This is a genomic window from Bacillus sp. TL12, assembly GCF_022625245.1.
In the GTDB taxonomy this organism is placed as follows: domain Bacteria; phylum Bacillota; class Bacilli; order Bacillales; family Bacillaceae_G; genus Bacillus_A.
In genome coordinates this window covers 1-57,671 of record NZ_JAJJBY010000015.1, presented here as the reverse complement: position 1 = coordinate 57,671, position 57,671 = coordinate 1, and the positions used below count along the sequence as shown (strand labels likewise).

General features: G+C 34.8%; 48 protein-coding genes. 18 read left to right on the top strand and 30 right to left on the bottom strand.

What is annotated here, in order from left to right; all coding sequences use genetic code 11:
- Positions 1-82 precede the first annotated feature (82 nt).
- Positions 83-469, bottom strand: a complete 387-nt coding sequence (gene gloA2 / locus LOK41_RS15640) for an SMU1112c/YaeR family gloxylase I-like metalloprotein (RefSeq protein WP_241817336.1) — start codon at positions 467-469, stop codon at positions 83-85.
- Positions 470-560: 91 nt separating this feature from the next.
- Between gloA2 and LOK41_RS15635 the strand changes: the two genes are divergently transcribed.
- From LOK41_RS15635 to LOK41_RS15625, 3 genes are all read left to right on the top strand, one after another.
- On the top strand, positions 561-1,739 hold the full coding sequence (locus LOK41_RS15635; RefSeq protein WP_241817335.1) for a NupC/NupG family nucleoside CNT transporter: 1,179 nt from the start codon (positions 561-563) through the stop codon (positions 1,737-1,739).
- A 190-nt stretch (positions 1,740-1,929) separates the two neighbouring features.
- The gene (locus LOK41_RS15630) at positions 1,930-2,946 is read left to right on the top strand and encodes an LCP family glycopolymer transferase (protein WP_174100375.1); all 1,017 of its coding nucleotides are present in this window, start codon (positions 1,930-1,932) and stop codon (positions 2,944-2,946) included.
- Positions 2,947-3,193: 247 nt separating this feature from the next.
- A complete protein-coding gene (locus tag LOK41_RS15625) occupies positions 3,194-4,447 on the top strand; it encodes a VanW family protein (protein WP_241817334.1) in 1,254 nt (417 codons plus the stop codon).
- A gap of 4 nt (positions 4,448-4,451) precedes the next feature.
- On the opposite strand, the gene LOK41_RS15620 is transcribed toward LOK41_RS15625, so the two are convergent.
- On the bottom strand, positions 4,452-4,724 hold the full coding sequence (locus tag LOK41_RS15620; RefSeq protein ID WP_241817333.1) for a hypothetical protein: 273 nt from the start codon (positions 4,722-4,724) through the stop codon (positions 4,452-4,454).
- Between the two features lie 15 nt (positions 4,725-4,739).
- Positions 4,740-5,258: an RNase A-like domain-containing lipoprotein gene (locus LOK41_RS15615; RefSeq protein WP_241817332.1), complete on the bottom strand. Its 519-nt coding sequence runs from the start codon at positions 5,256-5,258 to the stop codon at positions 4,740-4,742.
- A gap of 500 nt (positions 5,259-5,758) precedes the next feature.
- On the opposite strand from LOK41_RS15615, the gene LOK41_RS15610 reads away from it, so the two are divergent.
- Entirely contained in the window at positions 5,759-6,307 is a 549-nt protein-coding gene (locus LOK41_RS15610) for a TVP38/TMEM64 family protein (RefSeq protein WP_241817371.1), read from the top strand.
- Between the two features lie 49 nt (positions 6,308-6,356).
- Here LOK41_RS15610 and LOK41_RS15605 read toward each other — a convergent pair whose 3' ends face one another.
- The 3 genes from LOK41_RS15605 to LOK41_RS15595 form a co-directional block, all read right to left on the bottom strand.
- A complete protein-coding gene (locus tag LOK41_RS15605) occupies positions 6,357-8,057 on the bottom strand; it encodes a M4 family metallopeptidase (RefSeq protein ID WP_241817331.1) in 1,701 nt (566 codons plus the stop codon).
- Between the two features lie 179 nt (positions 8,058-8,236).
- On the bottom strand, positions 8,237-8,365 hold the full coding sequence (locus LOK41_RS15600) for an NprX family peptide pheromone (RefSeq protein ID WP_241817330.1): 129 nt from the start codon (positions 8,363-8,365) through the stop codon (positions 8,237-8,239).
- 1 nt (position 8,366) lies between these two features.
- Positions 8,367-9,635, bottom strand: a complete 1,269-nt coding sequence (locus LOK41_RS15595) for a tetratricopeptide repeat protein (RefSeq protein ID WP_241817329.1) — start codon at positions 9,633-9,635, stop codon at positions 8,367-8,369.
- Between the two features lie 312 nt (positions 9,636-9,947).
- Between LOK41_RS15595 and LOK41_RS15590 the strand changes: the two genes are divergently transcribed.
- Positions 9,948-11,411 (top strand): nicotinate phosphoribosyltransferase, encoded by a 1,464-nt coding sequence (locus LOK41_RS15590; protein WP_241817328.1) that lies wholly within the window; start codon positions 9,948-9,950, stop codon positions 11,409-11,411.
- A gap of 488 nt (positions 11,412-11,899) precedes the next feature.
- Here LOK41_RS15590 and LOK41_RS15585 read toward each other — a convergent pair whose 3' ends face one another.
- The 14 genes from LOK41_RS15585 to fdhF form a co-directional block, all read right to left on the bottom strand.
- The gene (locus LOK41_RS15585) at positions 11,900-14,266 is read right to left on the bottom strand and encodes a heavy metal translocating P-type ATPase (protein ID WP_241817327.1); all 2,367 of its coding nucleotides are present in this window, start codon (positions 14,264-14,266) and stop codon (positions 11,900-11,902) included.
- 22 nt (positions 14,267-14,288) lie between these two features.
- Positions 14,289-14,666, bottom strand: coding sequence for an ArsR/SmtB family transcription factor (locus LOK41_RS15580; RefSeq protein WP_174100336.1), 378 nt, complete (start codon positions 14,664-14,666; stop codon positions 14,289-14,291).
- Positions 14,667-14,943: 277 nt separating this feature from the next.
- Positions 14,944-16,359 carry an amino acid permease gene (locus LOK41_RS15575; RefSeq protein ID WP_174100337.1) on the bottom strand — a complete coding sequence of 472 codons (1,416 nt, stop codon included), beginning with the start codon at positions 16,357-16,359 and terminating at the stop codon, positions 14,944-14,946.
- 104 nt (positions 16,360-16,463) lie between these two features.
- Positions 16,464-17,597 (bottom strand): alanine dehydrogenase, encoded by a 1,134-nt coding sequence (ald, locus tag LOK41_RS15570; protein ID WP_241817326.1) that lies wholly within the window; start codon positions 17,595-17,597, stop codon positions 16,464-16,466.
- A gap of 834 nt (positions 17,598-18,431) precedes the next feature.
- Positions 18,432-19,532, bottom strand: coding sequence for an ABC transporter ATP-binding protein (locus LOK41_RS15565; protein ID WP_174100339.1), 1,101 nt, complete (start codon positions 19,530-19,532; stop codon positions 18,432-18,434).
- Between the two features lie 68 nt (positions 19,533-19,600).
- Positions 19,601-20,308 (bottom strand): HAD family hydrolase, encoded by a 708-nt coding sequence (locus LOK41_RS15560; RefSeq protein WP_241817325.1) that lies wholly within the window; start codon positions 20,306-20,308, stop codon positions 19,601-19,603.
- Entirely contained in the window at positions 20,301-21,728 is a 1,428-nt protein-coding gene (locus LOK41_RS15555; RefSeq protein WP_241817324.1) for a CehA/McbA family metallohydrolase, read from the bottom strand. Before LOK41_RS15555 ends, LOK41_RS15560 begins: the two co-directional genes overlap by 8 nt.
- Before the next feature lie 101 nt (positions 21,729-21,829).
- Positions 21,830-23,191: an ABC transporter substrate-binding protein gene (locus tag LOK41_RS15550; protein ID WP_241817323.1), complete on the bottom strand. Its 1,362-nt coding sequence runs from the start codon at positions 23,189-23,191 to the stop codon at positions 21,830-21,832.
- Positions 23,192-23,215: 24 nt separating this feature from the next.
- Positions 23,216-24,043: a carbohydrate ABC transporter permease gene (locus LOK41_RS15545; protein WP_241817322.1), complete on the bottom strand. Its 828-nt coding sequence runs from the start codon at positions 24,041-24,043 to the stop codon at positions 23,216-23,218.
- Position 24,044: 1 nt separating this feature from the next.
- The gene (locus tag LOK41_RS15540) at positions 24,045-24,911 is read right to left on the bottom strand and encodes a carbohydrate ABC transporter permease (RefSeq protein ID WP_241817321.1); all 867 of its coding nucleotides are present in this window, start codon (positions 24,909-24,911) and stop codon (positions 24,045-24,047) included.
- 176 nt (positions 24,912-25,087) lie between these two features.
- Positions 25,088-25,876: a DeoR/GlpR family DNA-binding transcription regulator gene (locus LOK41_RS15535; RefSeq protein ID WP_241817320.1), complete on the bottom strand. Its 789-nt coding sequence runs from the start codon at positions 25,874-25,876 to the stop codon at positions 25,088-25,090.
- Positions 25,877-26,076: 200 nt separating this feature from the next.
- Positions 26,077-27,948: a glycerophosphoryl diester phosphodiesterase membrane domain-containing protein gene (locus tag LOK41_RS15530; protein ID WP_241817319.1), complete on the bottom strand. Its 1,872-nt coding sequence runs from the start codon at positions 27,946-27,948 to the stop codon at positions 26,077-26,079.
- A gap of 147 nt (positions 27,949-28,095) precedes the next feature.
- Positions 28,096-28,578 carry a helical membrane plugin domain-containing protein gene (locus LOK41_RS15525; protein ID WP_174100347.1) on the bottom strand — a complete coding sequence of 161 codons (483 nt, stop codon included), beginning with the start codon at positions 28,576-28,578 and terminating at the stop codon, positions 28,096-28,098.
- Positions 28,579-28,590: 12 nt separating this feature from the next.
- Positions 28,591-31,533: a formate dehydrogenase subunit alpha gene (fdhF, locus tag LOK41_RS15520; RefSeq protein ID WP_241817318.1), complete on the bottom strand. Its 2,943-nt coding sequence runs from the start codon at positions 31,531-31,533 to the stop codon at positions 28,591-28,593.
- A gap of 280 nt (positions 31,534-31,813) precedes the next feature.
- Here fdhF and fdhD point away from each other — a divergent pair, with 280 nt between their 5' ends.
- Together fdhD and LOK41_RS15510 are read left to right on the top strand one after the other, a co-directional pair.
- On the top strand, positions 31,814-32,629 hold the full coding sequence (gene fdhD, locus LOK41_RS15515; RefSeq protein WP_241817317.1) for a formate dehydrogenase accessory sulfurtransferase FdhD: 816 nt from the start codon (positions 31,814-31,816) through the stop codon (positions 32,627-32,629).
- A 274-nt stretch (positions 32,630-32,903) separates the two neighbouring features.
- On the top strand, positions 32,904-33,410 hold the full coding sequence (locus tag LOK41_RS15510; protein WP_174100350.1) for a GNAT family N-acetyltransferase: 507 nt from the start codon (positions 32,904-32,906) through the stop codon (positions 33,408-33,410).
- Positions 33,411-33,831: 421 nt separating this feature from the next.
- Here LOK41_RS15510 and LOK41_RS28995 read toward each other — a convergent pair whose 3' ends face one another.
- Positions 33,832-33,954 (bottom strand): hypothetical protein, encoded by a 123-nt coding sequence (locus LOK41_RS28995; RefSeq protein ID WP_277818644.1) that lies wholly within the window; start codon positions 33,952-33,954, stop codon positions 33,832-33,834.
- A gap of 332 nt (positions 33,955-34,286) precedes the next feature.
- On the opposite strand from LOK41_RS28995, the gene LOK41_RS15505 reads away from it, so the two are divergent.
- The 3 genes from LOK41_RS15505 (at position 34,287) to LOK41_RS15495 (ending at position 37,207) form a co-directional block, all read left to right on the top strand.
- Positions 34,287-34,958: a response regulator transcription factor gene (locus LOK41_RS15505; protein ID WP_241817316.1), complete on the top strand. Its 672-nt coding sequence runs from the start codon at positions 34,287-34,289 to the stop codon at positions 34,956-34,958.
- Between the two features lie 165 nt (positions 34,959-35,123).
- Positions 35,124-36,500, top strand: a complete 1,377-nt coding sequence (locus LOK41_RS15500; protein ID WP_241817315.1) for a sensor histidine kinase — start codon at positions 35,124-35,126, stop codon at positions 36,498-36,500.
- Between the two features lie 194 nt (positions 36,501-36,694).
- Positions 36,695-37,207, top strand: a complete 513-nt coding sequence (locus LOK41_RS15495) for a GNAT family N-acetyltransferase (RefSeq protein ID WP_241817314.1) — start codon at positions 36,695-36,697, stop codon at positions 37,205-37,207.
- Positions 37,208-37,480: 273 nt separating this feature from the next.
- Here the strand turns inward: LOK41_RS15495 and pdxR are convergent, their stop codons facing one another.
- Entirely contained in the window at positions 37,481-38,878 is a 1,398-nt protein-coding gene (gene pdxR, locus LOK41_RS15490; RefSeq protein ID WP_241817313.1) for a MocR-like pyridoxine biosynthesis transcription factor PdxR, read from the bottom strand.
- Positions 38,879-38,994: 116 nt separating this feature from the next.
- Here pdxR and LOK41_RS15485 point away from each other — a divergent pair, with 116 nt between their 5' ends.
- Entirely contained in the window at positions 38,995-39,921 is a 927-nt protein-coding gene (locus LOK41_RS15485) for a DMT family transporter (RefSeq protein ID WP_241817312.1), read from the top strand.
- 120 nt (positions 39,922-40,041) lie between these two features.
- Complete coding sequence (locus LOK41_RS15480) at positions 40,042-40,581, top strand: DUF4871 domain-containing protein (protein WP_241817311.1); 540 nt, start codon at positions 40,042-40,044, stop codon at positions 40,579-40,581.
- A 321-nt stretch (positions 40,582-40,902) separates the two neighbouring features.
- On the opposite strand, the gene LOK41_RS15475 is transcribed toward LOK41_RS15480, so the two are convergent.
- The 8 genes from LOK41_RS15475 to LOK41_RS15440 all read right to left on the bottom strand — a co-directional run bounded on the left by LOK41_RS15475 (position 40,903) and on the right by LOK41_RS15440 (position 50,775).
- Complete coding sequence (locus tag LOK41_RS15475) at positions 40,903-42,108, bottom strand: NAD(P)-dependent malic enzyme (protein ID WP_174100357.1); 1,206 nt, start codon at positions 42,106-42,108, stop codon at positions 40,903-40,905.
- Positions 42,109-42,180: 72 nt separating this feature from the next.
- Positions 42,181-43,527, bottom strand: a complete 1,347-nt coding sequence (locus LOK41_RS15470; protein ID WP_241817310.1) for a 2-hydroxycarboxylate transporter family protein — start codon at positions 43,525-43,527, stop codon at positions 42,181-42,183.
- A 122-nt stretch (positions 43,528-43,649) separates the two neighbouring features.
- Complete coding sequence (locus LOK41_RS15465) at positions 43,650-44,357, bottom strand: response regulator (protein WP_174100359.1); 708 nt, start codon at positions 44,355-44,357, stop codon at positions 43,650-43,652.
- The gene (locus LOK41_RS15460; protein WP_241817309.1) at positions 44,354-45,961 is read right to left on the bottom strand and encodes a sensor histidine kinase; all 1,608 of its coding nucleotides are present in this window, start codon (positions 45,959-45,961) and stop codon (positions 44,354-44,356) included. The genes LOK41_RS15465 and LOK41_RS15460 overlap by 4 nt, the downstream gene beginning before the upstream one ends.
- A gap of 540 nt (positions 45,962-46,501) precedes the next feature.
- The gene (locus LOK41_RS15455) at positions 46,502-47,287 is read right to left on the bottom strand and encodes a transporter (protein ID WP_174100377.1); all 786 of its coding nucleotides are present in this window, start codon (positions 47,285-47,287) and stop codon (positions 46,502-46,504) included.
- Between the two features lie 313 nt (positions 47,288-47,600).
- A complete protein-coding gene (locus tag LOK41_RS15450) occupies positions 47,601-48,863 on the bottom strand; it encodes a sensor histidine kinase (RefSeq protein WP_241817308.1) in 1,263 nt (420 codons plus the stop codon).
- Positions 48,860-49,531, bottom strand: coding sequence for a response regulator transcription factor (locus tag LOK41_RS15445; protein WP_241817307.1), 672 nt, complete (start codon positions 49,529-49,531; stop codon positions 48,860-48,862). Before LOK41_RS15445 ends, LOK41_RS15450 begins: the two co-directional genes overlap by 4 nt.
- A gap of 536 nt (positions 49,532-50,067) precedes the next feature.
- On the bottom strand, positions 50,068-50,775 hold the full coding sequence (locus LOK41_RS15440; RefSeq protein WP_174100363.1) for a metallophosphoesterase family protein: 708 nt from the start codon (positions 50,773-50,775) through the stop codon (positions 50,068-50,070).
- 423 nt (positions 50,776-51,198) lie between these two features.
- Here LOK41_RS15440 and LOK41_RS15435 point away from each other — a divergent pair, with 423 nt between their 5' ends.
- The 6 genes from LOK41_RS15435 to LOK41_RS15410 are packed head-to-tail and all read left to right on the top strand — an operon-like array spanning position 51,199 to position 57,644.
- A complete protein-coding gene (locus tag LOK41_RS15435) occupies positions 51,199-52,188 on the top strand; it encodes a beta-ketoacyl-ACP synthase III (protein WP_174100364.1) in 990 nt (329 codons plus the stop codon).
- Entirely contained in the window at positions 52,178-53,338 is a 1,161-nt protein-coding gene (locus LOK41_RS15430; protein WP_241817306.1) for an ATP-grasp domain-containing protein, read from the top strand. Before LOK41_RS15435 ends, LOK41_RS15430 begins: the two co-directional genes overlap by 11 nt.
- Positions 53,338-54,324 (top strand): NAD-dependent epimerase/dehydratase family protein, encoded by a 987-nt coding sequence (locus LOK41_RS15425; RefSeq protein ID WP_241817305.1) that lies wholly within the window; start codon positions 53,338-53,340, stop codon positions 54,322-54,324. The genes LOK41_RS15430 and LOK41_RS15425 overlap by 1 nt, the downstream gene beginning before the upstream one ends.
- Positions 54,321-55,172: an MBL fold metallo-hydrolase gene (locus LOK41_RS15420; protein ID WP_241817304.1), complete on the top strand. Its 852-nt coding sequence runs from the start codon at positions 54,321-54,323 to the stop codon at positions 55,170-55,172. Before LOK41_RS15425 ends, LOK41_RS15420 begins: the two co-directional genes overlap by 4 nt.
- The gene (locus LOK41_RS15415) at positions 55,165-56,502 is read left to right on the top strand and encodes a F390 synthetase-related protein (protein ID WP_241817303.1); all 1,338 of its coding nucleotides are present in this window, start codon (positions 55,165-55,167) and stop codon (positions 56,500-56,502) included. The genes LOK41_RS15420 and LOK41_RS15415 overlap by 8 nt, the downstream gene beginning before the upstream one ends.
- Positions 56,499-57,644, top strand: coding sequence for a hypothetical protein (locus tag LOK41_RS15410; protein WP_241817302.1), 1,146 nt, complete (start codon positions 56,499-56,501; stop codon positions 57,642-57,644). Before LOK41_RS15415 ends, LOK41_RS15410 begins: the two co-directional genes overlap by 4 nt.
- The last annotated feature ends 27 nt before the right edge of the window (positions 57,645-57,671 follow it).

The window sequence follows — 57,671 nt, the reverse complement described above, 5'->3', positions numbered from 1 at the left end:
AATGGAAAACGAATGGAAGCTTCACTTTGTTCTTATTTTCTTCATTTGTCAAAAAGCAAACCTATATAAAATTCCCCAATTTTCAATCCTCATATAATTCTAATGGTAAACAATCCGGATCTTGGAAAAACACAAATCGTCTTCCTGTTATTTCATCAACACGTATTGGTTCCGTATCTACTCCGCATTGATTCAAATGTCTAACTGCCTCTTGTATATCCGTAACAGCAAATGCTAAATGTCTCAGACCAGCTGCTTCAGGGAAACTTTGGCGCTTTGGTGGATTTGGAAATGAAAATAACTCAATCTGATATTGTTTCCCTACACGCAAATCTAATTTATAAGAATTTCTTTCTTCCCTGTATAGCTCATTTACTACTTCAAATCCTAAAATCTTTGTATAAAATTCTTTAGATATTTTATAGTTAGAACAAATGATGGCAATATGATGCACTTTAGATATATTCACGCTCTACTTCATTCCTTTCTTTACCAAACATGCATATTCTCCTTCGAAATGAAAAACCTATGTAACAGAACATCTCACAAGGAGGCTTATTATGAAGTTTGTTACTTTTTTTCTCGGTCTTGCTGTTGTTTTCTTTCTTGCCTTCATTGCAAGTAACAATAAAAAGCATATCAAATTCAAACCGATTTTTATTATGCTTATTATACAGTTAATTTTAACCTATTTACTATTAAATACAGAAATTGGTCTCATACTCGTAACTATGATTTCTAATTTATTTACGAAATTATTGGACTATGCTGCATCTGGAATAAACTTTGTATTTGGTGGTATTACAAACAAGGGAGAAATGCCGTTTTTCATTAATGTACTCTTACCAATTGTCTTCATTTCCGTCTTAATTGGTATCTTACAACATTTCAAGATACTCCCGTTTTGTATTCGCTGGATTGGCTTTTTTCTCAGTAAAATAAATGGACTTGGTAAGCTAGAATCTTATAACGCTGTTGCTTCTGCCATTGTGGGACAATCCGAAGTATTTATTACCGTAAAAAAACAGCTTGCGCAAATTCCAAAACATCGCCTCTATACAATGTGCGCCTCCGCCATGTCGACCGTATCAATGTCCATCGTCGGTGCTTATATGACAATGATTGAGCCTAAATATGTAGTAACCGCTCTTGTCTTAAATTTATTTAGCGGCTTTATTATCGTACTCATTATTAATCCGTATGATGTTAAAGAAGAAGAAGACATTTTAGAAATTAAAGGCGAAAAGCAAAACTTTTTTGAGATGCTTGGAGAATACATTCTAGATGGGTTTCGTGTTGCTATCGTTGTCGGTGCCATGTTGATTGGATTTGTCGCCTTAATTAGCTGTATTAATGATTTATTCCATCTTATTTTTGGAATTACATTTCAGCAGTTACTTGGTTATATTTTCTCACCTATCGCTTTTCTTATTGGTGTGCCAAGTAACGAAATTGTCACAGCTGGAGGTATTATGGCTACAAAGCTTGTAACGAATGAATTTGTAGCCATGATGGATCTCAGCAAGCTTGCAAACAGCCTCTCTCCTCGTACAGTAGGCATTATTTCAATTTTTCTTGTATCCTTTGCAAACTTCTCTTCTATCGGAATTATTTCTGGTGCCGTTAAAGGATTAAATGAAGAACAAGGAAATGTCGTTGCTCGTTTCGGTTTAAAGCTATTGTACGGCGCGACACTCGCCAGCATTTTATCCTCAATTATTGTAAGTATTATGCTATAAGAAGGTAAAATTTAATCCTTTTCTTATTCATCCTTTTTATATACAATACGAATAGATGTCTCATAAATAATTGAGACATCTATTTTTTATACATGTACAACAATGTATATGTAGCGTACAATATCTCTTATGTGTCTCATTTACACATTATAGAGCAATATACAAATTGAATGATTTAAAGGAGAACTAAATAATGAACTCAGATGTAGAAAACAATAACAGAACCTCAAAGAGGCGATTTAAGAAAAGACGCCTACTATGGTTTATTCTCATTCCACTGCTCATTGTAACACTTGGAGGTGGGGGCTACTCTTTCCACATATATAGTAAAGCAAAATCAATTTTAAATAATGCCTATGCTAAACTAGATAGAGGCGATAAATCCGATAAACGAGAAAAAGCTGTTAAACCAATGACCGATAATGTTTCTGTCCTTATTATGGGTGTGGACGAAAGCGATCTTCGCGAAAAATCTTACGGTAAAGCAACACGTACAGATGCATTATTACTTGCCACAATCAATAAAAATGATAAATCAGTAAAGCTTGTTAGCATTCCACGTGACTCGCGTGTTTATATAAAATCACGCGATAAACAAGATAAAATTACACATGCCCATGTATTTGGAGGCGTGGATAGTACAATTGATACAGTTGAGAACTTTTTAGATGTCCCTGTTGACTACTATGTGAAATTTAACTTTAAATCCTTTATAAAAATTGTCGATTCTCTTGGTGGTATCGATGTAGACGTCCCTGTTGAATTTACAGAGCAAAATAGTAAAGATGAAGCAGGCGCAATCCATCTAAAAAAAGGGCGTCAGCATTTAAATGGTGAAGAAGCACTTGCTTTAGCAAGAACTCGTCATATCGATAGCGATTATATGCGCGGTCAGCGTCAACAGCTTGTTTTAGAAGCAATTGCTCAAAAAGCGTTATCTATAAATTCCATTAATAAAATTGGTAGCTTATTAGATGCTGTTGAGAATGATTTAAAAACAAACTTAACATTTGATGACATGATGACAATTTCGAAGAACACAATGGGCTCCGACTTAAAGATGGATAAACTTCAAGTAAAAGGTACCGATGAATATATTGATGGCATCTACTACTACATTCCTGATGAAAAGAATGTACAAGACATCACTACAACATTACAACAACATCTCGGTGTCACGAATAAAACAGAACATAAAAAATTATAATAAAAAGGCTGCTAAGATTTTCTGAGCAGCCTTTTTATTATAATTTTCAACAAAATACTTCCATTTTCTTACGCAAATAATGACAAAAAGAGACAATTGTTACAAAATTGTAACGTTTTTTATAAAAATATTACACCAATATTGAAAATAATAGTATACTAGTACATACATAATACTATTTTTATCATTCATATATAAAAAAACGAATACATATGACCTTATACATTAACTTTTTGGGGGGAAGTAAATGAAGCTACGTAAATTACTTATTGGTTCTGCTGTCACTGGTGGAATATTACTATGTGCAGGTGGAATTGGTGGTTATCAATACGTTTCTAAATTAAATAAACAGCTCGATACAAATGTATTACCACATACTACATTTGAAGGCACTTCTCTTGATGGTAAAAGTAAAAAAGATGTCCAAAAAATTCTTCAACAAAAAATTGATGAGGCCAATAAAAAATCTCTTAACTATGCATTCCAAGGTAAGACACAAACTTATACGTGGAAAGATTTAGGCATTGAATATAAAGAACAAGACATTATCGAAAAAATCTTTAAAGAACAAAAAGGAAACCTGATTGATCGCTATAAAATGCGAAAACAAGCTGAAAATGGTGAGCTGAAACGTGAATATAAATTAACACCACAGTTAAATACAACAGCTTATGAAGCCTTTATAAAAGAAAAATATAACGAAACTTTAAAAGAACCTGTAAATGCTGAATTAAGTATTTCAGGAACAACAGTAAATATTAGTCAAAGCCAAAATGGTGAAAAAGTTGATAAAGAAAAATTAAAAGAATTAACAGCAAAAGCAATTACTACTGGTACACAAGACATTCAGCTCCCGATTGCCTCCATAAAGCCAGACCGCTCTACAGAAGATATTCAAAACATGGGAATTACAGAGGTTATTGCTGAATATTCTACTCCTATGGCTGGTCGAAATGGCAACCAATCCTTTAATGTAAACAAGTCTGCAAATACTTTAAGCGGTGCAATCGTGGCACCCGATGAAACATTTAGCTTTAATGGACGCGTCGGTATTACCGATGCAGCCCATGGTTATAAATCTGCTGCTGTATTTTCACAAGGTAAAGTGATCCAAAGTGCTGGGGGCGGCGTTTGCCAAGTGAGTAGTACTCTATATGGAGCAGCATTACGCGCTGATTTAGGAGTTGTTGCTCGTAGTAACCATTCTATGCCTGTTAACTATTTACCACTGGGTCAAGATGCTGCTGTAGCAGATTATGGTCCAGATTTAAAATTCAAGAATAATACTGGCAAACATATTTACATTCAAGCATTTTCTAATGGTAGTAGTATAACTACACGTATTTTCGGTACACCTACTGGCAAGAATGTAGAAGTTTCATCAAAAGTAATTAGCAATACTGAAACTAAAATTACAGCTGTCACATATAAAAAAGTAACACAAAACGGTCAAGTCATCTCAAATGGCCAAATTTCAAAAAGTGTATACAAAAAGGCGTGATCCTTCACGCCTTTTTGTTTTGAAGCAAACGTATAAATGCCTCTATATGTTCTCTTGTCTCTTCTAACGACCATATACGACTGCCTTGTTTGGCTGCCAATAAACAACCGTCTTCCCAAGAATTTTCTTTCTGTATATGTAATAACTCATGTTGTAATTTTGCAATCGTTTCTTGGTCCTCTTGCTCTAAAAACTCCGTCATTACATCTATAATCTCTTCCTCATGTACACTTAACGTACAATATGCTTTTAGGAAATATTGAAATGTCGGATACATGCTACTCCCCCTTTCTTATTTATCAGATGGATAGGAAGTAATGATTTTAAATCCTAATTCTCCTGACTTATCTCGTGCTAAAACAGTGACTGTATTCATCAGTTTATCTTTTACACTCATATCTTTCTTTAATACTGTTTTCCCAACAGAAAATGAATGTTTCGTATTTAACACGAGACGATTCTCTTTAGAATTCTTTAACCAATTTTCAATTTCCTTCTCATGTTGCTTTAAGCTATCTTTAACAGCTTTTGTTGCCACTTCTTTATCGTAGTATGTACTTGCTGCTGATACTTTATCTGTCTGCAATCGCTTCTTCAAATCCTCTTCTTTTTTCCCAACATGGCGTTCTATCGTATGACCATTTTTCGGTGGCCCTTCCATTTCGTCTAAAATGTTATCGCTAATTTTTTCTACTGATGTTGAATTGCTTTCTTTCGAACTTTCTTTTTTCTGCTCTTGTTCTGCACAGCCACTTAAAACAAGAATCATCGCAAGTAAGCTGCTCAAGAAAATACTCCATAATCGTTTCATCATATCACCTCTTTCATGATTATTATAGGAACTTCATCAAAAGTCAATTTTAGATAAGAAAAAGCGTGTAGCATTCTAAAATTCTACATACTTTTTCTTATTTTTTTCGTATTGCAATCCGATCACAGAACCGTTTTCTCTGACTGAGAACCACAATCTATGCAATAAACCTTTTATTGAATGGGGTATATTTAATAAATTTAACAAAAACCTTATTTTAATAACATTTATCCGTTGTAAATATACCCCAATTTTTACATACCATATACCCATAAAGGGTATAAAAGTTCATTTTCATCAATAGATGTAAATTTACTCCATATTTTCTCCGTTCTCCACGAATTAAACTTTTACATGTCCTCATTTTTACTGCACTTTGAAGTTAGCATGTTACTGCCCGTTAATGCGGGATAAAAGCATTCATTTTAAGCAAAAATCTACGCTTGCCTATATTGATTAAATATGGTGTAATGCTAAAAAAGACAAAGGACTATAACGATATGCAAGAACTGATTCGTGATGTACTCACAGAACATTACACGCTAGCGATTCCACTCAGTATTTTATTTAATATCATCATCAGCTTGGCAGGATTTATTCCAAGCATCTTTTTAACAGCTATCAATATACAACTTTTCGGTTTAACAGATGGAACAATCATTTCGATCGCAGGCGAGGCATTAGGGGCCATTATTTCTTTTTATTTCTATCGATTAGGTCTTCAGAAATTCGCACAAAACAAGATAAATCATTATCCAAATGTCGAACGGCTCCTTTATGTTCAAGGAAAAGAAGCTTTTTTACTCGTTTTATCATTCCGTTTCATTCCCTTTATCCCATCAAGTATTGTTACTTTATTCGCAGCTTTAGGGAAAATGTCCCTACTCTCTTTCAGTATTGCCAGTACACTAGGAAAAATCCCATCGTTACTTATTGAAGTGTATTCGGCATATCACGTTATGAATGGAACAAGTGAAGCAAAGTGGATTATAACCATCGCAGGTTGTATCGGGTTATTGTACCTATGGAGAAAGTGGAAGAAAAAATAAAACAGGGAGCATTCGCTCCCTGTTTTATTTTTTATATAATGAAGAAATCTTATTTTACACCAACCGCATCATACGATTGTTTCACCGCTGTAACCTCAGCAGAACTTGCACCATATAAATCCGCTGCAGCTTGTACTAAACCAGCACGAGCTTGGCTAAATGTAGTAGATTCAGTGAAGTATTGTGTATTTGCACGATAATAGATTGCTCCTACTTTATCTTTACCAATACCGTTCACTGTTACACCATAATGTGTACCACCATTTGCTAGTAAATACGCTGCTTTATTAATAATACCGCTGTTCGTATGAACACCGCCATTATCACTTGAACCAGTATAACGTTTAGAATAGTGATCTGGATCACCATATTTCGCCGGATTACTCATAGAACGAAGGGCATCCCCTGCTTGACCAGGCGTATAAATATCTTCTCCTACTTCCCAATCCGGATTACGATTATCATAGTACTCTACTAAAGTACCAAAAACATCAGAAATCGCTTCATTTAATGCTCCTGACTCATTTTGATAAATAAGATTTGAGCTATATTCTGTAACAGCATGTGTTAATTCATGCCCAATTACATCTAATCCACCGGATAAGGCAGTAAATGTATAACCATCTCCGTCTCCATATACCATTTGCGAGCCATTCCAGAATGCATTATTATATCCACTACTGTAATGAACCGTTGATTTTAATGGTGCTCCAGCATCATTAAATGAATTACGGTTAAATGTGTTTTTATAATAATCATATGTTTTACCTGCATAATAATGAGCATCTACTGCTGCTGCATCACGGCTTGCATTGAAAACGTTATCTGTATCTGCCCATAATGTGCCTGGTAATGTAGTCCGGTTCTTCGCATCATATGTGAAAATCTGCGCTCCCCGCGTATTATCTTGTAAATAATAAGAAGATCCAGATAACGTCGTATTAATAGATTTTGTATCTCCTAATACCCCTTTACCTGTCCCAACTTTATTTGTTCCTGTTACAGGTTTTATAACTGCTTTTCCCTCTTGCTTTACAGCTTCTTTATTAAGCGGTGATTTATCTTCACCTGTTACGTGATCAATTGTGTTGTATTTATTTAACACTTTACCGCTATCTGCTTCAATGAAATAATAATAGTTTCCTGGTTTTGGCTCTAAAAAGTTTAATTTCACAACATATGCATAAGTTGCGTCATCACCGTTTTGATATACATATAAATCTGCTGATGGCTCTACCTCATACTTTGGTGTTAATCCTAGATCTTGCTGTGCAATTTCAATTGCTTTTTTACCTTCAATCTTATTTTTATTTTTTAACTTTTCTTTTTTGTCTAGATCAGGTACAACTGTTCCAGATAATACTTTCAGTGAACCGTCTTTACTAACATGAGCAAGTTGAGTAGACCCCCATACCGGTGTACCTTCATACATTTGTTGCATACGTACCACTGTTGCATTCGTTACAGAATCTTTTTTCACTTGTTTCACTTTGAATGAATCTTCTGCACTCTTTTCCCCTAACTTATACTCTCCTTTTGCTGCATTTAAATAATCAAATACAACAGATTCTGCTTTCTTTCCAGTTGCTCCCGTTAAATCACCAGATATAAATTCAGGTGACTGTACTGCTTCATTGTACTTTTTCGTAGAGAGTACATTCTTAGAATCTGCAAATACAGAACTTGTCCCTCCAAGCGTTGTAACTGCCATTCCTGCCGCTAATACAAATGCTAAACTCTTCTTTTTCATATAACCTTCCCCCTAATAAAAATTTTTTTTGAAAAAGAGTAGTTTTATATTAGCATTAGATTTCCACTATTAATATACTAAAAATTCAAATAATTCATTTCTCAAGTTTTGTAGAATTTTGGAGAACAAATATTGAGAAAGGCCCTTTCCGTTTTGGAAAGGGCCTTTCTTGGTATTTCTTATACGTTTACTGTTTCTGCTGTGTTCTTTTCTTGACCATACATATCTGGTACTGAACCATATTGAGGCCCAAATACTGCCGCCAAAATTCCCATAACTGCAAATGCACTAATAATTCGTTTTTTCATATTAATATCCTCCTTCTTCTGATAGAGCAAGCGCTAATTTATAATAACGATTGCTTTCTTGAAATTCTAATAACCCTTCAAAGTATTCCGCTAGTTCTAAGTAGACTTTTTTCAAATGTTTTACATTTTCTTCAGTCTTAAAGAACGGTACCGCTTCCGTCTCTAAAAACCTCTTATATGCATCTTTTTTTTCAAAGTATTTATATTTAAGAATCAATAATAAGTGCAACTTACTTTTATATTTTTCATCTTTTATTGCAACTCTAATGCCTTTTTCAATCCAATCTCTAGCTTCTTCAAACTCTTCCAATTGAACACACTGTAGAGAAATCTCATATATAGCGTCAATATAATTTAAATCTTCTTCCTTTTTGTACTGTAAACCTTTTAAATAATATTCTTTTGCCTCAGCGTAATTATGTTGGCAATAATGCAGAAGTCCTATATTATTTAAAACAATTGCTATAATTGTCTCTTTATCAGCAAAAGAATTTGCTTCTCTTAAAATATTATTATAAATCTTCATAGCTTCACTATACTGTTTTTTACGTATATAGCTAAAAGCAATGAGAAGCTGACAATTTATTACGTTTCGGAATTTATATTCATTACGAAATCCTTCTAATGCCACATTAGCAAAATATAATGCCATATGTTCAATTTCTAAATGACGATATACAAGTGCTAAATTATAATAAATTCCAGTCTCATAATATCCTTGTTCTTTTGCCATTAACTCTGTTTGGGTTAAATATTCAAGCGAATCCTTATATCTATGCTTCATGAAATACATTAACGCCCTACTATACGTATACAGCAACTTCTGAAACGGAGAATACTTCTTATACATCTTCTTTAATTTCTCTAGTTCTTCTTCAAGCGCAGGAAGATCTCTTTTCATAATTAAATAACGCGTGTATAACAAATTATAATAATTTATAATTTCAAAATCTAAAACATGCTTCATTTCAGCTTGCAACTCATTGTATATACGTTCTACCTGTTGCTTGTCCAAATGAACCAACGCATTTAACCATTCATCTAACTTCGCTTTCACTTCTTCTTCTACATCTCTCAAATCTGAAACAGCAATCTCTAGCCTCGCACAGAGCAACTGCAAAATTTCTTCCGATGCTTCTATCTTTCCATTTTCAATCTTACTTAAATATGAGACGGAACAAATGCCCTGACATAATTCTTCTTGTGTCATTTTTTGCTGTAATCGCTTATAAAAAACTTGTTTGCCAATTTTCTCTAGTGTTTGTTGCATTGCCCTCCTCCATTCTCATTTACCCTCACTACTTTAATAATACATAAAAATCAGGAAAATATAAATTAATAAATGTAAATTTTCTAAAGAATTTTTCATTTACTATTTTCATCCTGCTTTCAACAGTTAATTTTTATGTTAGAAAAGACTTTTGAACTACTTTATCTTTAAATTTTATCCGTTCAGTAATCATTATTTATCTTTCTAATATAACAAATGAGAGAACACTTTCTTTTTATTAAGATCTTCTCATTTGGCATAAACTAGTAAAAATTGTTATACTATAACAAAATTACGGAGGTGTTTTTCGCAATGAATCATTATAAAGACGATAGTTACACCTTACATACAGATTTATATCAAATCAACATGGCTTATACATATTGGAAAGACGGTATTCATAAGCGCCGCTCTGTTTTTGATTTATACTTCCGGAAGCTCCCTTTTAAAAATGGTTATGCCATTTTTGCTGGCCTTGAGAAAATCATTGAATATATAGAGGATTTTCGTTTTACTGATAGTGATATCGCTTATTTAAAAGAACTGGAGTTTGAGGAGGAATTTCTGCATTATTTGCAAAGCATGAAGTTTACGGGAACAATTCGCAGTATGCAAGAAGGAGAGGTTGTTTTTAATAACGAACCATTATTGCGTGTTGACGCCCCTCTTGGTGAAGCTCAAATTATCGAAACTGCTTTGTTAAACATTGTGAATTACCAAACATTAATCGCTACAAAAGCCGCTCGTATGAAACATGCAGCAGACAATGATGAACTATTAGAATTTGGCACTCGTCGTGCTCACGAATTCGACGCTGCCCTTTGGGGTACACGCGCAGCCTTTATTGGTGGTTTTTCTTCTACTAGCAACGTCCGTGCTGGAAAACGATTTGGTATTCCTGTTGCTGGGACGCATGCTCATTCCTTTGTCCAAGCTTATCGTGATGAATATGTTGCATTTAAAAAATACGCCGAAACGCATAAGAAATGTGTTTTTCTCGTTGATACATATGATACGTTAAAATCCGGTGTACCAAATGCGATTCGCGTTGCTAAAGAATTCGGCGACCGCATTGATTTTTATGGTATTCGTCTTGATAGCGGTGATATGGCTTATTTATCAAAAGAGGCACGAAAACTACTTGACGCAGCTGGATTTACCAATACAAAAATTATCGCTTCTAGCGATTTAGATGAATATACAATTATGCATTTAAAATCCCAAGGAGCAAAAATTGATGTATGGGGCGTTGGAACAAAGCTCATCACTTCCTTTGAACAACCTGCATTAGGTGCTGTTTATAAATTAGTTGCGATTGAAGATGAGAATGAGACGCTAAACGATACAATCAAAATTTCTTCCAATCCTGAAAAGATTACAACACCTGGGTTAAAACGCGTATATCGCATTATTAATCGCGTCAACGGACACTCCGAAGGGGATTATATTGCGCTAGAAACTGAAGTGCCAGAGCAAGAGGAACGTTTGAAAATGTTCCATCCTGTCCATACATACATCAGTAAATTTGTCACAAATTTTGAAGCAAAAGAACTACATCATAATATTTTTGTAAAAGGTAAACGTACATATAAACTGCCTGAAATACAAAATATCCAGCGGTATGCACATGATAGTTTAAATGTATTCTGGGAAGAATATAAACGAACTCTTAATCCTGAAGAATACCCAGTCGATTTAAGCCAAGAATGCTGGGATCATAAAATGAATTATATTCAAACTGTGCGGAATCAAGTTTCAAATAATATTCAAAAATAAAAAGAGAAACAATTGTTATCAAGATCTAATTTTAAAAATGTAAAAAAATAAAAGACTCTAACATATTATATATGACTAATATGTTAGAGTCTTTTATTAGTAGTACAGTTCGAGTCGTGTTGATTTTTATACCAAGTAAAAAAACCTTTCTCGTAAATGAGAAAGGTTCTAATGCCCCCAAGATTGGAAGCTTGTTCGAATATTGATACCATGTAGAGTGGAAATGTTTGTACGTATAAGGCAAACTATACATATATATCTCATATAGCATATGCTAAACAAAACCATATGGTTTGGACATGTCGCGTGAACTTCCAATAAAGCGAAACTTTAATCAGTGAGGGTTTTCTTCATCCCCCACTGATCATTAACTCTCACCAATCGGGCTGTTACGAGCAAGTCATGCGGGATAAAACAAGTTTCCAAAGCTTTATTAATCATAAGATAACGCGTTTATTTTTCTGATAAAAAGGCTTAGTATAGTTTTTTTACAAGTCTTTCACTCGTAATACACGCATTGCATTCAATACCGCGATTAATGTAACACCTACATCTGAGAACACCGCTTCCCACATTGTTGCAATTCCAAATGCACCAAGTAATAAGACAAGTCCTTTTACACCAAGTGCAAAGATAATATTCTGCCATACAATATTGCGTGTACGTTTGGCAATTTTAACAGCCGTTGCAATTTTAGAAGGTTCATCTGTCATGATTACGATATCTGCTGCTTCAATCGCTGCATCAGACCCTAAACCGCCCATCGCAATCCCAACATCTGCTCTTGCTAATACCGGTGTATCATTAATACCATCACCAACGAATGCAACTTTTTCTTTTGCTTGTTTTGCAGCATCAATTTTTTCGATTTCTTCTACTTTTTGCTGCGGCAATAATTCAGCATGAACTTCATCTAAACCAAGCTCTTTACCAACAGCTTCTCCAACTAACTTTGCATCACCTGTTAGCATAACTGTTTTCTTAATACCAAGTTCTTTTAATTTTTGAATCGCTTGTTTTGAATCCTCTTTCACTTCATCTGAAATAACGATATATCCTGCATACGCACCATCTACAGCAACATGAACAAGTGTCCCTACTGTTTGCGGCTGCTGGAATGCAATATTTTCTTTTTTCATTAATTTTGCATTACCTGCGAAAATTTCTTTCCCTTGTACTTTTACAACTGTACCATGACCAGAAATTTCACTGTAATCTTCAATGATATTTTCATCAATTGCTTTTCCATATGCGCTTCGGATAGATTGTGCGATTGGATGATTTGAATATACTTCTGCAAATGCTGCATACTCTAGAAGCTCTTCTTTTGTCGTTGTTCCATTTGGCTCCATCTTTGTTACTTTGAAGACACCTTTTGTTAATGTTCCTGTTTTATCAAAGACGATATGTTTCACATCATTTAGCGCTTCTAAATAATTACTTCCTTTGATCAAGATACCACTCTTAGATGCTCCACCTATACCACCAAAAAATCCAAGCGGAATGGATACGACTAATGCACAAGGACAAGAAATAACAAGGAATACTAAAGCTCGATAAATCCACTCTGAGAATGTAGCACCTTCTAGAATAAAAGGTGGAATAAACGCTAATACTGCCGCTGTAATAACAACAACCGGAGTGTAGTAACGAGCAAATTTTGTAATAAAGTTTTCTGTTGGCGCTTTTCGGCTACTTGCATTTTGGACTAAATCTAAAATTTTAGATACAGTTGATTCACCAAACTCTTTCGTTACTTCAATTGTTAACACACCATTTTGGTTCACAAAACCACTTAATACATCATTCCCAATTTCTACTTCACGAGGTACAGATTCACCCGTTAATGCTGACGTGTCTACCATTGACGTTCCTTCAATTACTTTCCCATCTAATGGTACTTTCTCACCCGGTTTCACAATAATATAATCACCGATTTTTACTTCTTCTGGTGAAACTTGTTTTGTTTCGTTTCCAACTTTCACGTTCGCATAATCAGGACGGATATCCATTAACGAGGTAATTGATTTTCGAGAACGATTTACAGCGATACTTTGGAATAACTCACCTACTTGGTAAAAGAGCATAACAGCAACCGCTTCTGAATATTGTCCGATTGCAAATGCTCCAAGTGTAGCAATCGCCATTAAAAAGTTTTCATCAAATACTTGACCGCGTGTTATATTTCTCACAGCTCGCCAAACAATTTCTCCACCAATTAGTAAATATGCGATAACGAAAAGTGAAATAGTCATCATTTGTGGTAATCCTGCAAGTGCAGCAATTCCCGTTAAGACACCGCCAATCGCTAAGCGCCATATCATTTTCTTCACATTTCCTTCACCATAATCGTGGCTATGGCCATGATCATGTCCCGCTTTTTCTTCACGGACAACTTTTACATCTGGTTCTAACTTTTGAACAATATTTTTTATATCTTGCACCGTCGTTTCAAGCTCTTTTTTATTTGCCACTTCTATTTTTAATTTCTTCGATACAAAATCAACAGTCGCGTTTGAGACAGAAGGAAATTCCTTTACCTTTGTTTCAATCTTCATTGCACAATTTGCGCAATCTAATCCTTCTAATAGAAATACTTCTTTTGCAGTTTTTGTTTTTTGTTCTTCCTGTACTTTAATATGCGGTTCTAGTTTTGTGACAAGTTGTTTCACTTCAGTAACAACTTTATTTTCTCGATTTTTCTCTGTTTCTAAAACCATTGTCTTTGTTGCAAAATTCACAGAACAAGAGGACACACCTTCTAACCCGCTAACGCCTCTTTCAATTTTCATCGCACAATTCGCACAATCCAATCCTTCTAACACAAGTTTTCGTTTCACTAGTGCTTCCGCCATCTTTCTCCCTCCTTGTGCTTTTCTATTCTTCCTCGTTTACGTGTTCGAATGCTTGCTCAAAAATACCGATTACGTGATGGTCCGCCAATGAATAATAAACGACTTTTCCCTCTTTACGGTTTTTCACAAGTTTCGCTTGCTTTAATACACGAAGTTGATGAGAAATAGAGGATTGTGTCATACCGAGTAAATAAGCTAAATCGCATACGCACATTTCCGCTTCGAATAGAGCGTGTAAAATACGTGTACGCGTCCGATCACCTAATACCTTAAATAACTCCGCTACTTTACTTAAACTTTCATCATTTGGAATTGTTTGTTTTACTTGATCCACAACTTCTTCATGGATAATTGTTTGAGAACATGATTCTTGACATGCTTCCACTTTATTTTCAGCCATTATAGCTCACCTCTTTATTTGAACATATGAACAATCATTCATATATCTTATACCTTTATTATATGAGCGTCTATTCATATGTGTCAATAAAATCCGCAATGAATTTTCCGAACATTTCGTTCACATTTCAAAACACATCACTTATTCTCTGCATCCGCTATCTTCTTCATACAAAAAGGATGTACGAAAGTTTCCATCCTTTCGTACATCCTTTTATCAAAAGAAAAAGCCTTGCGCGCTCCCTAAACGCACAAGGCTTACAATTTATTATATCCCTTTAATTAGCTTCTTCTAAGCTATCTTGCGAACTTTCATCTTCTTTTAGATGACTATGCTTTTTCGAATAAACAAAGTATACGACTACTCCAATTGCTAACCAAGCACCGAAGTATATCCATGTCGTTAGTGGTAAGTTTACCATTAAGAATAGACAGCATACGATTGAAATAATCGGTAAAGTTGGTACAAGTGGTACCATAAATCCACGCTGTAACTTCGGATGTGTTTTACGAAGAATGATAACAGTTACACCAACCATTGCAAATGTTAATAACGCTCCAATATTCGCTAAATTTGACAATTCTTTTAAATCGATAAATCCGGCAATTAAAGCACTACCAATCCCTGTTAACCAAGTTGAAAATGTTGGTGCTTCTGTCTTTTGATTAATTTTCGCAAAAGATTTTGGCAATAAACCGTCACGACTCATTGCAAAGAATACACGTGTTGTTGCGTAAATATAAGCAAAAATTACAGCCATAATACCAATTACAGCTCCAATAGCAATTACACCAGCTACTTTATCTTGTCCGACAACTTCTAGTACATAAGCCATCGCTTCTGGTACATCTAATTCTTTATAAGAAACCATACCAGTCATAACAAGACAAACTGCAACGTAAATGATCGTACAAATAACTAACGAAGCAATGATACCAATCGGAAGATCACGCTGTGGGTTTTTTACTTCTTCTGCTGAAGTTGCTAATGCATCAAAACCTAGGAAAGCAAAGAATACTGCTGCTCCTCCAGCAAAGACTCCACTTAAACCGTACGGTGCGAACGGCACCCAGTTTTCTGGTTTTACGTAGAATACACCAACTGCAATAAATAAGACAACAATAACAATTTTAATTAATACCATTGCGTTATTGACACGCTTACTCTCTTTTGTACCACGTGATAACAACCATGTTAATACGAGCGTGATAATTACTGCTGGTAAATTCACAATACCACCTTGAGATGGAATCGTTAACAGCTCTTTTGGAATTTCTAATCCAAATCCACTTACCAAGTTATTGAAATAACCTGTCCATCCACCAGCTACTGCTGCTGTTGTTACAACGTATACTGATAATAATGTCCATCCCATTAAATGGGCTACAAACTCACCGATTGTTGCATAAGAGTATGTGTATACACTACCTGAAACAGGAAGTGTAGAAGCAACTTCGGCATAACATAATGCTGCAAATCCACAAACAATTGCTGCAATCATAAATGAAAAAATAACTGCTGGACCAGCATCTCTCGCTGCTACTAATCCAGTTAATACTAGAACTCCTGTACCGATTATCGCACCAATTCCTAGCATTGTTAGGTCGAATGCCCCTAAAGTTTTAGACAAAGTCTTACTTTTACTTTCCCCTAACAATTGCGTAACGGATTTCTTTTTAAATAGGTTGGCCACGATGTATGCCCCCTTTTACTAAGAAGAGCTAAGAGGTCTTCTCTCTTAGCTCTTATCATGTTGTATTAGATATTGTTCGATTTTTAGTTTGTATTATGCTTCAATTAGCAAGATACCGTTTCTGCTTCTAATAATTCTTTTGCACCTTTGTATTCTACACCGTGAGCTTCTGCAACTGCTTCGAATGTTACATAGCCATCTAATGTATTAATACCTTTTAATAATGCAGAGTTGCTTAGGCAAGCTTCTTTGTAGCCTTTGTTTGCAATTTGTACTGCATATGGCACTGTTACGTTTGTTAATGCAAGAGTTGATGTACGTGGAACCGCACCTGGCATGTTTGCAACTGCATAATGAACAACACCGTGTTTTTCGTAAGTTGGGTTATCATGAGTTGTAATGCGGTCAGTTGTTTCGAAAATACCACCTTGGTCAATTGCGATATCTACTACAACAGAACCTGGTTCCATTGATTGAATCATTTCTTCTGTTACAAGTTTTGGCGCTTTTGCACCTGGAATTAATACCGCACCGATTACAAGATCAGACTCTTTTACAGCTTCTGCAATATTGTATGGATTAGACATTAAAGTTTTCACTTGGTTACCGAAAATGTCATCTAATTGACGAAGACGTTCTGCACTTAAGTCGATGATTGTAACATCCGCACCTAGTCCAACTGCAATTTTAGCAGCATTTGTACCAGCTTGTCCACCACCGATGATTGTTACTTTACCGCGTTTTACCCCTGGAACACCTGCAAGTAAGATACCTTTACCGCCTTTGTTTTTCTCAAGGAATTGCGCACCAATTTGTGCTGCCATACGACCAGCTACTTCACTCATAGGTGCAAGTAATGGTAAAGAACGATTTTCTAATTGTACGGTTTCGTAAGCGATAGCTACAACTTTCTTTTCAATTAAAGCTTTTGTTAATTCTGGTTCTGGAGCTAAGTGTAAGTATGTGAATAAGATTAAACCTTCGCTGAAGTGCTTGTATTCGCTTTCAATTGGTTCCTTAACTTTCATTACCATATCCATGTTCCAAGCTTCTTCAGCTGTGTCAACGATTTTCGCACCTGCTTCAATATACTCAGCATCTGTAAAGCCAGATCCTAAACCCGCACCCTTTTGAATGAATACTTCATGATTGTTACGAACTAAATGCACAACACCAGCTGGTGTCATTGCCACACGGTTTTCGTTGTTTTTGATTTCTGTTGGTACCCCAATACGCATAATGAAATGCCCCCTTATAATTAACAGAAAAAAGGAATTCTTTTTTCTTTTTATAATAATTAATAACTTATGTCCTTATTCTAGCATAATTTCTAAATTATGAAAACGCTAACATACCAAATTTTAAAAGTTTTTATATTTAGAATAGTGTAAATATAGAGAACTTTACTTCACAAGGTTGTTTTATATTTTTTACTATCTATTCTTATTATAACCATGGAAACTACACATTCATCATTTATTATTTGACAATAATATAACAATGCGAGAAATTAACAAAGAGCGTATACATATACATCTTTTATCCCCTGTAATATTTTAGAAATATATTCTTTTTATATACATCCATTTTGTTTTCCAAGTATATAAGACACTATCACAACGAAGAGAACGTGGCCTGCACTCGTTTTCTCTCTCTGTTTTAACATGGCATGATGCAGGAAAAGGCTCTGTCCGTTTCTAGGCATGTTAGATGCTCTCATCCACCTAACAGAAATGGATTTCATGTCATTTTTTCAACTTGTATTTATATAAAATCAGTGGAGGTCTTACCGCCAGCAAATAGCGGGATAAAGTGAAACTTCAATCAGTGGGGAGTTTCTCCATCCTCCACTGATTGTTAGCCCTCACCAATTGGGCTTTTATGGGCTGTTTATCTCCCACCTAAACTTCTTCGCATTTTCTTAAATTTTGAGGTGGGAATATTACAGCCCGCAAATAGCGGGATAAAACAAACCTGGTGAAAAAGTCCAACAAAAAAGGCCTATCCCTGTTTTGGATAAGCCCAATGAAATTCATTCCATCAAAGTATCGCTGACTTAATAATCGAATAGTCTATAGAACAATTCGTTTTTCAGTTTCAGAATCAAAATAATGAACTTTGTCCATATTTAAAGCTAGATCCATCTCATGTTGACTATGCACATCAACTGAGGAGTTAACACGCGCAACAAAGGATTGACCATTGATATTAGAATAAAGATAGGTTTCTGATCCCATTAATTCTGCTACATCAATCGTTACCGTTACTTTTGCATCATAAGGTAAGGATGAAATTGCTTTTCCATAATAAAAATCTTCTGGGCGTATTCCTATGATGATTTCTTTATTAATATACCCTTTGTCTCGTAAGCTTTTCATCTTCTCTTCCGGAACTTCAATGCTCCATTTATCAATCATAACAGCACTTTCTGTTACTGTTCCTTTAAAAAAGTTCATTCCAGGAGATCCAATAAACCCTCCGACAAATACATTCTCTGGTTTATCATAGACTTCTTTAGGTGTACCAACTTGTTGGATGATACCATCCTTTAACACAACTAAGCGTGTCGCCATCGTCATCGCTTCTATTTGATCATGCGTGACATATACAGTTGTTGTTTGCAACTGCTGATGTAATTTTGTAATCTCAGCACGCATTTGAACGCGTAGTTTTGCATCTAAGTTTGACAACGGCTCGTCCATTAAGAACACTTTCGCATTCCGAACAATCGCTCGCCCTAAAGCAACACGCTGACGCTGTCCACCTGAAAGTGCTTTTGGCTTTCGGTCTAAATATTTCTCAAGACCAAGGATTTGTGCTGCATGTTTCACACGTTGATCAATTTCCGCTTTACTATATTTTCGTAGTTTTAAACCGAACGCCATATTATCATAAACACTCATATGTGGATAAAGAGCGTAGTTTTGAAAAACCATTGCTATATCTCGATCTTTCGGTGTAACATCATTCACACGCTTTCCATCAATATAAAAGTCTCCCTCAGAAATCTCCTCAAGTCCTGCAATCATACGTAATGTCGTCGACTTTCCACATCCTGAAGGTCCAACCAAAACGATAAATTCTCCATCATTCACTTCTAGATTAAAATCTTTTACGATTGTCATATCATGATCATATTTCTTATAAATATTTTTGAATGATAGCTGAGCCATAATTGCCTCCTATAATTTTAGCTATTTTTAAAGATACTGTTATCGACAATTTGAATCACACAATTGTTTTATAAAATTTGAGCAATATCCTTCATACTGTCTAAAATATAATCTGCTTCTCCTTCTAAATCTTCCTTCTTACTCGCACCTGACAGGACACCCACTACTTTAATGTTACTATTTCTTGCAAATTTAACGTCTGTTAATGTATCACCTACCATGAACACATCTTCTTCAGCCAGTGAAAATTTTTCTTTGAACATATGATAAAAATCACTCTCAGGTTTTGTTTTATTGACCCCATCATCTGCACCTAAAAAATCAACATAATCATATAATCCTGTCATTTTAAGTGAATGAATAGCTGCATCAACGTCATCCGCTGTAACAACTCCAATTACGTATTCATGGTCTTTTAAATATTTTAATGTTTCCTTTGCACCTTCCACTTCTGTAAATACGAGATCATCTGCTGTAGAATGTTTTTTAAATAATGCACATACATCATGAATAAAGTTCTCATTATTCACATTGTGATTTTCTAATAACGAAAACCATGCAGCTGCGATAAAGTAATTGGTTTGACAAGCTAGTAAACTGGTACTCTCAAAATCGTTATCACCCATACCAATAATCTTTAGGTATTCATTTCGTTTACTTGTTTCATCTGGATACATTTGAAATATATCATCTAGCACACAATGAACAATTTTGTACCAAACAGAGTCTAGCTGTATTAGTGTTCCATCTTTATCAAAAATAATTCCTTTATTCATCTTCTAGTCCCCCTAAAACTTCATACCATGTTTTAATATTCTTATGCGTAACGTTATTATGAATCGGATTTATAAACGCTACTAATTCATCATCTTCCCAACCCTCAACTCTTGCATATGCTCCTTCATTTAAATAAAAATCGAAGGTTACGTGGCTGCCAAAGTCTTTTTCAACAATTTTTCCATTCACAATCAATCTCCACTCGCAAGATTTATCTGTATGAATGTTGTAATGAACACTTCCTTTAGCCTCATCGCCAACATAAATCGGTTTCCCTTCATTTTGAATATCAATCTCTAGTTTTCTAAAGCGTGAGAAATAAATGCAGCCTCTTTCGATAGCACTCTTTAAATTTTGAATAGATAACCCATTACATAATACATATGTGCCAGGGTCACCATAAATCGACGGGTCTTTAGATCCTGGGAACGTTTTAGATGGATGTAAGTGCGAATCACTTCCTCCTATCCCCCATACTTTCAGACCATTTAGCCACATTTGATCGAAAAACTGTAAAGCTTCTAAAGTAGAAGGTTTGCTTTTTTTATAAGTCGGATCACACATAATTTCCATTGTATGAACATTTTCTAAGTTAATATCAATTTGGTTCGCCCAAGGCTTCATGAACGGATGATTCACGCTAATTAAGTAGCCTTTTTCATTCATAAGAGCAAATAAGTCATTCATGCTTTTAGCGTGAAACGATTCACCGAGACAATCTGTAAAATCAACGTATTCCTTCATACCAAATATATTGTAATGACCATACGGTGTTGTAAGTTCCATAGATGGTATGATTAATGTGCTTCCTTTTTGATAAGATGGCATGACAATGTTGTGTTCTGTTGCGTATAAAAAATCTAACTCTTGTTTTTCACATACGCTCATTGCCAGTTCGTCATCGATCTCGCCGTCTGTTAAATCTGTATGAACATGAAAATCTCCTTTATACCAACGATGCTCTTCATTCACTACTTTTTCAAAATTGTTTTCATGAATAAAGACATTTTCTTTACAAAAATGCTCTCGATTATACTCTCGTTCTAACTCGTCATTCACTGATATATTTACTGTGTAATCAACTTTTCTTCCAGTAAATTTTACTGCTTTATCTGCACAATGAGGAATATATACGACTTCTAATTCCCACTCACCAGGCGTTATTTCCCCTCCAACGCAGCCAGCTGAACAAAACTTTTGATCTTTGGCAACAACTAGTTTTTCGTCAACAATTGGTGTTTGATACTGTATACGTACATACCCTTTAGAGTCTCGTAAGATTAGTAAGAGCGGGATTTTCCGACCGACTCCTTGATCGATAGTTAATGTACAATTAAAAATATCAACTGAATCCATTAGAAAAGAGTGTTTATTTTTTACAAATGGAGAAAGAGTCAAGGTACCTTTCATTTCAATCATGATTCTCACACCTTTTTTACATTTTAATGATAGAATCTTAGAGGTACTTCTTTCGTTCAAAAGCACCTCTCGTTTCTCTTCAAAATAATACATGAACAGGTTTATTTCTTCTTTTTCAACACTTTATCTAATTCTTCTTGTGCAATTTTAGCTGCTTCATCTAGCGCTTTTTTAGCAGAAACCCCTTCGATTTCTACTTTATCCTTCGCTACATTTAACGCGTCATTGATTTTACCGCCTGTTGGATCCGTAAATGGTGCAACTCCATATTTATTCGCTTGCTCTAATGGAACTAATGCTTGCGGTTGTTTTTTCACAAATTCAGCATAAGGGCCATACTCTGTTACATTGTTACGAACAGGGATATATCCTGTTCCCATTGACCATTCAGCCGTTTTCTCAGTGCTTGTAGCAAATTTCATAAATTCATATGCACCTTTTGCTACTTCTGGATCAACATTTCTTGTTAATGTGAATAAATAACTTTCTAATTTTGGTGCTGGTTTATTATTACCCCAAGCTGGTTGTGGTGCCGCTCCAAATGTGTCAAGGCGTTCTTGCTCAGTCATTCCTTTACCTAACGATTTAAAAACAAATCCTTGGTCACCAGATGAGCCCGTATATCCTAACGTTCTACCTTCAACTAAATCAATGATTGTTTTATCCCAATATTCCCATCCAGTTCCACCTGAATGAATCTTCATAATTTTATCTTCATTAAGCCATGTACGGAATTTTTCCCATACTGTAACCCAAGTATCATCATTGATTAATACTTTTGTTCCATCTTCACTTAAAACACTTCCACCAGCACTGCGAACTGCGTCAATTAAGTTTGACGTACCCCACATTGGCATCCAACCTGCATATGTGACATTTCCATTTGCGTCACGTTTTGCTAATTTTTCCGCTACTTTTTCTACACCTTCCCATGTCTTTAAATCGTCAGGTGTAAAGCCATTTTCCGCTAACACTTTTTTATTGTAATAAAAGACTTGAGTGGTACCGTAAAAAGGAATACCATATAATTTTCCGTCAATGGTTGCTTGATCCATAAAACCTTTTCCATACTCTTCTTTTTTAAAATTATTATCGTTTTTAACATACTCATCCATAGGTACAATTAATTTTTTCTTCGCATATTCTTGAATGACGTCTGAACCTAACAATGCAACTGCCTCTTGGTTATTCGCTGCAAATCCACTTTGAAGCTTTTGATAAGACTCATCGTAGTTACCTGCTTTTGTTGTCTTCACTACATACTTGTCTTGACTTTTATTGTATTCCTCTACAATCTTATCTACTTGGTCTGCAAGTGAACCACCTACGCCATTAATAAACGGAACAACAATCTTATCCCCTTCTTTACTTGCTTTGACAGTATTTCCTTTTCCGCCTGAACAGCCTGCAAGCGCACCAACAAATAATGACAAAATCGTTAAAAGCATTAATAATTTTCTCATCCCGAATTTCCCCTTTATATTTAGTTAGCCTTTTATTCCTGAATCAGTAACACCTGAAAGGAACCATTTTTGTAAAACTAAAAATACGATTAAGAGCGGCACTGTAGCGATTGTACTTGCAACCATAATGTGCGACCAATCTCGGCCTAAGGAACTATTAATGAAATAATCAGCAATTCCGTTCGTAATTAATTTTTGGCTGCCATCATTCAATATAAGAGCTGGCCAAATATAATTATTGTAATTCCCAATAAATGTAACTAAACCTAGTGTTACAAATGATGATTTCGTCATTGGAAAAATAATCTTCCAAAGAATACGCCAATCACTTGCTCCATCAATTTTGGCTGCTTCTACGGTTTCATAACCAACCTTGTGGAATGACTGTTTTAAGTAGAAAATACCGAATACACTAACAGCCATAGTAATAACATATCCAAAATGCGAATTAAGTAAGCCCATTTTCCCTAGCATCACATATACCGGAACATACGATACAGCTCCAGGAATCATGTACGTTGCCATGACAATACTAAATGTGAAATTCTTCCCTTTGAACTTATAAAATGCCAACATATAAGCAAAGAGCGCAGATGAAACAAGTACATATATAGTGATAAGGAAAGAGGTATAAAAACTATTAAATATATACGTGCCAAACGGAAGAGTGTCTAATACTTGACGATAATTCTCCCAGTGAAATTGTGTAGGCCAAAAACCTCCTTGTAATACTTCACTGGATGTTTTAAACGAACCAAGTACCATCCATATGAACGGAAAGACAAACAAGATACTTGATAAAGCCAAAAAGATATGCTTTAGAATTAATGGTGTCTTTTTCTTATCATTCATCTTAATAGTTCACCCACTTGTCACCTATTATCTTGTTTATAACGGATAGTAGGATTGTAATGATTAATATAATAAATGCGATTGCCGTTGCAGATCCCATATCAAACTGTTCAAACGCTTGTTGGAAGAATAAATAAAGTAACGTTCGTGTCGAACCACTCGGTCCACCTTGTGTTAAAATTTTAATTTGATCATAAGCCTGCACTGAAGTAATTATATTGACAACAACTAAAAAGAAAGTTGTTGGTGAAACCATCGGTAATGTTACATTTCGAAATTTCTGCCATGAACTTGCTCCATCAATACTAGCAGCTTCATACAAGTTATCTGGTACTTTCTCTAGTGCACCGATATAGAAAAGCATCGTCCATCCAACTAGTTTCCATACCGTTACAATGATGACCGCTAGCATCGCTGTATCACTACTCTTCAGCCAGTCCAAACCCGGAATCCCGAAAAATTCTAGCATCTTATTGATTGCTCCATATTGAGGTTCATATAGAAGTGACCATACAATCGATACAGCTACCGTTGGCGTTACCCAAGGTGAAAAAATCAATAATTGATAAATTGCAGAGCCTCTGAATTTGTTTCGGAAGAACAACGCAAAACCCAAACCTAACGCAATCGTTGGAACGACTGTCCCAATTCCGAAATAAAGAGTATTTAACAATGCCTGTATAAAAGAATCCTGTGTAAACAAATTAATATAGTTATCTAAACCAACAAAATTAAAGTCACTAGTCATGAAATCCCAGTCTGTAAAACTAATACCTAAACTAAATAAATTCGGAATGATCCAAAATAATATTAGAGGTATTCCAACCGGTAATAAAAAGAACACAGCTTTTGATAATTTTATTTGCATTCTTGTCACCTCCTAATTCATATTGTACGAGCACATTATTAACACAATGTTGTTATTATGTTAATGAATTGTAAATTCAACATATTAACAACAAAAAGCAACATATAAACAAAAAACAATAAAAAAAAGACCATTTCTCATCTCACTAAGAAATAGTCTACTTTAATATTTTCTTTCTATACTATTATCACTTCAATCCCTTTACTTATTAGGACATTTTGCCATACTTCATCGAGTTTAGCATTTGTATATAATGCATCTATATCATCAAAATCTCCGCTTTTATAAAACTTTGTTAAATTAAATTTCGACTCATCTACCATCATCACAACTTGTTTTGCATTTTTCTTTAACTGCTGAAAAACTTGCGCGTCTTCGATATATGAACATGTCAGTTCTTTTTCTAAAGAAATTCCATCACACGAAGCAAATAATTTATTGACAGTGAAGTGGTCAAGATAGTTTAGCATCATGTCTCCAGACAGTGCTAATGAATTAGAATTTAGCATTCCACCAAAGACTATTAATTTACAATCAAATGAATCATACTGTTCTTTAAGCTCAATAATTTTATTAACAGCTGGTATCGAATTCGTTAGGATCGTCAAATTCTTTTTATCATGTATAAAATCCAAAACTTGCATCGTAGTCGTCCCAATTTCAATTGCGATAATATCATTATCTTCTACCAATTTACTTGCTTCCATTGCAATGTTTCGTTTTTCTTCAATATTCTCAGATCGACGTTTATCAAAATAAAATTCAATAGTATGATCTTTTTTCTTAATCGCACCACCGTGTATTTTCGTAAGCTTACCTTCCTTGTGCATCATATCTAAATCTCTTCGAATTGTTTCTGTCGTAACATTTAACACCTTAGCTAAATCATTTACCATCACTCGATTGTATTTTTCTAACTCACCCAATATGTATTTTCTTCGTTCAAATTGTGTATAGGATTTCATTTCATTAACACCTCTTCGTATTACACAAAATATACTACTCTTAAAAATCCTTATAAAGACTAGAAAAACACCTTTAAAAGACACCATTTCTAGCAGTATGAAACCATTTTTTTCTATTCTGCTTCTCTTAAAGTATAGTGTAACTAATCAATAATTTCATCTAAAAGGCAAATTATATAGAAAAAAACAGCCGCCGATATTTAACCGGCAGCTGGATAACTTATAAATAACTTTGAAAACAAATCTTCCGTCGTTTCTGTAATCTTATCAAACACATCTGTTTCACTTTCTTCTTGCTCTTGCATCATCTTGATCGTTTCTTTTACATCCACAGGGTAGTCTGTAATAATTCCATCTACATTGAGTTTATAATACTTCCTTAAATTCTCCATATCATTTACAGTCCATACATAGATTGGTTTATTTAATTTTCTTGCTGATTTTACTAAGCGTTTGTTTAACATATGTTCTTCTGCTACATAGAAATCGGCTTGTACATATTTTAAGTTAGCCCTACTTGCATATAATATATATCCTACTTTTATATCCGGATTTGCACGCTTAAACTCTTTAATAAGCGGATAATGCAACGTTTGAATCACACATTGTTTTTCAAAATCATTATCCTTTATTGTTTTTAATACTTTCTTTACAAAATCCTTTTCATTTCCGTGTAATTTCACTTCGATATTGAGCTTGATCTTATTTTTGGCAAGCTTGATCATCTCATCCAATGTACTAATTTGTCCGGTATGTCCATCTTGTTGTAGATTAAGCTTTCTCAATTCTTCCATTGTTAAATCTGACACTTGTACATTCGCATTTGCAAGACGCTTCAGCTTTAAATCGTGTATCACTGCCAATTCACCATCTTTTGTTTGTAATACATCAATTTCAGCATAGTCTGCTTTCGCATCAATTGCACCTTGCAATGCTTCTTTCGTATTCTCTACTCCTTTAGAAACATACCCACGATGCGCCATAATAATCGGCTCTTTATATGAATTCGTAATAAACGTCACAATAAAAGCAACAACCATGCCAACTGTGAAAACACCGACAATATATACACCAATAAACTTCAAGCGATGTTTTTTAAAGAAACATTTATCTGCTTTTGTTTTAGAATAGTCTAAACCTTCTTCTAACAATACATCTTCAACTGGGACCTTTTGTAAGTAAAGTCTGGTCAATGCCATGATATAAAACGGAGTCATAATAAAGCTAAATAAATACAATGTACTTGTTAAAAATACAGATAGGGTAGACTCTGCTAATAGCGCAAATGTCCCTTCTGGATTCGTAAATTCATACACACCCCATAGAACCAATAAGTACATTCCCATTAATAAAACAAATACAATTCCGATCGAGATAAAAAATCCAATTAAAAAGAACAAGACTTTAAAAAAGTTTTCTTTTACTAAATTTGCACTTTTACGTGCAGCTATGCGGAATGGTTTTTCTTCTAAAACAATGATAGGTAAAACGAAGATCCATCGAAGATTCAAGTATGCAACCACAGCAAAGAACGTGTAATAACCTACTTGTCCCATTGTTGTTTTAAACAATTCACCTGTAATAAAATTTGGAATTTGAATTTCTGGGATTAGCGCAGATTTATATCCCAAATTTAACAGAGGTAACAATACAACGGCATACAAGATAAACCCTGGCAAACAATATGTAAAAAGAGAAGGTAAATACGTTACCGTCTTATACAAAATTGGGCGTAACTTTACTTTTTGCCTTTTATGTGCAAAGTACGAAATAATAATAAGCACCGCGAACTCCGTAAAAATAAGAAAAAGTGCCAATAGCGATAAAATTAATATAGCTGCGATGCCATATGGAGTTTTCAAAAAAGCAAGTAATTCATCATTTGTCGCATTTGCATAGCCGCCCCAATACAACAACTTATTAAAAATCATACCGAATAGGGGTATAAACACAATAGCCGCTACTAATTTATATGCGAGTTGAAATGATAATACATTCCAAAAAGCGAATCGTACCGTTTGAAAGGAATGTTTCATGACCCCTGGTATAGATAGTCTTTTACGATGTAGCATAAATTCCTCCGTATTCTAAATACTATATTTGAGATGGATTCCATATTCCATTTCATATCCATCTTTTCTATAATAGTATATTTCACTTTACATGAACACTCTTATACAAAAAGAGTGATGGGTACTTCCCCATCACTCTTTCGTTCTTTATTTTTTCTCTAATCCTTGTCCAAACGCTTTTAAAAAGCTAAATCCAAAAGTAATGGCTCTGTTAATATCCGGGTCTTTCAGCACTTTAAAAAAGTCCATTACTTTTGTTTTCTTTCCTTTGTTCAATTCATCTGTTGCAAACTGTAATCCTGTAACTAAACTAGATGTAATCTGTTTTGTCATTTCTGGGTCGACTGAAGACAAAGCCTCTCCTGCCCCCATCATATTATTTAATGCATTTTTTACTGGTTCACGGTTTAATTGCTCGACAGCGATTTTAGAAACATCTTCTTTCGCAGCAAGTAGACTGATTGCTGCATCTAAAATACCCGCTTGCTGCAATCCTGCTAACAACTGCATCGTCTCTTCTACCGCCTCACGATTCTCTGCTAATTGTGTTAACAGTTCATCTGATAACTGTTGTTTCTTTTCTTCTTCTGTAACTACCTTTTTCTGAATCAAAGTAATCTCTTTTGCCACTTTCTTCGCCCCCTAGTTTTGATCCACAAGTGATACGTATTGTTTTCGCTGCCATTTCTGCTGAATTTCAACACCATTTTGCGGATGACGTTTTTTATCTCTCGGGTTTGAAGCAGGAAGCGGACGATTACCTTTTTCACGTAATACACGCATTTTTACCATCGTTTGTTTATAAGCAGGTGTACAAGTATAAAGGTCTGTCGCTGTTCCTGTTAAAATATTAACCGCTTCTTCATTGACTGTCGCGTGCATCGGTAAATATAGCTCGTTTCCAGTCACACGATCTGTAATAAGTGCCTGCACCTTAATTTTACCAAACGGTGATGCTAGCTCTACAAGTCCGCCATCTTTCACATTTCGTTCAGTGGCAAGCTCAGGCGAAATCTCAACAAACACTTCAGAAATTTTGGATAAAATCCCAACTGATTTATTTGTCATATTCCCTTCATGGAAATGTTCGAGCAAACGACCGTTATTTAGTAATAGATCATAGTCTTCTGGCGCTTCAACTGGCGGAATCCATTCATCTAGTGATAGACGAGCTTTTTTGTCAGGGAAATTAAAGCCATCCACATATAATAATGGTGTGTCACTACCATCGTGGCTACCCCAACATAAACTATTCCATCCTTCTAAACGATCATATGTCGCTTGTGAATAATACGGCGCGAGTGATGCGATTTCATCCATAATTTCACTTGGGCTTTCATAATTCCAATCACCACCGAGGGCACGAGCTACTTTTTGCAGGATCCACCAATCTGGTTTCGAATCACCGAGCGGTTTCATAACTTCATATAAACGCTGAATACGACGCTCTGTATTCGTAAAGGTTCCTTCTTTTTCTAGACTTGGTGCTGCCGGTAAAATAACATCAGCAAAACGAGCTGTTTTTGATAAGAATATGTCTTGAACTACAAGGAAGTCGAGATTACTTAAAATGTATTGCACATGATTCGCATTGGAATCGACTAACGCCATTTCTTCTCCCATTACATACATACCACGTAGTTTCCCTTCCTCTGCAGCCGCAAGCATTGCAATGTTATTCAGCCCTGGCTCTTTCGGAATTTTAGTACCATATGCTTTTTCAAATTTCGCACGAAGTGTATCATCCGACACTGCTTGGTAGCCTGGAAGCCAGTTCGGTAATGTCGCCATATCACAAGCACCTTGCACATTATTATGCCCACGGAGTGGATATGCACCTGCACCAGGGCGACGGTAGTTACCAGTTACAAGAAGTAAGTTAGAAATCGCTGCAGACGTCGTACTTCCTCCTGTATTTTGCGTAACGCCCATACCCCAAAGTACACAAGTACCATCTGCTTCGTATACCATGCGAGCCATTTCTTTTAATGTATCTTTCGAAATACCTGTAATATTTTCTGTATAATCAAGTGTGTATTTCTCTAACATTTTGCTATATTCATCAAAGTTCTTCACATTTTCATCTAAGAATTTCTTATCATGCCAACCTTGATCAATAATATATTTTGTTATTCCAGCAAGCCATACGTAATCCGTTCCTTGACGCGGATGAACAAATAGGTCAGCACGCTCTGCCATTTCATGTTTACGAAGGTCTGATACAATCAGTTTTTGCTCATGTAATTTATGGGCACGTTTCACACGAGTAGCAAGTACAGGGTGTCCTTCCGTTGGATTCGCTCCCACAATAATAACAAGGCCAGCTTCCGCAATATCTTTCACTGTCCCTGCGTCTCCACCTATACCGACAGTTTTTGTTAAACCATCACTTGCTGGGGATTGACAATAACGGGAACAGTTATCTACATTATTTGTTCCATATATTTGACGAGCTAACTTTTGCATTAAATAGTTTTCTTCATTTGTTACTTTTGAAGAAGAAATAAATCCAAATGCATCGCTACCATATTCAGATTTAATATGCTGCATATTGGATGCTACAACTTCTAAAGCTTCTTCCCATGACGCTTCAACGAACATATCGCCCTGACGAATCAACGGTTTTGTAATACGGTCCTCGCTATTTACAAAGTCCCAACCGAACTTTCCTTTTACACATGTAGAAATTCCGTTTACTGGTGCGTCTGATACAGGTTGTACTTTTAAAATTTGACGATCTTTCGTCCACACCTCGAACGAACAACCTACACCGCAAAATGTACAAACTGTTTTCGTCTTGTTAATCTTCGTTTTTCGCATCGCAGATTCCACTTCTGAAACTGCTAAAATACTACTATATCCAGGCTCTACATCTTTTACAAAATCAATCATTGGGTCTAACACATCCGGTTTTAGTCCGGTCATGAACCCCGCTTCTCCAAGCATTGATTTTTCCATTAATGCGTTACAAGGACACACCGTTACACATTGCCCGCAACTAACGCAAGATGAATCATTAATACTTACGCCGCTATCCCAAATTACACGAGGACGATCTAAATTCCAATCAATTGATAATGTTTCGTTTACCTGTAAATTCTGACACACTTCTACACATTGCCCACAAGCAATACATTGATTCGGATCGTAACGATAAAATGGATGAGTCATGTCTACTTCTTTTGAACTAACTTTCGGTTCATATGGGTATTTCTGCTCTTCAATTCCCATCATATGTACCGTATTATGAACTTTACAGTTCCCGTTATTATTATCACATACTGTACAATACAATAAGTGATTCTCTAATATTCGATCCATCGCTTCCGTTTGCGCTTCTTTTGCGCGCGCTGATTGTCTTTCGATATGCATACCATTTTCTAATTTCGTTGAACAAGCACGCAGTAATTTTCCATCTACCTCCACAATACATGTATCACAAGTTTGAATTGGATCTACTTCCGGTACATGACAAATTTGTGGATGCTCTACATTACTTTCGTTAAATAATTGCAGTATCGTCTTTTCACCAGATGAAAGAAATTCCTTTCCATCTACGGTTACACGAACCGTTTGCTCTGCCATAGTTCCCCTCTCCTTACAACTAACTGTACAATATAGTTTTGAATCCGCTTTCAAAACTATATTGTTGTACATTTTTTGAAACGCTCTGTTGAAATCTTATCTTAGAAGTCGATTCTTGATGCCATAAGGTATAAAAAATGACACTATTCTACTACTCTATTATATCTCACATATACAATGATAACCAAATAATCTTCTATATCATAGCTAACAGATGCTTTTATATTTTCAATGTTTTATGATAAATAGGAAGAAAAATACATACAAAGGGGAAAATAGTATGGGGCATGTCCAAGAAACCTATAAAATGATACGTTATCAAGGCGGCGTTTTTTCTGAACAAAAAGATGAAATTGTCACAGAATATCCTGTAACAATTAAATTAAATGGGGAGGAATATGTAACAGTTGTATGTACTCCAAATTATATTGAAGATATGGTAATAGGTTTTTTAATTTCTGAAAGAATTATCGCTTCTTATGAAGGGATTGATGAGCTATGGATACAGAAAGACAAAGGGGTTGTCCATGTAAAAACATCACAAATCAATCCTCTCTATCAAACACTATATAACAAACGATATGTCACTTCTTGCTGCGGAAAAAGTAGACAAGGTTTTGTTTTTGTAAATGATGCAGCAAAAGCAAAAACTTTACATGATATACATGTAACAGTTACTCCGAAAGAATGTTTTAATTTAATGAATACCTTACAGCAATCTTCTACTACATTTCAGCAAACTGGTGGCGTTCATAATACCGCTCTTTGTGATCGAAACAACGTTCTCATATCAAGAATGGACATCGGAAGGCATAATGCATTAGATAAAATATATGGCTATTGTTTACGCAATCATATCCCAATCAAAGGAAAAATCATTGTATTCAGTGGTCGAGTTTCATCTGAAATTTTGTTAAAAGTTTCTAAAATCGGCTGTGAAATTGTTCTTTCTAAATCAGCGCCAACAAAATTAGCTTTGCAACTTGCTCATGATTTAGGCATTACAGTAGTCGGGTTTATTCGTAATGATTCTTGTAATATTTATACTCACCCAGAACGAATTGAAGGATATATAACAGAAAAAAATGATTCCTAGCAAAGGAATCATTTTTTAGTTATAAAAATGTAATATATTTAATTGTTGAATAGTTAATAAAGTTAATATATAATTTCATTACATAAAGTAATAAAAACAAAAGAAGACACATGTTTTTCTCGCATATATCTACTTATTCTTTTACAAATTAAGAACGAGCACGTAAAGAATATGTTTATGAATACACAGTAGATGTTCTATCAATATAATCATCATACTCTTACGGATCCCCCCATTTTCCTATAGAGTGAGATAAACTAAGGAGGTTCTCGATATGGAAATTCGTTTATTAACAAAAGAAGATGCAGAAATTTACTTAAAAGTTTGTATGGAAGGATTAACACAAAATCCCGAAGCCTTTAGTTCTTCTTATGAAGATGTACTAAAACATGAGGATCCTGTGGCTGCAATGGCAAAGCGTTTAGCTAATCCAGATAAATATACACTCGGTGTCTTTAAAGATAACGGTTTAATCGGAATTGCTACTTTAGAAACTAAGCCATTTATAAAACAAGAACATAAAGCAAAAATCGGCTCTGTTTATATCTCTCCAAAAGCACGTGGTCTCGGTGCTGGACGTGCGTTGATCAAAGCCATTATTGAAAATGCACATAAATTACATGTAGAACAACTCATGCTTGATGTTGTTGTCGGAAATGTAGCTGCAAAAAAATTGTATGATTCACTTGGCTTTCAGACATATGGTGTACAAGAGCGTGCCTTAAAGCATAATGGACAGTATTGGGATGAGGAACATATGGTTTTATTTTTGAATAATTAATTATAGCTTTTCACAAAAGTACCTTTTGATACAAAGGTGCTTTTTTCTTACAACAATGTAATATTTATGTCATCTAATTAAATGGTTCTCTCCCCTCCTCTTTACTATACTAAAAGTACGAAATCACAATTAAAAGAAATGAGCGCTAAAGAAAAAATAGAAGTAATAGCATAAAATCGGTAATTGGAGGAACAACAAATATGAAACAGCACAAACATCTTATTTTTTTAATTTGCGGTACAATAATTGTCACTTCAGGACTCGCAATTCTTCCTTGGTTTATTGTATAACACTTCTATCATTTTTTAATTCTTTAGCCTTCCTAGACAAAACTCCCCCGTACATAGCATACGCGGGAGTTTTACATACAAATAAAAAAGCTCATTGTTTCTCCAAACGAAACAACGAGCTTATACATCTATTATAGAATTCCGAAAAATTTATTCGCACACTTCACAATGATTAACATAGATACGGCAACACACATTGCAACAGCATTGCGATCTTGTTTATCCTTTTGAAAACGTTCTTCTTTTTTACTCATGTGTATAGTCCCCTTTATAAAAAAAGTGTGAGATAGGAAATTTTCCTTATCCGATGCGAGGTGAATACGAAATTTCTCGCTATCTCACATACACAATAGAATGGAATTGTCATTTTATAAATAAAATGACATGACGTTATGTCGCAACATAGGGTATTTTGTGTCGCTACGCCTTTTATTATAGAAAAGAGTTGTGCAAAAGTAGTGCATTTTTTATGTCAATTGCTTTAGTAGAAAAAATACACTGCAATTCAATCACATAAACAGAGTTTTTTATTATTTTCATGTAAACTATACAAAGTAGAAATGAATGTTTTGAGGTGCACAAGACTATGATAAAAATCTTATTAGTAGACGATGAAGAACGCATGTTACGATTATTAGATTTATTTTTAAGCCCACGTGGTTATTTTTGTATGAAAGCTACGTCTGGCATAGAAGCTCTTGAACTAATTCAACAAAAAAACTTCGATATTATTTTGTTAGATGTCATGATGCCAAATATGGATGGATGGGATACATGTTATCAAATCCGCCAAATCAGCAATGTTCCAATCATAATGTTAACAGCTCGTAATCAAAATTACGATATGGTTAAAGGACTCACAATGGGGGCCGATGACTATATTACAAAACCTTTTGACGAACAAGTACTCGTTGCACGAATTGAAGCTGTACTACGCCGAACAAAAAAGGATGGTTTTATCAGCTTTAATGGTATTGAATGGGATAAAACCAAACATACTGTCACTGTTTACGACGAAAAAATTCCACTTACACCTATCGAGTTTTCGTTACTAGGGCTGTTTTTACAAAATACAAATCGAGCATATAGCCGTGATGATTTAATCGAAAAAATATGGGGATATCAAACCGATATTGAATACCGTACTGTCGACTCACATATCCGCAATATCCGTGATAAATTACGAAAAAAAGCCTTTCCTGTTGAAAGATACTTAGAAACCATCTATAAAGTGGGATACAAGTGGAAAAGTGAATAAAAACAAATAGTATAGTAAAACTTTGATTAGCAAACATTTTTTATCCCCCTATTCGCTGTACTTTAAAGTAGGAGGCTTACCGTCCGAGAATAGGGGGATAAAAATTTGATAAGTGGTGAGATACATCCCTCTAGCTATTAATGTGAAATAAAGGTGTGGTCAAAAATGAATAAACTTTCCCTCAAGGTCGGTACATACTTTTTAATATTAGCTCTATGTATTGAAACAATTGCTTTTGTATCTTTTTATACAAGTTTGTCGAACATGCGTATCGAGGAAGAAAAATCTGCTCTTTTAGAAAAAGGGAAGCGCTATAGTAAATTTATTTCAAGACGTTATGGCCCACGAACTTTCGAACATGCTACAGCAATGGAATCGCATTCTATTTCAGATACAAAGTTAGTCATAACAGACACCAATGGGCAAATCCTTTCTTCTTCTGATCCAGTAACACCGGAAATGAAAAAGCAACTTGCTAACAAAATACGTTGTACTTCAATAGATGGAACTATGGTTGAGAAAAATTGGAAAACATCGAAATATATTTCAACAGCAACGCCCATTATCATTCATAAACAAATCACTGGGTATGTACATATGTTTTTAGATACAGCATTCTTAGAAAAAATGATTCTTCGCTTAGCACATCAATTTATTATTATTGGTGTATTAACTCTTGTTTTAACAACAATTTCTGTATTTATCTTTTCTCGTGTCATTACCGATCCTCTTATTAAAATGAAACGTGCAACAGAAAAAATGTTAAAACTAAATAAACCAATTAAATTAGGAATTAAACGCAATGATGAACTCGGTAGTTTGGCCAAAACCATTGAAGAATTATCAAGCGAATTAACCTATATGAAAAAAGAAAGAAATGAATTTCTTGCAAGTGTAGCCCACGAACTGCTCACACCACTTACCTATATGAAAGGTTATGCAAAAGTTGCTAAAAGAGATTCTCTCTCTAAAGAAGAGCGTGAAGAATATTTACAAATTATTGAAGATGAAACAGATAGTGTAACCGAACTCGTTCAAGACTTATTTGATCTAGCACAACTGGAACAGCATCAATTTATTATAAAAAAACAAAAGATTCCTTTACAACCTTTTCTAGAACGCATGATTGAAAAAACCAAACCAGCACTTGCTAAAAAACTAATGAAAATTAAATTTTACTGCACAGATAACCCTAATGTCTGTATGGATGAACGCCGAATGGAACAAGTAATGCTAAATTTATTGCACAACGCCTATCAGCATTCTTATGAACAGTCAATTATTACTGTACGCGCCTATCAAAATGGGAATACTTTTTCTATAAGTGTGCAAGATGAAGGAGAAGGGATTCCGCAAGAAGATATTCCACATATTTTTGATCGTTTTTATCGTGTTGATAAATCAAGAGCTCGAGCTACGGGTGGTAAAGGAATCGGTCTAGCTGTTGTAAAAGAAATCGTTGAGTTACATAGCGGCTCCATACAAGTGAAAAGCAAGCTCGGAATTGGAACTGAATTTATTATTGAATTACCAATCGAATAATATAATTGTTCGTCTATCACCAGTAGTATCTTTATGAAGAAGCTGCTGGTGATATTGTGTTAATAGCTATTATTTATTGAAATTTTATTTGCACACTGAGTAACATGCTACTAACAAAAGCTAGCTTTTTGAAATTATTCTTATTTCAATATAAAATATAACTACATCTGTCAAAGATTTGGAGGGTGATATAATTGGATATCCATGTATTAACAAAGGATGAAGCAGAAATTTATCTAGAACTTCGCGTAGAAGGATTAAAGCAAAATCCTGAGGCTTTCAGTTCTTCTTATGAAGATATTATTAATAAAGAATGCCCGATTGAGTATAAAGCACAAAAGCTAGCACAAGATGAAAACTATACACTAGGTGCATTTAAAGACGGTACATTAATTGGGGTTGCAACCCTGGAAACGAAACCATACGTAAAACAAGAACATAAAGCAAAGATTGGTTCAGTATATGTATCGCCAAAAGCACGTGGACTTGGAGCAGGAAAATCTCTTATTAAAGAGTGTATTGAACTTGCAAAAACATTAGAAGTAGAACAAGTTATGCTTGATGTTGTGATCGGAAATGATGGTGCAAAAAAACTTTATGAATCATTAGGATTTAAAACATTTGGTGTACAAGAGCGTTCTTTAAAGTATAACGGTCAGTACTGGGATGAAGAACATATGGTTTTATTCTTAGATGAAGAGAAATAATTAAAACATCCTCACATGCATGAGGATGTTTTTCATTTTGTAGAGAAAAGAATTATGATAAGAAAATTGTGCGAAGCATCGCAAAATAGAGTCTTCGTTTAAAACGGTAAATAAAATTTTATCGGCGATTCTGCAAATATATCGACCGTTTCTCACAATATATCGGCGCAAATTGAAATATATCAGCGATTCGACAAAGGATATCGACCGTTCGACAAATTACATGTTAAAAATCTATTCGTTGCCCAACAAAATATGTACATGCGAAACAAACTACTTCAAAAACCATGCCTGATATAACAATTGAACCGCTTCTTTAATCTCTTCCTCAGATAAAATAGCAAACCCAAGCAAAACTGTATTTTTTGAAGTAGTCCCTTCTTTATAATACGTAGAAACCGGATATACTTTTATACCGTTTTCAGCTGCCCTCTTTATTAATGCTTCTTCTAACATTCCATTGTGAACTTTTAATAAAATATGTAAGCCAGAATCTTCTCCAATTACCTCCGCCTTATTAGAAAAGCACCTTTCTACCGCTGAGACAAGAGCATCTCTTTTTTTTCGATAAACAACTCGCATCTTATGAATATGCTTTTCCCAATGACCCTCGTTTAAAAATCTTCTAATGATTTCTTGGTCGATTCTTGAAACACTTTGTGTATAAAATAAATATTGCGCTTGATACAACTCAATTAGCTGTTTTGGCAGTACCATGTAGCTCATCCGTAATGATGGAAGCAAAGCTTTTGAAAGTGTTCCCATATAAATTACATTTCCTTCTGTATCAAGACCCTGCAGTGCTGGAATCGGCTTTCCAGAGTAACGAAACTCACTATCATAATCATCTTCAATAATATAACGCCCACTCTCTCCTTGTGCCCATTGTAATAGTTGCATCCTTCTTTTAATTGGCATAATCATTCCACACGGAAATTGATGAGACGGGGTAACGAACACAACATTTGCATGACTATCTTCTAAATCTGAAATACAAATCCCATCTTCATCAAGCGAGAGCATCTGAACATTTTCTTCGCCTTTCTCAAAAGCAACCATTTTCCGGTGATAACCTGGATTTTCAACTGCAAAATAACTTCCTTTTAACAACTGAAACAACATCCTTATTAAAAACTGTGTCCCAGCTCCGATTACAATTTGACTTGCTGAACATCCCACACCTCTTGATTCATATAAATATTTCGCAATCTCTTCACGTAAACACGCTTCTCCTTGAGGATGACCAAGAAATAATAAATCCTTATTTTCTAGTTGCCATACCTCGTTTGAAATCTTTCGATATATAGAGAATGGAAATGCATTTGCATCTACACCTGTTTGGGTGAAATCATATTTATATTTTTCTTCCCTGTACAATACTTCCTTCACGATTTCTCTTCTTTTCACTATATGTATCATTTGTTCTATTTCACATACAAAATAACCTGTGCGTGACACTGATTCAATGTATCCCTCTGCGAGAAGCTGTTCATATGCCGATTCCACTGTGTTTTTACTCACTTCTAAATATGTCGCTAACTTTCTTTTTGCTGCGAGCTTCGTAAAAGGAGGGATTTTCCCACTTCTTATTTCTGATTTTATATACTCGTATAACTGTACATACAGTGGGATTTTTCCCTCCATATTCAAATTTGGTGTTAACTCTAACATAAAATCTGACCCCTTTACAAAATACATTATTGATACTTTTTACAGTACCAGAAGTTATATATAATTCCTTTTATCATGTAAATCTTAAAAAATCAATCCTAGAAAGGAGCATCATGATGAACAATAACAGACGACTCGGCCTCATAATGATTATTACAGGAGCTACTCTATGGGGATTATCAGGTCCAATGATTCAGTGGCTTTTTCAACATACGAAAGTATCATCTATCGACTTTTTAGTCATTCGTCTATTGCTTGCTGGGGTCTTTATTTTATCTTTCTTACTAATAAAAAGACAAAATATATTTCGTATTTGGCAACAACCGCGTCATCTTTTGCAACTGATTATTTTCTCTATCCTTGGAATGCTTGGCGCACAGTATGCTTTTATCGAAACAGTGCATATTAGCAACGCTGTTACGGCTACTCTATTCCAATTTTTAGGGCCGGTTCTCATTACTATTTATGTTGCAATGCAGCATAAACAACTTCCTTCCACTATGCAAGTATTAGCAATTGTCGCTGCCCTGACAGGCACATACTTTATCATTACAAATGGATCCGTACAAAATATTGTTTTATCAAAAGAAGCGATTTTATTTGGCCTATTAACAGCAATTGGTTTTGCCTTTTACACACTTCATCCAGCTTCCCTTATTAAACAATGGGGGACGACTCTTATTATTGGTTGGGGGATGCTAATCGGAGGTATTGCACTATTCATTTATAATCGCTCTTTTGAATGGAAACAACTTTCGCAAACCTTTACGTTACAAACATTCTCTATGCTAATTTTAATTATTATAAGTGGAACACTTTCTTTTCTTCTTTACATTGGCAGCCTAAAATATTTATCAGCAACAGAGACCAGTATTTTATCTAGTATTGAACCGCTTGTAGCAGCTGTTGTTTCTATCGCTTGGCTAAAAGAATCTTTCGGAGCATACCAATTACTAGGTGGTGTATGTATCGTCGTTGCTGTTATTTTCTTAACAATGCCAGAAAAAGAAGCAGAGCCCACACTCACCACTGAACAAATATAGTACAAAATGTCAAAAGAGGTCATACTAAACTTATGACCTCTTTTTTATGAATGAAAAGGAATTGTCCGCTCTTCTAGCAAATACAATTACACTAACAATGAAAAATAGGAGTGTGGCAAGATGAAAAAAATTGGAACTGCGCTACTTTTCTCCTGTCTCATCACTGGATGTACCTCAATCGGGCAAGATTCCAAAGCACCAAGAACAGAAATAATAGAGGCTTCAAATCCTCAAACAAATGTACCCTCATTTTTTCATTTAAGCGTCTTAAAAGATGTTAACTGGGAAGAAAGTCCTCCCTTTGTTGATGGAAAAACACCGTTAAGAGGCATTGAAGGGAAAATTGCAATTGCAGATGGTACTTTCATTGCTGGTGAGAAAAATAAACAGATGTGGTTCTTCCTCGATCCACAAATACCATCTGGAAAACTATCTATTATTGCTCTAAAACAAGGATCTACAACCCCCACTCCCGTACTCTTCCAAGATGAAACTTCCGAACAAACTTGGACTGCTCCTACTTCCATTCATGCAAGCACAAAAGAGCTCCCTTTTCTTATGTCACTGCCTTCTCCTGGATTATGGGTATTCAATATATATATTGATGAGAAATATTATGAGCAAATTGTTATTCATGTAGAAAAAAGTGACAAGGCATAACTTCTTCCTTACAACAATGTAATTCTCATGTCATCTACTTCGATAGTTGCAATTCCCTCTCTCCCTTATACTAAAAGTAAGAAATGAAACAAAAAACAAGGAGAGATGAGAGATGAAAAAAGTGATGGAAGTAGTTGTAGCAGTAGCAGAGGTTTTTGTAAATGGGAAACAAGTAGCAGTGGAGTTAAACAAATAATGAAACGAGGAATATTTATTATGAATTGTCTAATCACATAAAAAGAGATAAGGTTTCATTACTGTTTTGATCCCTTATCTCCTCAGAGAGACAGTATCTTTTTTTGAAAAGGTACTGTTTTTTTACTATTTTAAATAACTTGGCGCCTTTTTCACTTGTGCCACACCTGATTCAATTGCTGCCTTCGCTACTGCAGCAGCAACACTTGGAACAACCCTTTTATCTAGCGGATTTGGAATGACATAGTTCTCATTCCGTTCTTCATCAGTAATGATGTTAGCGATTCCATATGCTGCAGCTAACTTCATTTCTTCTGTGACATCAGTTGCACGTACATCCAATGCACCGCGGAATATTCCAGGGAACGCTAACACATTATTTACCTGGTTTGGAAAATCAGAACGTCCTGTTCCAACAACAGCTGCCCCGGCCTGTAGTGCATCTTCTGGGAATATTTCCGGAATTGGATTGGCCATTGCAAACACAATTGGTTTTTCATTCATTGTCTTCACAAGTTCTTTTGTTAGTACGTTAGGAGCAGATACACCGATAAAAATGTCTGCACCGTCAATCGCTTCTTTTAATGTTCCACGTACAAATTCACGATTTGTTTCTTTCGCAATCTCGATTTGTGCCGGGTTCATCCATGATTCTCCTTCACAAACGATGCCTTCTAAACTTACTAACGTCATATGCTGTGCTCCTGCTTTTAATAACAATTTACCAATTGCAATCCCTGCAGAACCGGCACCATTAATGACAATCTTCACTTCATCCATCTGTTTGCTTACAACTTTTAAAGCATTAATAACTGCAGCTAAAACAACAATTGCTGTTCCGTGCTGATCATCATGGAACACTGGAATATTTGTTTCTTCTTTTAAACGCTTTTCAATTTCAAAACAGCGCGGCGCGGCAATATCTTCTAAATTAATACCTGCAAATGTAGGTTCTAAATTTTTAACAATGGTTACGATTTCATCTACATCAGTCGTTCCAAGACAAAGCGGAAATGCATCTACATTCGCAAACTTTTTAAATAAAATACTTTTCCCTTCCATAACCGGCATAGCTGCTTTCGGACCAATATCACCTAACCCAAGTACGGCTGTTCCATCCGAAACAACTGCAACCATATTACCACGTGCTGTATAGTCATAAGCTGTTTCTTCATCTGCTGCAATCGCTTTACAAGACTCAGCTACTCCCGGTGTATATGTCAAACTTAAATCATCTGCTGAATTAACTTCTACCTTACTTGTAATTTCAATTTTTCCAACCAATTCTTTGTGAAGTAGTAATGAACGCTCATTAATTTGACTTTCTAACATAGTTACAATCTCCCTTTAATTTGACAAGCTAGCTACATCTTTATATAGCTAGCTTGTTTGATAGTAAGTAATTTAAGAAAACATTTTTAATAAAACCGTTGCTGTTACGACCATTGCGGCACCGCCCAAACGCGTGGAAATTTGCGCAAATGGCATCAATTCCATTCGGTTTGAAGCTGATAAAATCGCAACGTCACCAGTTCCACCTAATCCACTATGACATCCTGTTACAATCGCAGATTCAACTGGGTACATTTTCATAACTTTCCCAACAAGAAAACCAGTCGCTATCATTGTTAATACTACTGACGCACAGACCACAACATATCCAACTGAAAGAACAGCTGCTACATCTTTTAACGGAATGTATAACAATCCTAATCCAACCATTAATGGCCATGTTAAGTTTTTCGAAATAAATTTGTATAAATGATATGCTCCTTGCTCCATTTTTGCTGGCATTAGTTTAAAGTACTTCACGATTGCTGCAGAGAAGATCATAATGATTGCTCCTGGGATACCAATAAATTTAGAAGCAAATCCGCCAAAGATAAAGAATGTACATGCAATTAATAAACCTGCTCCCATTAATGAGAAATCAATTGGTTTTTCTGTATTTTGTTCTTTTAATAACTCTGCTTGATTATCTGTTTTTACTAATACGCCATTACCACTAAGCTCGGGTCTTTTCTCACCTAGACGTTTCATATATCCTGCGCTTACAATCGCAAACATATTTCCAATAATAGCTGCTGGAATGAGCTGTGATACAAATGTCGCAGAAGATTCATTTAGAATGTCACTGTAGGCTAAAGAAAGTGGTAAAATCCCTTCTCCTATACCACCGCTCACAATTGGTACAATGATAAAGAAGAATGTTTGCTTCATTTCAAATCCAAATAATGAGCCAACTAACAAGCCGACTACTACTGATGCTAATGTCCCTACAACTAACGGGATAAACATGCGAACAAACCCTTGTACTAACACTTTACGGTTCATTCCTAAAACACTTCCGACTACTAAACAAGAAATATATAAATATAAAAAATTCGACTTTTTCATTAATGCAGTAGCAGCTTCCATTGAAGCAGGGTTCATCCAATTAAAAAATACAAGTAATGATGGAATAAATAATGAGAGAATTGCTGGTCCACCAATATTTTTTAAAATCGGGATCCGCATCCCAATATCCCCTAAGAAAATCCCCATAATCATAATGACTGCAAATCCGCCAATCATATCAGCTGGTAACTTGTTATATACAGATGCTCCATAAATAATAGCTGCTAATACGATATATAACGGTAAAGGTATAACACCAATTTTAATATTCATGATTTTTGAAACAAAAGATTTTTGTTCTAACTCTGCTGTTTCCGCAATTGATACCGCTTCCACATTATTTCGAATCCCCATATAGGCACCCCCTTATATTCTTGTTTTTAATATTAAAACGCTTTCAACATTAAAAATAGTTTTTGTAAGTTTTGTAACTGATTTTGTAATTAAAAAAAGTATAAGCGGCTTACATAAGCCGCTTATACATAAAAACGTATTTTCCTTTCATCGATGCATCGTAATTTACTTACTGGTCTCCCCACATGTTGATAGACCATTTCATTTTCTAAAACTCCTATTTCAGTTAAAAACATGACATACTTTCGAATAGAAACCCTTGAAATTCCAACTAATTGCGCCATTTCATCTGTTGTAAACACTTGTCCATGAAGTGATTCTATTTGTTTCCAAATTAACTGTAATGTTTGCTTTGTTAGCCCTTTGGGCAGTTCTTTATTTATATGAGTTTCTACTTTTTCTTTTTGTAAAATCAACGTATCTAATTCAGATTGACTAATATTTTGTTGTTCTTTCATGAACATAAATTTCTCGCGATATGCCGTTAATGCTTCCTTAAACCGTTCAAATGTAAATGGTTTAATTAAATAATCAACGACTCCATATTGCAGCGCCTTTTTTATACTCCCCATATCATGCACAGCTGAAATCATGATAACATCAATTTCTTTTTCTTGATTCCGAATATGCATTAACAAGTCAAAACCTGTATCACCAGGCATAAAGATATCAAGTAATATGAAATCTATAGACGATTCCTTTAATATCTCTACTGCTTCGCCCACAGAATTTGCTATATGAACAAGTTCAAACCCTCCTACTTGCTCTAAATAATGCTTATTTAACATCGCTACCATTGGATCATCTTCTACAATCAAAACTTTGATCATGTCCCTATCTCATCCCTACTTTTGTATGGTATTTCAATGGTTATGGTCGTTCCCTTCCCTAACAATGAATCAACTTGCATGTTCCCATTTATTTGCTTTAAACTATCCTTTACAAGATATAAGCCATATCCTCGATTCTCTCCCTTTGTGGAATACCCTTTGACAAATACTTTGTCAATTTCTTCTTGCTGGATTCCAATTCCTGTATCTTTAACTGTGATAATTAACGTATCCTGATATTGAATAGAAATATCTACTCGCTTATATTCACAATTCATAACCGCATCTAATGCATTGTCGATTAAATTTCCCACAATTGTAATGAGTTCATGAATAATACGTTCGTCATATGGCTCTGGTAAGTAAGAATTCTTGCTTACAATAAGTTGTATATTCTTTTCCCTTGCGTAACTAAGTTTACCAAGCATAAACCCTGCAAATACAGGATTTTTTATTTTTCGCATCACACCACCAATTTCATATTGATGCTCCGAAACCATGTTACTAATATATGTCTCTAATTGTTCATAATGCTTCATATGTGTAAGCCCTAATACAACGTGCATCTTATTCATAAACTCATGAGATTGTGCTCTAAGCGCTTCTGCATAAAGTCGAATATCCGTTAATTGTTCTGCTAATTGCCTAATCTCTGTTTTATCACGAAATGTTGCAATTGCACCAACAATTTCTCCTTTAACATATAAAGGAACTCTGTTTGTAACAATGGTAATTCCATAAAGATTTTGTTCCTCATACAATTGAGCTTCCCCCGTTTGTAACACTTCTTTTATACATGAGTTAGGCATATACTTCTCAACATCTTTGCCAATAAAATCTTCTTCGAGACCACTTTTCTTAAACAACCGTTTTGCTTCGTTATTGATTAAAGTAACTCTCGCGTTTTTATCAACAGCAATGATTCCTTCTTTAACAGATTGTAACATCGTATTCCGTTCTTCTAAAATTTTTGCAATTTCGCTAGGTTCAAGATTAAATAAAATTTTCTTAATATGTCTAGCTAATAAAATAGCACCTATAATTCCAACTAAGATTCCAACACCGATACCAATATAAATAATGTGCCTACTCTCTTTTACCCTCTCATACACATTATCAGCTGAAATACCGACAGCCACAACTCCCATTTGTTCTCTCGTTTCAGAAAAAATAGGTACAAACACTCGCATAGAGATTCCCAATGTCCCTTCTGCCATCGATACATGTTCTTTCCCTTTCAAAGCTATTCCTTCATCTCCTCCTACAAAATGATGACCGATTTTTGTAGGATCAGGGTGAGATTTTCGAATACCATTCATATCCATGACTACAATAAATTGTACATCTGTATTTTTTAACAATCGATTTGTATATGTTTGAATTTCAGATATATCTTTTCTTCCTGCTAAAGCATCAATGACAAGTGGTGAATTCGCTACAATACTCGCAATTGTTTTTGCTTTTTCAGCTTGGCTTTCTTCGGTCGTGCGTTCGACATTATGACTAATTAATATATCTGTTACAACTAAAGAAAGTACAATAACAGTACACACCAGCAATGTAATCGTTTTCCATAAACTTAACAATTTTTTTCTTTTTCTCATCCCTTTATTGTCTCCCTTATTTCCTCTTTACTACACGCGAAATCTATCTTACTTATTCTTTTTTAGGAATACAACCATTTCACAAAATAAGTACATCTATCTTAATTCATTCTTTCACAAAATTTTCTATCCATTTTTTATTCTTACAACAATGTAATTCTCATGTCATCTACTTCGATAGTTGCCACTCCCTCTCTCCCTTATACTAAAAGTAAGGAATGAAACAAAAAACAAGGAGAGATAAGAGATGAAAAAAGTGATGGAAGTAGTTGTAGCAGTAGCAGAAATTTTTGTAAATGGAAAACAAATAGCAATGGAGTTAAACAAATAATGAAACAAAAAAAATTCATGATAAACCGTAAAAGACAATAAAAAGAGATAAGGTTTCATCATTGTTTTGATCCCTTATCTCTCTTATTTTGTTACTCGATATATAAAATATATGTAGTTTCATTCCTAGTTCAATTTGAATTTTGTACATAACTAATTGCTTGACTCCCCAACTGCACCCATGCCTGGTTCAAAGTTTCTGCGCCCTTTTTACTTCGTTAAATACGAATAAAATGCATCCGCATCTGTTTGAACCATAGGTAAAAAGACAAGTTCCTTTTCCTTTTTAGGCTGTTCCTTTTTTATTTTCTCTTTCAATTGTTGAATATTTAAATTTGCACTATCTATACCAAGCTCGTCTGCAATTTGTATGACTTTCTGTTCATTTATTTCTTTTAGCACTTGGTAAATATCTTTACCATATAAATCAATATGCAGTTTTTTTGCTTCATCTTGAATTTTCCCTTCATATACCTCTTGCGCCAAATTTTCTATATCTTTCCCTTTTTGAGAAATACCTAGCTTTTCCGCTTCCTCCTTTACTTTCGTTCCATAAATCTCGGTCGCAATCTCATCTATTTCTTTTCCTTCTGTTGAAACCCCTAGTTTATCTGCTTCATCATTGATTTTAATTTTATTAATTTGCTTTATTAAATCCACAATAGATGCATGATCTATTTTTATTCCTAGATTCACTGCTTCTTGTTTTACTTTTGTTTCATAGATTTCTTCTGAAAGAGTCCCTACATCTTTTCCCTCAGTAGAAATCCCTAGCTGCTTCGCCTCTTGATCAACTTCTGTTTCATGAATTTCTTTTTCTAACGTAATTTGCTCTTTACCATCTGTTGCAATTCCTAGTTTCTTTGCTTTTTTCTCTGTCTGTGCCGCATGCATTTTCCCATCATTAAGTTGTTCTTTACTGCACTGAGCAAAATCAGTTTTTCCTTTTGACATTGTAGAAGGGGATGCCCCTCTCATTATACTTAAGCTCACCATTCCAATAACAAATAATGATGCTATCTTTTTCTTTTCCAAATTTCATCTCCCCTTTACATTTTGGACATTGTAATTGCCTTCACTTGTTTTCTCTTCCATTTCCCCCACATTATCGTAGAAGATATGCTCAATTCATTTCTTATTAGAGTCATCTGTGAATACAGCTATCTAGCTATTCTTAACAAGAATGCACAGTGATTTCCTTTTCTCTCTTTTGCCCTTCTTATTCTGTGTAAACTCTATTATGAAAAACATTTCTTAACTTTCCCTTAAAAAAGACGACCTTGTAAAAACAAGATCGTCTCTAAATTCTTTATACTCTTTGATTTTTAGGTAAAGTCACTTCAAAAGAAGCACCTTCATTTATTTTGCTCTCTACTTTTATTCTCCCATAATGCTTTTCTGCAATCCAATTCGCAATTGAAAGCCCTAATCCAGCACCTTCTGATTTCGCTCTTGCTTTATCTCCTTGATAAAAACGGTCAAACAACTTTGGAATATCTTCCTCTTTTATTCCAATTCCATTATCCTTTACTTGAATCATAATTGAACTACTTGTTTGCATACATGCTACTTGGATTATTCCACCAACGTCAGTGTATTTCATCGCATTGTCTAACAAAATCACAATCATTTGATGAATTCGCTCCCGATCACCAATAAAAGATACTTGAGACTCGATTTCTAGTGTCATCTTTTTCTCTTGATATGCAGCAATTTCTGCATACGGCTCTACTACTTCCGTTAATAATTCATCTAATGCAAATTCCTTTTTATCCATTTCAATTTGATTCGAATCCGAACGAGCTAATAATAATAAATTAGCAACGAGCTTTGATAACCTTCTACACTCCTTGGAAATTGTAGAAATATCAATTGCCTTTTCCTCTATCGTGGCGGAAGGAGACTGAAATAGTACATCTGTTTTCGATTGAATAACCGCTAGTGGCGTTCGTAATTCATGGGATGCATCGGAAACAAACTGTTGCTGCTTTTCCCAAGAATTGTGAATTGGTACAAGAGCTCTTCCAGCTAAGAAAAATCCCATCCCAATTGCGCATAAACTTCCTACACTACACCCCACTATAAGAATTAGCAATAACGTATGCAACATATCCCTTTCTGCCGTTGTATCGCGTACAAATTGAACTGTCATTTGTCCAAATTCAGTATTACGCTGAAAAGCCAACGCTCGAAAACTCTTCCCTTTAATTTCAATATTCTGAAAACCTTCTAATTGTTCTGGAAAAAACGCTAATGGATTTTCTTCAAAAACAGGATCAATAAATTTAGGATTCTTATCTATTAAGGCTACTTTTTTTCCATGCCATAACAGTACAGTAATCCTCGGATCTCCAATACGGATATCCTTAACGGATCCTTTTGGATTAGACTTAGAATGTTTCTTCTCTTTTGCTTTAAACATCTCTAGCGAATTATCTACTCCACTATAAATGCGATTATATGTATAGCCATAGATAATGCTCCCTAGAACTCCAATTAATATAATAAACACTAATGAATTTAAAATTGTAAGACGAATGCGTGTTTTTTGAAACATAATTCCCCTCTTCATTGTTCTTTTAATATATATCCAATTCCGCGAACGGTTTGAATATCTTTTTGATAGCCAAATGGCTCTAATTTTTTTCGTAAATGATGAACATACACTTCAACAATAGCTACCGTTGTATCCGAATCAAATCCCCATATACGATCAAAAATTTGCTCACGCATTAAAATTTTCCCACTGTTTTGAATAAGATATTCTAAAAATTCATATTGCTTTAATGTTAATTTCATTGCTTCTCCATCTACTTGAATGTCTTTGTCTTTTCCAAACAATTCAATCCCGCGATACTGAATCGTCTGTTTTGTTGTTAAACTACCACTTCTTCGTAATAAGGCACGAATTCTTGCTTTTAACTCAGGTGCTTGAAATGGTTTTATTAAATAATCATCTCCACCAAAATCTAATCCTTTCACACGGTCCTCCAAAGAATCTTTAGCAGTCAAAAATAAAACAGGTGTTTCAATTTTTTCGTTCCGTATTCTTTGAATTACTTCAAACCCATCCATCCCTGGCAACATTACATCAAGAAGAATCGCATCATAAATATTTTGCAATGCCAAAAATAATCCGTCTTCTCCATTCATCGCTGTATCAATTTCAAACTCATCAAGTAAAATTTGTGTAATTGATTCTAATAAAGGTGCATTATCTTCTACAACTAATAAGCGCATATCACTTTCTCACCTTTCATCCAACATAAAAATCTTTTCTATTCACCTATATTCATTTTCATAATAACAAAAAAAGAGCACTCGACATACTTGTCCGTCTTGTGTACGAATCCATTCGACTTATATATCTTTTTCTATCTAGATTCTTCATTCCCTTAATAATTTCACTATTTATCGTTCTGCATATGGGATTTATTATGAAATTTATTTCTTAACTTCCCCTTAATAAAAAAGCATTAAAAACATACAAATTGTATTCTTACAACACTGTAATCCTCATATCATCTAATTCGATAGTTACAATACTTGCTGCTCGTTATACTTAAAGTAAGAAATGAGACAATAAACAAAGGAGAGATAAGAGATGAAAAAAATGATTGAAGTTGTAGTAGCGGTGATAGAGGTTTTCGTAAATGGGAAACAAGTTGCAATGGAGTTAAATCGATAATGAATCGCAGTAATGTTTTCACAAATTATGTAAACAAATAAAAGAGATAAGGTTTGATCTTTGTTTTGATCCCTTATCTCTTTTTATATTATTCTTTCACTACATATACATTTTGACTTGGTAATTCTAAACAGTTTAACTGGCCACCATATACGGCTCCCCCATCGATTCCGATAATTCGATTACTTCCAAAATACACATTACAATTCTCCTCGTCGCCATGGAGTGTTTTGGTTTCTGTATGCCCAAATACAACAGTTTTTTCACCATTGTATCCATGATGAAACTCATTCCGTATCCACATTAACGTGTATGGCTCAGATTCAGCAACTGGTTTTGTTGGTTCTACACCTGCATGAACAAATATGTAATCGTCTGTTTCAATATAATGATCTAGTTCTTGTATAAACTTTAAATGTTTTTCTAATATATCAGACTTTAAAACTGGTTTTTTAAATACTTCTTTATTTATAGCAATATCGCTCTCTGAAAAACCATAGCTATATAACGTTTTATTCCCGCCATTTCTCTTCACCCAATGATTCCACGATCTTTCTTCATTAGTCGTTAATGCTTTAATCATCATATCTTCATGATTCCCTTTTAAAACAAAAGCACCTTCTTCTTTTAATTGCATCACTTTTTCAATTACAGCCTTTGCACTCGACCCACGATCTACATAATCCCCCATTAAAATTAATTGATCCTCTTTCGCATTGTATTTTGCCTCTACTAACAGCTTTTCAAACTTCTCCATTTCTCCATGAATATCACTTATCACAAGAATTCGTTTCATATATTCCCCTTCTTTCTAGAGTAAAATTCACCCTTTTGAATCTGCACCGAAACATTTCCAACTGCTATTTCCTTTGAATCTTCATAAAGTGAAACTTTAATCAGTGGGGGTTTTCCTCATCCCCCACTAATTATTAGTTGAACCAATCGGGCCTTTACGGGCAGTTTATCTCCCACCTAACTTCTTTGCTCCCACCGAATTTTGAGGTGGGAGTATTACTGCCCGTTAATGCGGGATAAATTTTCGATACATCTCTTAAGGATAAATTCCGTACTATCTTTTCTTACAACCCCATAAATTAATATGAAGATAATTTATAAAAATACTAAATTTCACAAAAAACTTTTTTCCCTATTTTTTCTATAATAATATATATATGATAGAATTTTATAAATTTATAAAAAGATTAAGAGGCGATATGGGATGAAAAGATATATTAAAATAAAAGGTATTGGTGTATATGTTCCAAAACGAAAAGTAGATTCTTTTGAAATAGATCGTATGTTAGGTGCCCAAGAAGGCTGGACATTAAAAAAAGCTGGAGTGAAAACACGATACTTTGTTGATGATGAAACATCTTCTTATATGGGAGCTGAAGCTGCTAAAAAAGCTATAGCAGATGCTAATCTAACATGGGACGATATCGATTGTATCATCTGCGGAAGTGGAACAATCCAGCAGGCAATCCCTTCTACTGCATCACTTATTCAAGAACAACTTGGACTACAGCATTCTGGTATTCCATGTTTTGATATCAACTCAACATGCTTAAGCTTCGTAACAGCACTTGATACAATTTCTTACGCAGTTGAATGCGGGAGATACAAAAATGTTGTCATCATTTCTTCTGAAATTTCTTCTGTAGGATTAAATTGGGGACAAAATGAAAGTAGTATTTTATTCGGCGATGGTGCAGCAGCTGTTGTGGTAACAAAAAGTGATCACACTTCTTCTATTATTGCTTCCCATATGGAAACGTATAGCTCTGGTGCGCATCTATCAGAAATTCGCGGCGGTGGAACAATGATTCATCCTAGAGAATATAGTGAAGAACGAAAAGAAGACTTCTTGTTCGATATGAATGGCAGAGCTATTTTCAAATTGTCTTCTAAATATATGTTAAATTTTATCGAGAAACTACTTATACATACTGGTTATTCCCTAGATGATATTGATTTAATTATTCCTCATCAAGCAAGTGGACCAGCTATGAAGCTGATTCGTAAAAAATTAGGGGTCGATGAGGATCGCTTTATGACTATTTTTGAAGACTACGGGAATATGATTTCTGCATCTATTCCGGTCGCTCTTTTCGAAGCAATTAAACAAAACAAAGTGCAGCGCGGAGATAAAATATTGTTACTGGGTACGTCTGCAGGGCTTTCTATTGGAGGCATTCTTCTTGAGTACTAAGAAAACAGTATTAATTACAGGGGCACGCGCACCAGCAGCATTACATTTATGCAGATTGTTCAAGAAAAGCGGACATACCGTCATTATTGCAGATAGTATTTCCTATCCATTAAGTAAAGCTTCAACGAACATTGATTATTTTTATGAAATTCCTTCTCCAAAATGGAACACAAATGAGAGTATTGATGCACTACAATCAATTATTCAAAAACATGATGTCGATTTACTTATCCCTACTTGTGAAGAAGTATTTTATATATCTAGGTATAAAGAAAAATTAAGCCGATTTTGCCATGTATTAGTAGACGAATTTCATAAACTTTCATTACTTCATAATAAGTGGGAATTTATTCAGTTCGTAACGAATTTAGGCTGGCAAGTTCCTGCAACGTATAAAACAAATAACGAACAAGCCATACAGGCAATGATTCACCAAACATCGGCCACTACTCCTTTTGTACTAAAGCCAATTTTCTCTCGTTTTTCTGACAAAGTGGCGTTTATTACAAAAGAAGATGTTGAAAAGGGCATCATGGTGGACAAGCCAAATTATATCATCCAAGAGTTTATACAAGGAACACAGCATTGCTCCTACAGTATTGTACAATCTGGAAAAGTGTTAGCTCACTCTGTCTATAAAACGGAATTCACGGCGGGTTTAGGCGCTACCATTGCGTTTGAGCATATTAATCTCCCAAAAATTGACGAGTTTGTTGGGCATATCGTAAAGGAGCTAAATTTCTCTGGGCAAATTGCCTTTGATTTTATCATTACAGAGGACGGAGATGCTATTCCGATTGAATGTAATCCACGTACTACAAGTGGGTTACATTTATTCGATGAGGAAATATTATCAGCTTTTTTTGATACAAAGGTGAACCATACGCTAATTCCCAAACCAAATTCGGAGTGTGCAATTCGATTAGCAATGCTTTTATATGGACCTCCTTATTTAAAAAGCAAACAAACACGTAAGCAATGGCTGAAAGTTCTATGTTCCTATCCAGATATCATTTATAGTCACTCTGATTGGAAACCATTTTTTTATCAGTTTTATAGCATGTATAAATTATGGCGTGAAAGTGATAAACATGAACGGACTATTTTGGAGCAAACAACATATGACATATCATGGGACGGTGAAAATTGATGAGAATGCTAGTAACTGGTGGAACTGGTTTTCTAGGACAAAAACTTGCTTTTCGATTAGCGAGTATAGGCTATGAAGTAACAGCAACCGGGAGAAATAAAACAATTGGCAAATTATTAGAACAAAATGGTATTAAATTTGTACATTGTCCTCTTGAAGATAGACATTGTGTTCTACAAGTTTGTAAAGATAAAGATTATATCTTTCATAGCGGCGCCCTTTCTTCTCCTTGGGGCAAATACAAAGATTTTTACAACGCGAATGTGTTAGGAACAAGGCATATTATTGAAGGAAGTCAAAAGTCTGGCATAAAACGCCTTATCCATGTATCGACACCGAGTATTTATTTCTATTATGATGAGCGACAAGATGTAGTCGAAAACGCAAAACTTCCTGATACATTTGTAAACCATTATGCAAAAACAAAATATATGGCGGAACAAGCTATTGATCAAGCGTTCAATCATGGTTTACCAGTTATCACGATACGTCCACGTGCTTTATTTGGTCCAGGAGATAACGCTATTCTTCCACGCCTTATTAAAGTATGTGAAAAAGGCGCCCTACCAAGAATCGATACAAAAGATGTACTTGTCGATATTACATATGTCGAGAATGTTGTAGATGCCCTGCTTCTTTGTATGCATTCACCTAAACATACATTAGGCCAAAAATACAATATAACAAATGGGGAACGTGTAAATTTATATGAAGTCATTGAAAATGTAATGAAATGCCTTGGCAAGGAGGTACAATATAAAAAAATTTCCTACAAAACTGCTTTTACAATTGCCGCGATACTAGAGGGGATTTCAAAAACTATCTTATTTGGAAAAGAACCTATTCTCACAAAATATACTGTTAGTGTACTTTCAAAAAGCCAGACTTTAAGTATTGATAAAGCTCAAAGAGAACTAGGCTATATTCCAAATATTAGCATAGAAGAAGGAATCACAAAATTTGTGGAATGGTGGGAAACACAATGAAAATTAAATCTTTAAAGCTTTACGATACAGGATATTGCACACATCCTGAAAAAATTGCATATTCCAAAGGCAGTTGGAAACAAATTTCCTTTCCAGCTACAGTGGGATTACTTCAACATCCAATCCTAGGCTATATTTTATTTGATACCGGATATACCCGGCACTTTATAGAAGCGACAAGAAAATTTCCTTACTCTGTATATGCTAAACTTACTCCTGTTCACTTTACAGAAGAGCAATCTATTAAACAGCAACTACTTCTTGATGGTATTCAACCAGAAGAGATTAAGTATATTATTCTTTCTCATTTTCATGGTGACCATACAGCAGGACTGCCCGACTTTCCAAAAGCAAGAATATTAACCTTCTCGAAAGCTTATGAAGATATTAAAAAGAGAAGTAAATTTGGTGCCCTATTAAAAGGTTGCTTAAAAGATACATTACCAATTGATTTAGAACAACGGATGACATTTATTGATCAAACTCCATCGCTTAGTTTATCTCCTACATATGGAAAATTTGAAGAGGGATATGATGTATTTGGTGATGGTTCATTACTCGCTGTTGATTTAACGGGGCATGCAATTGGACAATTTGGCCTATTCGTCCATTTACATAGTGATAAAATTGTTTTTCTTTGTGCAGACGCAGTGTGGCACAGTAAAACGTATGAAAACCTTGTCTTTCCAAGTAAGATCGTCAGCCTTTTAACCGGGGATGCAAAATCTTATCGCCACAACATTGAAAAGTTACATCATTTATCGCAAATATCACCCAAAATTGAAATTCTTCCAACTCATTGCGAACGCACATGGAATCAAATTAAAGCAGGGGTGTACTATGAATAAGTTTCGGATTCTCCAGCAATATTTAAAAACAAAATATCGCTTACGATTTTCAACTCGTGAGCAATTAGAACAATTTCATAAGCAACAAATAACAAAACATCTTTTGTTTGCTATAGATCAGTCACCTTTCTATCGTCAATTATACACACCTTTTTTAAAAGAAATCGAAAACGGGGACTGGGCTTCACTCCCTATCATTAATAAAGAAGTAATGATGGAGAACTTTGATACATTAAATACAGCTTCTATTTCAAAAAAGGAAGCCTTTCATGTAGCATTTGAAGCGGAAAAAACCCGAAATTTTTCTCCAACTATTCGTAATATAACTGTTGGGCTATCATCAGGCACTAGTGGAAATCGCGGAGTTTTTCTCGTTTCTCAGGAAGAACAAACGATGTGGGCCGGTTCTATTATCGGTAAAGTGCTTCCTTCTAGCATTCTACATAAACATACGATCGCTTTTTTCTTACGAGCGAACAGCAATTTATATGAGGCGACCAAAAACAAGCGAATTTCGTTTCATTTTTTTGATTTACTAGATTCGTTTCATCAACATATCGCTGGACTAAATCAAATAAATCCATCTATTTTAATTGCACCTCCTTCTATATTGCGAAAAATCGCTCATTGGCAACAAGAAGGACTTATTATGATTTGTCCCAAAAAAATTATCTCTGTAGCAGAAGTACTTGAAGATATTGATAGGGAGTTTATCAGTACAATTTTTCAACAGACAGTACACCAAGTTTACCAATGTACAGAAGGCTTTCTTGCTACAACATGTAAACATGGTACATTACATATCAATGAAGACCTTGTTCATATTGAAAAAGAATACTTAGATCAAGAAAGAGGGATATTCGTTCCCATTATTACTGATTTCATGAGGAAGACACAGCCTATAATCCGCTACCGTCTCAATGACATATTAATTGAGAAAAAAACAGCGTGCGCCTGCGGTTCTCCCTTCTTAGCCTTAGAACGAATTGATGGTCGATGCGATGATATATTTATCGGGATAAGTGAATTGGATAAAAGCGAAATATCTATTTTTCCTGATTTCATTCGAAGAGCAATTATGTTTACATCTAATGAAATTCAAGAATTTAAAGTGATTCAGCACAGCACAGACAAAATTGAGATTAAACTTAAAGTACTACCTGAACATTTCAAATCATGTAAATCTAGCTTAATACAGGAATTACATACACTATGGTCTACTAAAAAATGTGTTGTGCCACATTTTTTCTTTTCACATTATGATATTCAATTATATGATAAAAAGTTAAAAAGAATAGAAAGCCTTATAAAGCATGGTGAAAATGTATGATTACGTTACATGATATTCATTCCCTGCACAACATCGACTGGACTACAAAACGAGATGGAACATATGTAAGAGATAGCTTCCTTCCGCTCTTACAAAATGGCATTACAGCATTTATTGAAAATGTTAACACTCGGCTATTTCTATTAGAAATTGATGACCTTATCTTGCCAGTCACTGTGAATAACAAAGAGTTTGAAAACTCATATGTATGTTCTCCCTATACACATTACATATCCTATGCACTAGAAGAGTTATGGGAATTAAAGAAACCTTGGTTAGAGAAGTTACTAACCTACCCGATTCATCTTATTGGAAGCTGGCTACGACGAACAAATATTAATAAAGTAATTGTAGTAAATAATTGGATGCTTTCAACAAACCTTTATCATTCTATAAATCAACAACAAATCGAACGGATTACGAATTTACTTGTTGAAAAATTTCCAGAGCATACGATTTTATTTCGTTCTTTAAATAGCGAATTATATCCTGCAATTACACAAGCATTATCTACAGTAGGTTACAATAAAATTATGTCTCGTTCCGTATACTTATTTGATCCAAAACACTATAAAGAAATGAATCGAAAAGAACGAAAAGACTTATTAAATGATAAAAGATTATTAAAGAAAAGCAATTATGAAGTAATGACGAATGAACAATTAACAAAAGAGGATATTTTACAGATTTCCGAGTTATACAATCAACTATACATTGAGAAATATTCCGATCATAATCCAATGTTTACACCAGCTTATTTATGGAATGCGCTTCAGCATCATTTATTGGAAATGAAAGTTATTAAAAAAGAGGGCACGATTGATGGTGTCATTGCTTATTTTATTAGAGATGGAGTTATGACAACTCCTATACTTGGCTACGATACAAACTCTGATCAGCAACAAGGCTTATATCGCATTCTTTCCCTCCTTATTACAATAGATTCTATTGAAAAAAATTTAATTTGTCATTGTAGTGCTGGGGCTGGAGAGTTCAAACGAAATCGCGGTGCAAAACAGCAGATTGAATACAGCTATATATATAATGCTCATTTGCCACCTAATCAACAAAAAGTATGGAAAGTATTAAGTTGGATATTAAATAAATGCATTGAACCGATGGCAAAAAAACATCAGTTTTAAACATAAAAAAAGAGATAAGACTTCCGC

Excerpts from the sequence above, each read along its gene's own strand:
- LOK41_RS15435 (WP_174100364.1), top strand. The coding sequence starts at position 51,199 with ATGAAAAGATATATTAAAATAAAAGGTATTGGTGTATATGTTCCAAAA.
- LOK41_RS15475 (WP_174100357.1), bottom strand. The coding sequence starts at position 42,108 with ATGTTAGAAAGTCAAATTAATGAGCGTTCATTACTACTTCACAAAGAA.
- LOK41_RS15485 (WP_241817312.1), top strand. The coding sequence starts at position 38,995 with ATGAACAATAACAGACGACTCGGCCTCATAATGATTATTACAGGAGCT.
- LOK41_RS15450 (WP_241817308.1), bottom strand. The coding sequence starts at position 48,863 with ATGAAGAGGGGAATTATGTTTCAAAAAACACGCATTCGTCTTACAATT.
- LOK41_RS15560 (WP_241817325.1), bottom strand. The coding sequence starts at position 20,308 with ATGAATAAAGGAATTATTTTTGATAAAGATGGAACACTAATACAGCTA.
- fdhF (WP_241817318.1), bottom strand. The coding sequence starts at position 31,533 with ATGGCAGAGCAAACGGTTCGTGTAACCGTAGATGGAAAGGAATTTCTT.
- LOK41_RS15620 (WP_241817333.1), bottom strand. The coding sequence starts at position 4,724 with ATGTATCCGACATTTCAATATTTCCTAAAAGCATATTGTACGTTAAGT.
- LOK41_RS15625 (WP_241817334.1), top strand. The coding sequence starts at position 3,194 with ATGAAGCTACGTAAATTACTTATTGGTTCTGCTGTCACTGGTGGAATA.
- LOK41_RS15510 (WP_174100350.1), top strand. The coding sequence starts at position 32,904 with ATGGAAATTCGTTTATTAACAAAAGAAGATGCAGAAATTTACTTAAAA.
- LOK41_RS15460 (WP_241817309.1), bottom strand. The coding sequence starts at position 45,961 with ATGAGAAAAAGAAAAAAATTGTTAAGTTTATGGAAAACGATTACATTG.
- LOK41_RS15585 (WP_241817327.1), bottom strand. The coding sequence starts at position 14,266 with ATGGCGGAAGCACTAGTGAAACGAAAACTTGTGTTAGAAGGATTGGAT.
- LOK41_RS15500 (WP_241817315.1), top strand. The coding sequence starts at position 35,124 with ATGAATAAACTTTCCCTCAAGGTCGGTACATACTTTTTAATATTAGCT.
- LOK41_RS15580 (WP_174100336.1), bottom strand. The coding sequence starts at position 14,666 with ATGGCTGAAAATAAAGTGGAAGCATGTCAAGAATCATGTTCTCAAACA.
- LOK41_RS28995 (WP_277818644.1), bottom strand. The coding sequence starts at position 33,954 with ATGAGTAAAAAAGAAGAACGTTTTCAAAAGGATAAACAAGATCGCAAT.
- LOK41_RS15530 (WP_241817319.1), bottom strand. The coding sequence starts at position 27,948 with ATGCTACATCGTAAAAGACTATCTATACCAGGGGTCATGAAACATTCC.
- LOK41_RS15600 (WP_241817330.1), bottom strand. The coding sequence starts at position 8,365 with ATGAAAAAACGAATTATTAGTGCATTTGCAGTTATGGGAATTTTGGCG.
- LOK41_RS15410 (WP_241817302.1), top strand. The coding sequence starts at position 56,499 with ATGATTACGTTACATGATATTCATTCCCTGCACAACATCGACTGGACT.
- LOK41_RS15505 (WP_241817316.1), top strand. The coding sequence starts at position 34,287 with ATGATAAAAATCTTATTAGTAGACGATGAAGAACGCATGTTACGATTA.
- ald (WP_241817326.1), bottom strand. The coding sequence starts at position 17,597 with ATGCGTATTGGGGTACCAACAGAAATCAAAAACAACGAAAACCGTGTG.
- LOK41_RS15590 (WP_241817328.1), top strand. The coding sequence starts at position 9,948 with ATGAATCATTATAAAGACGATAGTTACACCTTACATACAGATTTATAT.
- LOK41_RS15455 (WP_174100377.1), bottom strand. The coding sequence starts at position 47,287 with ATGGTGAGCTTAAGTATAATGAGAGGGGCATCCCCTTCTACAATGTCA.
- LOK41_RS15465 (WP_174100359.1), bottom strand. The coding sequence starts at position 44,357 with ATGATCAAAGTTTTGATTGTAGAAGATGATCCAATGGTAGCGATGTTA.
- LOK41_RS15555 (WP_241817324.1), bottom strand. The coding sequence starts at position 21,728 with ATGATTGAAATGAAAGGTACCTTGACTCTTTCTCCATTTGTAAAAAAT.
- LOK41_RS15545 (WP_241817322.1), bottom strand. The coding sequence starts at position 24,043 with ATGAATGATAAGAAAAAGACACCATTAATTCTAAAGCATATCTTTTTG.
- LOK41_RS15605 (WP_241817331.1), bottom strand. The coding sequence starts at position 8,057 with ATGAAAAAGAAGAGTTTAGCATTTGTATTAGCGGCAGGAATGGCAGTT.
- LOK41_RS15470 (WP_241817310.1), bottom strand. The coding sequence starts at position 43,527 with ATGGGGATTCGAAATAATGTGGAAGCGGTATCAATTGCGGAAACAGCA.
- pdxR (WP_241817313.1), bottom strand. The coding sequence starts at position 38,878 with ATGTTAGAGTTAACACCAAATTTGAATATGGAGGGAAAAATCCCACTG.
- LOK41_RS15415 (WP_241817303.1), top strand. The coding sequence starts at position 55,165 with ATGAATAAGTTTCGGATTCTCCAGCAATATTTAAAAACAAAATATCGC.
- LOK41_RS15540 (WP_241817321.1), bottom strand. The coding sequence starts at position 24,911 with ATGCAAATAAAATTATCAAAAGCTGTGTTCTTTTTATTACCGGTTGGA.
- LOK41_RS15440 (WP_174100363.1), bottom strand. The coding sequence starts at position 50,775 with ATGAAACGAATTCTTGTGATAAGTGATATTCATGGAGAAATGGAGAAG.
- LOK41_RS15420 (WP_241817304.1), top strand. The coding sequence starts at position 54,321 with ATGAAAATTAAATCTTTAAAGCTTTACGATACAGGATATTGCACACAT.
- LOK41_RS15425 (WP_241817305.1), top strand. The coding sequence starts at position 53,338 with ATGAGAATGCTAGTAACTGGTGGAACTGGTTTTCTAGGACAAAAACTT.
- LOK41_RS15565 (WP_174100339.1), bottom strand. The coding sequence starts at position 19,532 with ATGGCTCAGCTATCATTCAAAAATATTTATAAGAAATATGATCATGAT.
- LOK41_RS15610 (WP_241817371.1), top strand. The coding sequence starts at position 5,759 with ATGCAAGAACTGATTCGTGATGTACTCACAGAACATTACACGCTAGCG.
- LOK41_RS15615 (WP_241817332.1), bottom strand. The coding sequence starts at position 5,258 with ATGAAACGATTATGGAGTATTTTCTTGAGCAGCTTACTTGCGATGATT.
- LOK41_RS15635 (WP_241817335.1), top strand. The coding sequence starts at position 561 with ATGAAGTTTGTTACTTTTTTTCTCGGTCTTGCTGTTGTTTTCTTTCTT.
- LOK41_RS15445 (WP_241817307.1), bottom strand. The coding sequence starts at position 49,531 with ATGCGCTTATTAGTTGTAGAAGATAATGCACCTTTATTAGAATCAATT.
- LOK41_RS15550 (WP_241817323.1), bottom strand. The coding sequence starts at position 23,191 with ATGAGAAAATTATTAATGCTTTTAACGATTTTGTCATTATTTGTTGGT.
- LOK41_RS15595 (WP_241817329.1), bottom strand. The coding sequence starts at position 9,635 with ATGCAACAAACACTAGAGAAAATTGGCAAACAAGTTTTTTATAAGCGA.
- fdhD (WP_241817317.1), top strand. The coding sequence starts at position 31,814 with ATGGGGCATGTCCAAGAAACCTATAAAATGATACGTTATCAAGGCGGC.
- LOK41_RS15535 (WP_241817320.1), bottom strand. The coding sequence starts at position 25,876 with ATGAAATCCTATACACAATTTGAACGAAGAAAATACATATTGGGTGAG.
- LOK41_RS15480 (WP_241817311.1), top strand. The coding sequence starts at position 40,042 with ATGAAAAAAATTGGAACTGCGCTACTTTTCTCCTGTCTCATCACTGGA.